The 56,316-nt window shown below is 69.3% G+C and carries 52 protein-coding genes and 8 pseudogenes (1 of these 60 only partly in view); 36 read left to right on the plus strand and 24 right to left on the minus strand.

What is annotated here, in order from left to right; genetic code table 11:
• Positions 1-1,103: 1,103 nt before the first annotated feature.
• From G3I60_RS20360 to G3I60_RS20370, 3 genes and pseudogenes are all read left to right on the plus strand, one after another.
• Positions 1,104-1,958: a hypothetical protein gene (locus tag G3I60_RS20360; RefSeq protein WP_164297718.1), complete on the plus strand. Its 855-nt coding sequence runs from the start codon at positions 1,104-1,106 to the stop codon at positions 1,956-1,958.
• A gap of 759 nt (positions 1,959-2,717) precedes the next feature.
• Positions 2,718-3,027, plus strand: a pseudogene (locus G3I60_RS20365) (3-phenylpropionate dioxygenase); the annotation flags it as partial.
• A gap of 190 nt (positions 3,028-3,217) precedes the next feature.
• A complete protein-coding gene (locus G3I60_RS20370; protein ID WP_164297720.1) occupies positions 3,218-3,367 on the plus strand; it encodes a hypothetical protein in 150 nt (49 codons plus the stop codon).
• A 2,154-nt stretch (positions 3,368-5,521) separates the two neighbouring features.
• Here G3I60_RS20370 and G3I60_RS20375 read toward each other — a convergent pair.
• A complete protein-coding gene (locus tag G3I60_RS20375) occupies positions 5,522-7,297 on the minus strand; it encodes a HAMP domain-containing sensor histidine kinase (RefSeq protein ID WP_164297722.1) in 1,776 nt (591 codons plus the stop codon).
• A gap of 1 nt (position 7,298) precedes the next feature.
• Positions 7,299-8,006: a response regulator transcription factor gene (locus G3I60_RS20380; protein WP_164297724.1), complete on the minus strand. Its 708-nt coding sequence runs from the start codon at positions 8,004-8,006 to the stop codon at positions 7,299-7,301.
• A 344-nt stretch (positions 8,007-8,350) separates the two neighbouring features.
• On the opposite strand from G3I60_RS20380, the gene G3I60_RS20385 reads away from it, so the two are divergent.
• From G3I60_RS20385 to G3I60_RS20400, 4 genes are all read left to right on the plus strand, one after another.
• Positions 8,351-9,718, plus strand: coding sequence for an HlyD family secretion protein (locus G3I60_RS20385; RefSeq protein WP_239070035.1), 1,368 nt, complete (start codon positions 8,351-8,353; stop codon positions 9,716-9,718).
• Positions 9,719-9,723: 5 nt separating this feature from the next.
• A complete protein-coding gene (locus tag G3I60_RS20390; protein WP_138352069.1) occupies positions 9,724-10,443 on the plus strand; it encodes an ABC transporter ATP-binding protein in 720 nt (239 codons plus the stop codon).
• Positions 10,440-11,717 (plus strand): ABC transporter permease, encoded by a 1,278-nt coding sequence (locus tag G3I60_RS20395; protein ID WP_343241809.1) that lies wholly within the window; start codon positions 10,440-10,442, stop codon positions 11,715-11,717. Before G3I60_RS20390 ends, G3I60_RS20395 begins: the two co-directional genes overlap by 4 nt.
• A 101-nt stretch (positions 11,718-11,818) precedes the next feature.
• Positions 11,819-12,403 (plus strand): hypothetical protein, encoded by a 585-nt coding sequence (locus G3I60_RS20400; protein ID WP_164297726.1) that lies wholly within the window; start codon positions 11,819-11,821, stop codon positions 12,401-12,403.
• A gap of 345 nt (positions 12,404-12,748) precedes the next feature.
• On the opposite strand, the gene G3I60_RS20405 is transcribed toward G3I60_RS20400, so the two are convergent.
• On the minus strand, positions 12,749-14,581 hold the full coding sequence (locus tag G3I60_RS20405; protein ID WP_343241810.1) for an adenylyl cyclase: 1,833 nt from the start codon (positions 14,579-14,581) through the stop codon (positions 12,749-12,751).
• Positions 14,582-15,790: 1,209 nt separating this feature from the next.
• Between G3I60_RS20405 and G3I60_RS20410 the strand changes: the two genes are divergently transcribed.
• Positions 15,791-16,273 carry an RICIN domain-containing protein gene (locus tag G3I60_RS20410; RefSeq protein WP_164297728.1) on the plus strand — a complete coding sequence of 161 codons (483 nt, stop codon included), beginning with the start codon at positions 15,791-15,793 and terminating at the stop codon, positions 16,271-16,273.
• A 66-nt stretch (positions 16,274-16,339) separates the two neighbouring features.
• On the opposite strand, the pseudogene G3I60_RS47075 reads toward G3I60_RS20410, so the two are convergent.
• Together G3I60_RS47075 and G3I60_RS20420 are read right to left on the minus strand one after the other, a co-directional pair.
• Positions 16,340-16,456: pseudogene (locus G3I60_RS47075) on the minus strand (transposase); the annotation flags it as partial.
• A gap of 381 nt (positions 16,457-16,837) precedes the next feature.
• The gene (locus tag G3I60_RS20420; protein ID WP_164297731.1) at positions 16,838-17,830 is read right to left on the minus strand and encodes a Ku protein; all 993 of its coding nucleotides are present in this window, start codon (positions 17,828-17,830) and stop codon (positions 16,838-16,840) included.
• A 207-nt stretch (positions 17,831-18,037) separates the two neighbouring features.
• Here G3I60_RS20420 and G3I60_RS20425 point away from each other — a divergent pair, with 207 nt between their 5' ends.
• Together G3I60_RS20425 and G3I60_RS20430 are read left to right on the plus strand one after the other, a co-directional pair.
• Positions 18,038-21,490, plus strand: a complete 3,453-nt coding sequence (locus tag G3I60_RS20425) for a DNA polymerase III subunit alpha (RefSeq protein WP_164297734.1) — start codon at positions 18,038-18,040, stop codon at positions 21,488-21,490.
• 5 nt (positions 21,491-21,495) lie between these two features.
• The gene (locus G3I60_RS20430) at positions 21,496-22,509 is read left to right on the plus strand and encodes a hypothetical protein (RefSeq protein WP_164297777.1); all 1,014 of its coding nucleotides are present in this window, start codon (positions 21,496-21,498) and stop codon (positions 22,507-22,509) included.
• Between the two features lie 162 nt (positions 22,510-22,671).
• Here G3I60_RS20430 and G3I60_RS20435 read toward each other — a convergent pair whose 3' ends face one another.
• The gene (locus tag G3I60_RS20435; RefSeq protein ID WP_187145197.1) at positions 22,672-22,887 is read right to left on the minus strand and encodes a DUF6243 family protein; all 216 of its coding nucleotides are present in this window, start codon (positions 22,885-22,887) and stop codon (positions 22,672-22,674) included.
• 467 nt (positions 22,888-23,354) lie between these two features.
• Here G3I60_RS20435 and G3I60_RS20440 point away from each other — a divergent pair.
• A pseudogene (locus G3I60_RS20440) lies at positions 23,355-23,563 on the plus strand (transposase); the annotation flags it as partial.
• Here the strand turns inward: G3I60_RS20440 and G3I60_RS20445 are convergent.
• Positions 23,557-23,760: pseudogene (locus tag G3I60_RS20445) on the minus strand (transposase); the annotation flags it as partial. The pseudogenes G3I60_RS20440 and G3I60_RS20445 overlap by 7 nt on opposite strands.
• Before the next feature lie 166 nt (positions 23,761-23,926).
• Here G3I60_RS20445 and G3I60_RS20450 point away from each other — a divergent pair.
• Together G3I60_RS20450 and G3I60_RS20455 are read left to right on the plus strand one after the other, a co-directional pair.
• Positions 23,927-24,331, plus strand: coding sequence for a type II toxin-antitoxin system PemK/MazF family toxin (locus G3I60_RS20450; protein ID WP_164297736.1), 405 nt, complete (start codon positions 23,927-23,929; stop codon positions 24,329-24,331).
• 216 nt (positions 24,332-24,547) lie between these two features.
• Positions 24,548-25,009 (plus strand): DUF4279 domain-containing protein, encoded by a 462-nt coding sequence (locus G3I60_RS20455; protein ID WP_138351879.1) that lies wholly within the window; start codon positions 24,548-24,550, stop codon positions 25,007-25,009.
• 39 nt (positions 25,010-25,048) lie between these two features.
• Here the strand turns inward: G3I60_RS20455 and G3I60_RS20460 are convergent, their stop codons facing one another.
• Positions 25,049-25,573, minus strand: a complete 525-nt coding sequence (locus tag G3I60_RS20460) for a transposase (RefSeq protein WP_239070046.1) — start codon at positions 25,571-25,573, stop codon at positions 25,049-25,051.
• A gap of 589 nt (positions 25,574-26,162) precedes the next feature.
• Here G3I60_RS20460 and G3I60_RS20465 point away from each other — a divergent pair.
• The 5 genes from G3I60_RS20465 to G3I60_RS20485 all read left to right on the plus strand — a co-directional run bounded on the left by G3I60_RS20465 (position 26,163) and on the right by G3I60_RS20485 (position 29,717).
• Positions 26,163-26,531: a hypothetical protein gene (locus G3I60_RS20465; protein WP_164297738.1), complete on the plus strand. Its 369-nt coding sequence runs from the start codon at positions 26,163-26,165 to the stop codon at positions 26,529-26,531.
• Between the two features lie 284 nt (positions 26,532-26,815).
• Positions 26,816-27,370: a type 1 glutamine amidotransferase domain-containing protein gene (locus G3I60_RS20470; RefSeq protein ID WP_164297740.1), complete on the plus strand. Its 555-nt coding sequence runs from the start codon at positions 26,816-26,818 to the stop codon at positions 27,368-27,370.
• 586 nt (positions 27,371-27,956) lie between these two features.
• Positions 27,957-28,769, plus strand: coding sequence for a VOC family protein (locus G3I60_RS20475; RefSeq protein ID WP_138355288.1), 813 nt, complete (start codon positions 27,957-27,959; stop codon positions 28,767-28,769).
• Positions 28,770-29,177: 408 nt separating this feature from the next.
• The gene (locus G3I60_RS20480) at positions 29,178-29,453 is read left to right on the plus strand and encodes an isoamylase early set domain-containing protein (RefSeq protein ID WP_138355289.1); all 276 of its coding nucleotides are present in this window, start codon (positions 29,178-29,180) and stop codon (positions 29,451-29,453) included.
• A gap of 57 nt (positions 29,454-29,510) precedes the next feature.
• On the plus strand, positions 29,511-29,717 hold the full coding sequence (locus G3I60_RS20485; RefSeq protein WP_187145198.1) for a hypothetical protein: 207 nt from the start codon (positions 29,511-29,513) through the stop codon (positions 29,715-29,717).
• Positions 29,718-30,012: 295 nt separating this feature from the next.
• Here the strand turns inward: G3I60_RS20485 and G3I60_RS20490 are convergent, their stop codons facing one another.
• The gene (locus tag G3I60_RS20490) at positions 30,013-30,183 is read right to left on the minus strand and encodes a hydrophobic protein (protein WP_138355290.1); all 171 of its coding nucleotides are present in this window, start codon (positions 30,181-30,183) and stop codon (positions 30,013-30,015) included.
• A gap of 196 nt (positions 30,184-30,379) precedes the next feature.
• Between G3I60_RS20490 and G3I60_RS20495 the strand changes: the two genes are divergently transcribed.
• Entirely contained in the window at positions 30,380-30,553 is a 174-nt protein-coding gene (locus G3I60_RS20495; protein ID WP_138355291.1) for a CsbD family protein, read from the plus strand.
• 250 nt (positions 30,554-30,803) lie between these two features.
• Positions 30,804-31,154: a PRC-barrel domain-containing protein gene (locus G3I60_RS20500; RefSeq protein ID WP_138355292.1), complete on the plus strand. Its 351-nt coding sequence runs from the start codon at positions 30,804-30,806 to the stop codon at positions 31,152-31,154.
• Between the two features lie 175 nt (positions 31,155-31,329).
• Here the strand turns inward: G3I60_RS20500 and G3I60_RS20505 are convergent, their stop codons facing one another.
• Complete coding sequence (locus G3I60_RS20505; RefSeq protein WP_164297742.1) at positions 31,330-32,187, minus strand: RNA polymerase sigma factor SigF; 858 nt, start codon at positions 32,185-32,187, stop codon at positions 31,330-31,332.
• A 378-nt stretch (positions 32,188-32,565) separates the two neighbouring features.
• Here G3I60_RS20505 and G3I60_RS20510 point away from each other — a divergent pair, with 378 nt between their 5' ends.
• Positions 32,566-32,790 (plus strand): DUF5133 domain-containing protein, encoded by a 225-nt coding sequence (locus tag G3I60_RS20510; protein ID WP_138355294.1) that lies wholly within the window; start codon positions 32,566-32,568, stop codon positions 32,788-32,790.
• A gap of 169 nt (positions 32,791-32,959) precedes the next feature.
• Here G3I60_RS20510 and G3I60_RS20515 read toward each other — a convergent pair whose 3' ends face one another.
• The 7 genes and pseudogenes from G3I60_RS20515 to G3I60_RS20540 all read right to left on the minus strand — a co-directional run bounded on the left by G3I60_RS20515 (position 32,960) and on the right by G3I60_RS20540 (position 37,991).
• Positions 32,960-34,045, minus strand: coding sequence for a glutamate--cysteine ligase (locus tag G3I60_RS20515; protein WP_164297744.1), 1,086 nt, complete (start codon positions 34,043-34,045; stop codon positions 32,960-32,962).
• A pseudogene (locus G3I60_RS47080) lies at positions 34,038-34,205 on the minus strand (ATP-dependent DNA ligase); the annotation flags it as partial. The pseudogene G3I60_RS47080 and the gene G3I60_RS20515, both read right to left, overlap by 8 nt.
• Positions 34,206-34,439: 234 nt before the next feature.
• Positions 34,440-35,165: a glycosyltransferase gene (locus G3I60_RS20520; RefSeq protein WP_343241811.1), complete on the minus strand. Its 726-nt coding sequence runs from the start codon at positions 35,163-35,165 to the stop codon at positions 34,440-34,442.
• On the minus strand, positions 35,162-35,779 hold the full coding sequence (locus G3I60_RS20525; protein ID WP_138355296.1) for an SAM-dependent methyltransferase: 618 nt from the start codon (positions 35,777-35,779) through the stop codon (positions 35,162-35,164). Before G3I60_RS20525 ends, G3I60_RS20520 begins: the two co-directional genes overlap by 4 nt.
• Positions 35,776-36,564, minus strand: a complete 789-nt coding sequence (locus G3I60_RS20530; RefSeq protein ID WP_164297746.1) for a PIG-L deacetylase family protein — start codon at positions 36,562-36,564, stop codon at positions 35,776-35,778. The genes G3I60_RS20525 and G3I60_RS20530 overlap by 4 nt, the downstream gene beginning before the upstream one ends.
• Complete coding sequence (locus tag G3I60_RS20535) at positions 36,561-37,610, minus strand: acyl-CoA dehydrogenase (RefSeq protein ID WP_164297748.1); 1,050 nt, start codon at positions 37,608-37,610, stop codon at positions 36,561-36,563. The genes G3I60_RS20530 and G3I60_RS20535 overlap by 4 nt, the downstream gene beginning before the upstream one ends.
• A gap of 99 nt (positions 37,611-37,709) precedes the next feature.
• The gene (locus G3I60_RS20540; RefSeq protein ID WP_164297750.1) at positions 37,710-37,991 is read right to left on the minus strand and encodes a DUF5133 domain-containing protein; all 282 of its coding nucleotides are present in this window, start codon (positions 37,989-37,991) and stop codon (positions 37,710-37,712) included.
• Between the two features lie 234 nt (positions 37,992-38,225).
• Here G3I60_RS20540 and G3I60_RS20545 point away from each other — a divergent pair, with 234 nt between their 5' ends.
• The 5 genes and pseudogenes from G3I60_RS20545 to G3I60_RS20565 all read left to right on the plus strand — a co-directional run bounded on the left by G3I60_RS20545 (position 38,226) and on the right by G3I60_RS20565 (position 40,302).
• Positions 38,226-38,648: a phage holin family protein gene (locus G3I60_RS20545; RefSeq protein ID WP_164297752.1), complete on the plus strand. Its 423-nt coding sequence runs from the start codon at positions 38,226-38,228 to the stop codon at positions 38,646-38,648.
• On the plus strand, positions 38,645-39,154 hold the full coding sequence (locus G3I60_RS20550) for a DUF3618 domain-containing protein (RefSeq protein ID WP_164297754.1): 510 nt from the start codon (positions 38,645-38,647) through the stop codon (positions 39,152-39,154). The genes G3I60_RS20545 and G3I60_RS20550 overlap by 4 nt, the downstream gene beginning before the upstream one ends.
• Before the next feature lie 91 nt (positions 39,155-39,245).
• On the plus strand, positions 39,246-39,770 hold the full coding sequence (locus G3I60_RS20555) for an ATP-binding protein (RefSeq protein ID WP_239070037.1): 525 nt from the start codon (positions 39,246-39,248) through the stop codon (positions 39,768-39,770).
• Positions 39,680-39,889, plus strand: a pseudogene (locus G3I60_RS45550) (polysulfide reductase); the annotation flags it as partial. The gene G3I60_RS20555 and the pseudogene G3I60_RS45550, both read left to right, overlap by 91 nt.
• Positions 39,890-40,029: 140 nt before the next feature.
• Complete coding sequence (locus G3I60_RS20565; RefSeq protein WP_274599418.1) at positions 40,030-40,302, plus strand: DUF4235 domain-containing protein; 273 nt, start codon at positions 40,030-40,032, stop codon at positions 40,300-40,302.
• A 172-nt stretch (positions 40,303-40,474) separates the two neighbouring features.
• Here the strand turns inward: G3I60_RS20565 and G3I60_RS20570 are convergent, their stop codons facing one another.
• The gene (locus tag G3I60_RS20570; protein WP_164297758.1) at positions 40,475-43,738 is read right to left on the minus strand and encodes a hypothetical protein; all 3,264 of its coding nucleotides are present in this window, start codon (positions 43,736-43,738) and stop codon (positions 40,475-40,477) included.
• 148 nt (positions 43,739-43,886) lie between these two features.
• Positions 43,887-44,213 carry a ferredoxin gene (gene fdxA / locus G3I60_RS20575; RefSeq protein WP_164297760.1) on the minus strand — a complete coding sequence of 109 codons (327 nt, stop codon included), beginning with the start codon at positions 44,211-44,213 and terminating at the stop codon, positions 43,887-43,889.
• Positions 44,214-44,305: 92 nt separating this feature from the next.
• Between fdxA and soxR the strand changes: the two genes are divergently transcribed.
• The gene (soxR, locus tag G3I60_RS20580; protein WP_164297762.1) at positions 44,306-44,770 is read left to right on the plus strand and encodes a redox-sensitive transcriptional activator SoxR; all 465 of its coding nucleotides are present in this window, start codon (positions 44,306-44,308) and stop codon (positions 44,768-44,770) included.
• A 159-nt stretch (positions 44,771-44,929) separates the two neighbouring features.
• On the opposite strand, the gene G3I60_RS20585 is transcribed toward soxR, so the two are convergent.
• The 3 genes from G3I60_RS20585 to G3I60_RS20595 all read right to left on the minus strand — a co-directional run bounded on the left by G3I60_RS20585 (position 44,930) and on the right by G3I60_RS20595 (position 47,892).
• Positions 44,930-45,343 (minus strand): VOC family protein, encoded by a 414-nt coding sequence (locus tag G3I60_RS20585; RefSeq protein ID WP_164297764.1) that lies wholly within the window; start codon positions 45,341-45,343, stop codon positions 44,930-44,932.
• Positions 45,340-45,924 carry a dihydrofolate reductase family protein gene (locus G3I60_RS20590; RefSeq protein ID WP_164297767.1) on the minus strand — a complete coding sequence of 195 codons (585 nt, stop codon included), beginning with the start codon at positions 45,922-45,924 and terminating at the stop codon, positions 45,340-45,342. Before G3I60_RS20590 ends, G3I60_RS20585 begins: the two co-directional genes overlap by 4 nt.
• Positions 45,925-46,824: 900 nt before the next feature.
• Positions 46,825-47,892 (minus strand): DUF6585 family protein, encoded by a 1,068-nt coding sequence (locus tag G3I60_RS20595; RefSeq protein WP_164607604.1) that lies wholly within the window; start codon positions 47,890-47,892, stop codon positions 46,825-46,827.
• Positions 47,893-48,037: 145 nt separating this feature from the next.
• Between G3I60_RS20595 and G3I60_RS20600 the strand changes: the two genes are divergently transcribed.
• The 6 genes and pseudogenes from G3I60_RS20600 to G3I60_RS20625 all read left to right on the plus strand — a co-directional run.
• Positions 48,038-49,357, plus strand: a complete 1,320-nt coding sequence (locus G3I60_RS20600) for an ISL3 family transposase (protein WP_164607606.1) — start codon at positions 48,038-48,040, stop codon at positions 49,355-49,357.
• A gap of 165 nt (positions 49,358-49,522) precedes the next feature.
• Entirely contained in the window at positions 49,523-49,882 is a 360-nt protein-coding gene (locus tag G3I60_RS20605; protein WP_138355309.1) for an SH3 domain-containing protein, read from the plus strand.
• A 115-nt stretch (positions 49,883-49,997) separates the two neighbouring features.
• Positions 49,998-50,327 (plus strand): SH3 domain-containing protein, encoded by a 330-nt coding sequence (locus tag G3I60_RS20610; protein WP_164294454.1) that lies wholly within the window; start codon positions 49,998-50,000, stop codon positions 50,325-50,327.
• Positions 50,328-50,438: 111 nt separating this feature from the next.
• The gene (locus G3I60_RS20615) at positions 50,439-50,675 is read left to right on the plus strand and encodes a YbjQ family protein (protein ID WP_138355311.1); all 237 of its coding nucleotides are present in this window, start codon (positions 50,439-50,441) and stop codon (positions 50,673-50,675) included.
• A 61-nt stretch (positions 50,676-50,736) separates the two neighbouring features.
• Positions 50,737-51,024, plus strand: a pseudogene (locus tag G3I60_RS46825) (hypothetical protein); the annotation flags it as partial.
• A gap of 650 nt (positions 51,025-51,674) precedes the next feature.
• Positions 51,675-51,926 (plus strand): annotated as a pseudogene (locus tag G3I60_RS20625) (membrane dipeptidase); the annotation flags it as partial.
• A 610-nt stretch (positions 51,927-52,536) separates the two neighbouring features.
• Here the strand turns inward: G3I60_RS20625 and G3I60_RS20630 are convergent.
• Together G3I60_RS20630 and G3I60_RS20635 are read right to left on the minus strand one after the other, a co-directional pair.
• Positions 52,537-53,823, minus strand: a complete 1,287-nt coding sequence (locus G3I60_RS20630; protein WP_164607608.1) for an MFS transporter — start codon at positions 53,821-53,823, stop codon at positions 52,537-52,539.
• The gene (locus tag G3I60_RS20635) at positions 53,820-54,359 is read right to left on the minus strand and encodes a transcriptional regulator (protein WP_164294457.1); all 540 of its coding nucleotides are present in this window, start codon (positions 54,357-54,359) and stop codon (positions 53,820-53,822) included. Before G3I60_RS20635 ends, G3I60_RS20630 begins: the two co-directional genes overlap by 4 nt.
• A 487-nt stretch (positions 54,360-54,846) precedes the next feature.
• Between G3I60_RS20635 and G3I60_RS44625 the strand changes: the two genes are divergently transcribed.
• From G3I60_RS44625 to G3I60_RS20650, 3 genes are all read left to right on the plus strand, one after another.
• Entirely contained in the window at positions 54,847-55,203 is a 357-nt protein-coding gene (locus G3I60_RS44625) for a hypothetical protein (RefSeq protein ID WP_203673404.1), read from the plus strand.
• 118 nt (positions 55,204-55,321) lie between these two features.
• On the plus strand, positions 55,322-55,636 hold the full coding sequence (locus G3I60_RS47085) for a VOC family protein (protein ID WP_369334867.1): 315 nt from the start codon (positions 55,322-55,324) through the stop codon (positions 55,634-55,636).
• 185 nt (positions 55,637-55,821) lie between these two features.
• Positions 55,822-56,316: the 5' portion of a GNAT family N-acetyltransferase gene (locus G3I60_RS20650; RefSeq protein ID WP_164294458.1), read on the plus strand. Its footprint extends 3 nt past the window's final position; only the first 495 of its 498 coding nucleotides appear in the window; it begins with the start codon at positions 55,822-55,824; its stop codon lies off the right edge, out of view.

Genomic DNA, 56,316 nt, shown 5'->3' on the forward strand with positions numbered 1-56,316 from the left:
GCGCCAAGCTGAAACGACTGGTCAAACTCGACGTCCTCACCGAGGTCGACACCGGCATCTTCATCCGCAAGCAATAGCCCTATCCCGTCTCACCCAGAACCGGACATCAACTCACGAACCGCCCTCTGACAAGGCGCTCCGCACCGGCGGACCAGTGACTGGGCCAGCGAAGGTGCCGCCCGTTGAACCACTGCTCGTGCCGTGATCCCCGGCAACCGGAAGGACGGTGACACCCTCAGCGGTGTGCTGTTGCGCCTCAGGCACGCTCTCTCGACAACCCGTAGGTGCCGCTCCAGCGGGCGTCGGACGGCCATCTGGCTCGCCCCTGACAGTAAGGGGGGATTCACCCGGAAGGTACGGAGCTACGGGAGGCTGCAGACGCCGGCCGACAGCCGCCCCGTGGGGCGGCCGGGCGTTGCGTGTACGTGAAGGGAGGGGCTGTCGGAGGCCACCGCCGGACATGCGGCGGGATTCGGCGGCATCTCGAAGGCCGGCGTCTCCATCGCGCGCAGGCTGCTCCACCCCGAACGGACGACCGGACCGCAAGGTATGAAGCGCATGAGAATTCCCGGCCGAGTCTTAGCCGATGGCACGCACCGATCGGAAGCGGCCCACTGAGCGCTGAAGCGGAGCGCTCTCGTGACAGGTGCTGACCCGCTCGTGTGCGAGCCGCTCCGGGTGCGGCCGCGTCGCTCTTCGGCGGCACTTGTGTGATGGCGCTGCCGGGCACCACGGCGAACCGATATCGCTCGACTGCCGGTGATCCACACCCGCGTCGCCCACGGTGACTTCAGCCCGCCCCCATGTGGCTCCCGCCCCTGCCGGCGCGTCATGTCGCGCCGGGGCACCCACCGCACGGACTGGACCCTCCTTGTCGCTCCAGCACCCGCCGTTCCCCGGAAGAGGAGAGACACGCCCGTCATGCCCGCACAGCATCATCCCTGGCTGCGCGGCAGCACCGGCAAGCGCAACGGGCGGGATGCCTGGGTGCCTCGATCGACCCCAGCGGACCGATTCCGCACGTGCCGGGCCACGGCAACCCCTGGCTCGACACGTGGTTCTGCACCAACCCCATCTCTACTGAGACGAAGGTCTGAAAAGCCATGAAGAAGTTCCTCGTACTCCTCGGGGCACTCGCCCTGGCCACCGCCAGTGGAACGGCGACCGCTGTCGCCTCCTGCTCCCCTTCCTCCGACAGATGGACCGAGACCGGCGTCTCGTACGTCAACTCGCAGGACGGTGGGCAGGGCCTGGCGTCCTGGAGCAACCACAGCCTGCTGTTCCGGGGCGGCGGCTCCATCCCCCAGGACCTCAGAGACCAGGGCTGGACCCACATCGGCGACCCGGAGATCGCCCGCCAGCACATCTTCGACGCCTACCAGGGCAATGGCGGTGCGACAGCCAAGATGTTCGCCGTCACCACCCCGGGCGGGAAGCGCCTCGTCTACACGCATCAGCTCCAAGGCGACGAGCGGATGAACAACTCCTTCGCCGCCGTTTCCCCCGACGCGCAGTGGCTGGTCTCGGGCGAGTGGGACCAGCAGGACCGACTCCTGGTCTTTCCCGCACCGGTCTTCAACACCCGGGCCCCCGCGGGTGGCGGCGAGCTTCCCGAGGCAGGCCGGATCTCCCTGGACCACCCCGTACGGGACATCCAGGGCTGCGACTTCGTCTCGGCGAGGCGCCTGGTGTGCGCCTCCGACGACAGCACCCTGTCGCTGTGGCCGGTGGAGCGCCCGCTGTTCCAGGTGGACCTCGGCCGTGCGCTCGACGGCAAGCCCGTCACTGGCCACGTCTCCGTCATCCTCCCGCTCCCGCAGCGCTCCGCCTGCGCGGGAACCGGGTTCGAGACCGAAGGAGTGGACTACGACGCCCGCACTCGCACCCTGCGGGTCGAGATGATCCCGCCCGGCGAGTGCGCCGCCTCCACCGCCGTCTACACATATCGCGCCCGCTGACGCTGTTCTCGGGCCCGGTTTTCGGACCCGGGCCGGGTCGGGCAGCGGACTGCCCGGCCCGGCCCCGCCCACGAAGGCAGGTCCCCAACTCACAGGTCGATTCTCTGCGGGCACCTGGGGACCGGCCCTACCCAAGGCGCAATTTGCCGAGCCGGGACGCCCTGTCCGCGGAATCCGTGCCCACCCCGAAAGCCCACCTGCGTAGGAGGAGATCTGTGTTCGAGCCGGCGGCTGACGAAGCCGAATCGCCCATGATGCAGGCCTTCCATAACCTGCCCGAACTATCGCAGAGAATCCTGTTGCACACCCTCGGGAGACGAGCCGGACTCACGACACCCCTACCGGAACTGAGCCCCGACACAGCGGACCCCCGTCCGCTCGAGCCCTCGGTGGCCTCTACGAGGCGTACCTCCGTACCTATGCCGCGCAGGCCCCCAGCCGGGACTGCCGTCACCTGGTCGCCGTGCTGAACGACAACGTCAAATACGGAGTCTTCCCTCGATCCCAGGACTTCGACCAGCATGCGGCTGCATGCGAAAGCTGCTTCCTGGTCCGGACCGAGATCATTGCGATCTACGCAGCGTGCCACACCCTCCTGTCCAATGCGTTGTTGGTGCGAACGAGCAACGAGCACTCTCTCCCGCCCGGCCCGCATGGACCGCGCCCCGCTCCACCGACCTCGCCGTGCGCAAAGCCAGGACCGCGGTTCTTTCCGGACGTCCCACCGGCGATGGGACCAGTGCACCCAGGCAGGCGGCCCCGTCGGCCGGCGCCGGCGGACCGTTCGGGATCGTGGGCATGATCTGCCGGTGTACGAGCAGCGCACCAGGGTCTTCTTCTGGCGCTATCGCCGGGTCGAGGACTGGCAGCGGGCGCCCTGGCGCTTCCTGTACAAGACGCTGATCGAGAAGCGCCATTGGGAGGTCCTGGAGCAGGACCGGGTGATGCTGGAGGCCGTGCCGGCCGACGCCGACCAGAGGGAGAATCTGTACCAGCCGACCTGGGAGTGGTGCGGCTGCGCCGGCTGTACTGTGCGGCGGCCGAGGCCCAGTCGTCGGTGAGCGCCTGAGAGCAGTCCACGACGGACCGGCGCGGCGGATCCGGCCGCAGGCCGGGCCCGCCGACCCTCATAGGCGTCGGCCTGCGCCCGACTGGGCAGACCTCTCACCGCATCCGTTGACCTGGGGCGTTGGCCAACGCCGTCTCCGCCGAGCTGGAAGAGAGCTTGCAGGTCGCCGGACCACGAGGCGGTGCCGGACATGACCTCGACCGGTCCGGTTGCGGTCCGCATCCGGGTCAGCAACCACGCCGGCGCGACGGTCCAGGTCCGGCTGCCGTGTGACAACGTCCTGCGGTCGAACGAGATCGACCGGCTCCTGGGCTTCTCCGCGGACTGCAGCGACAGATGAGAAAAGTTCCGACGGGATGCGTATGGCTGGGCAACTGAACGATTTTGTGCGGACGTTGTCCGCCGGAGTATCGAGGAAGGGGCATGTTCGATCGTTCAGATGCCTATCTGATCGCCAGAGACGCGTCGGTTGCCCGTACCCGGTCACTGCGGACGTGTCGGCTGAGGAGGACTGTGATGCGAACCGACCCCATCGAACCGCGGGAAGAATACCTTTCGGAGCCCGACCGGGGCCGTTCGATCACGGAGGCTTTCCATGACGTTCTGGACGCCCTGGGCGCCGCACGCGCCGAGCTGCGCACATCCGATATCTTTCTGCAACACAGCCTGAGTGGGCCCGCGTTGGGGACGAGTCCGCAGTCCACGCCCCTGCCCCACACCGTGTGGCGGGACGACCACGGCCGCAGTCGCCCGCCGTCTCTGACCGATGGCGCGGCCGCCGAGTCGTCGCGCGAATCTGCTTCCGGCGTCGAGAACTGGGATGCGTTCCGGCCGCGGAAGCAGACGAGCCCAGCGTCCGGGGAGCGCACCACTGTTTCGGAAGCACACGCCGTACGACCACTGTGGGCTCGTGGGACACAACTTCAGGACACCATCTCTGCGGGTGCCGTAGGAGCATCCGAGCGCGCGGACCGGGCGAGCGGGTCAAATCGGGGCAGTTGGCCCTCGCGTCGCGCTTCCGTCCCTCTCCGGTCGGCCTGGGACATGCCTCCCACAGACGAGGCAGTCCAGTGGGACCGAAGGGGGGACGCGCCTCGATCGAGCATCAACACCCCGCACCAGAATCTCACTGCTCCCGGCAGGGGGGCCGAAGACCACGCACTGCAGGAGGCCGGCATTCCGTTGGCACGGCCGAGTCGGCGCCGGACCTCAGGTCCGTTCAGCAGGCCAACACGATCCGTGGGCAGGACCGGCAAGCTTACGGGAGCCTGCGGGATCGGTGTGATAGGAAGTCTCGTTGTCGTCGGTTGGATGCTGAGCAGTGGCGGCACGTCATCATCACCATCCTCGCTGCCCTCGGATGACCCGAGCCCACAGCTTCCCGGCACTGGCGGACACGCTGGGACGCCGAACCCGGGCGATACCGCGGCGCCGTTCCCCCGCACACCCACTCCGGGGGAACAGCAAAGGCACTCGTTCTCACAAACCCAGCACAATGGCTACCAGCCTGCCGGCCGCTACGGCATCACGATCCAGTCGGCTTCGGCCAGATTCCAGGATCCGATGGACTCCGGTCGGCTTGGCCAGGTCTGCCGGCCTGACTCTCAGAGCGATTCGCAGCCCGCAGGTCTCCCTTCGCCTCCATCGGCTGCCAACACCGCGCCGACATCCGCGCCGACATCCGCGCCGACATCCGCTCCCTCCGCTCCCGCGACTCCATCGCCGCGCCACCAAACAGGCGAAGTCGGGACTCCGAGCCAAGCCGCCACACCTGCCTACCACAAGCCATCGGAGCCGAAGGCGGAGACGACGCAGGCGAACACCGCTCCCGGGCAAGGGCCGGGGACACCGGTCAGTCATGAGAGCAGGAGCAGTGACGAACACGTCGGTGCGGGTCGGCAGGACCCAACTCCGCAGACGGGCACGGCACAGCAGAGCGAGGGCGTCGAGCCCGTCGAATCACACCGACAGGGCTGGTCCGCGCGTCCGGCACCCTCACCGGAGCCTTCCGGCGGGACGGGGGCGTGGGCAACGAACGGAGCCGTTCCGGGCTGAGTCGGGCCTGCTGGACGAGGGCCGCGGGATGTGCGCCCCGCCTGGCTCCACGAGCCCGACCGCCCGTACGCGCCGCCACTCGCTGATGGCCGCGACGAGGACGGTCGCCTCGTCGCGGCCGCGATTTCGTCGCACCTTGTGCCACGGGCGGGTGCTTCCTGAGGCGGTTGATGCCGCACTCGATCGCGTGCCGAGCCTTGTCATTCTGCGGGTCGAACTTCGGCGGCCGGCCGCCGCTGCCGTAGTGGCCGCGATCACCCCATCCGGACGGGCGGATTGAGGTGCGCCGCATATTGAGCCTGCGGCATCCCACGTCTGCTCTCACGCCACGGCCAGGTCCAGGACCGTGATGCCGGCAGCGCGGTAACGCGCTCAGCCGATCGGATCCGTTCGAAGGACCCCCACCGAACCTCCTGAGGGCTGTCCCACAACCCCGCTTCTACCGTGGCACCCGGACCGTGAAGACGGAGCCGAGGCCGGGAGCGCTCGTCACCGACACTGTTCCGTCGTGCGCCTCGGTCAGCTTGCGGGTGATGGCCAGGCCCAGGCCGCTGCCGCCGGTCTGCCGGGTGCGGGACTTGTCCGCACGCCAGAACCGGTCGAAGACATGCGGCAGATCTGCCGGGTCGATGCCACTCCCGGAGTCGGCGATTTCCATGAGCAGTTCGTCGCCCTCCACACGGGATCGCAGCACGACGCGGCCCCCCTTCGGTGTGTGCCTGATCGCGTTGGAGACGAGGTTGCTGATCACTTGACGCAGTCGCACCGGGTCGGCGTACACCTCCAACTGCTCTGCGGCGTCGATGAACAGCGCGACGCCTGCCGGGCCGGCGGCCCCGTGATGGGCCGCTGCCACCTGCTCCAGTACCTGACGGACCTGGAGCCCTTCACGGTGCAGTACGAGGCTTCCGGCTTCGGCCGCGGCGAGGTCGCGCAGGTCGTCGATGATGTGGTGGAGCAGCATCGCCTCGTCCAGCAGAAGGGCGAGCAGATGGTGGTCGGCCGGTGTGAGACCGTCCTGGGCCGCCTCCAGCCAGCTGCGGATGTTGGTCAGCGGGGTGCGCAGCTCGTGCGCCACGTCGCTGACCATGGCTCTGCGTTGCCGTTCCAGGGTCTCCCTGCGATCGGCGAGGTCGTTGAAGGCCACGGCGACACGTCCGATCTCGTCCTGGGTCAGCACCGGGACCCGCACCGCCTCGTCGGCCGGGCGCTGGGCCGCCGCGATCAAGGCGCGCAGCGGGCGGACCAGCCGGAGGCCCAGCAGGACGGTCACGGCGCAGGCGACGGTGAGGACGATGCCCGCGGCGCCCGAGATCCGAAGGGTGTTCGCCGCCGACAGTTCGATGGAGGTTCCGCCCGGATTTCCGCGATCGGAGACGAACAGCAGAACGGGGGGCGAGACGTAGGGGCGGAGTTGCTGTCGGCGACCGTCGTTCACGCACTCCTGTGCGGCGCGGTCCGAGTTCTCCTTGTCGCTGTTCCCGCGGAAGCGCCAGGAGAAGTCAGGGAACACCTCGACAGGTGGTCTGGCCTGCTGTCGCAGACACTCCGAGGCCAGTTCGCCGACCTGGGTGAGCGGCAGTTCCTCCGATCCGAACGGCAGCTTGAGCAGGTCGATACCGCAGTCCTTCGCCAGCTTCGCCCGGCTGTCGGCTTCGGGCCCGGTGAGCTGGATCGTGAAACGTCTGCTGGGCAGGAGGACGGCCTTGGCGGCGATCTGCCTGGAGGTCAGGCAGTCGGTGATCTTGCGCACTCTCAACCGTTCCTGGTCCTGCTCCTTTTGTTCCAGGAGAAAGGGGCCGACCGCGCGCGGGTCGATGGGGCCGTCGCTCTCCTGGGACAGGACCGGGTCGAGTCGCAGCGGGTCGATGGAGGCGGATGGCTTGTCCGGAAGGCGGACAGTCGATTCCGAGCTCGCGATGCGGGTACGGGCGGAGGTCGTGAGGGTGATCGCCCTGCCGGTTCCCGCTGCCAGCTCGCGGACCAGTCCCTGAACCCCGCCCCAGTCGGTGTGGGTGGCCGAGTAGCCGATCAGGGCGTCGTAGATGCGGGCGTCGGCCTTCGACGACCGGCCCTGCTCCGTGTTGATCGCTCGTGTGGTGGTGGTGACGGCGAGCCAGGTGGTCGCGGCCACCGAGCAGATCGCGACCAGCAGGGATGCGAAGAGCAGCCGGGCGAAGAGGCTGGTGTGCAGCGGTACCCCGAAGCGGCCCACGTCATCGCCTGCTGGGGTCGGGTCCTGCGGTCAGCTTGTAGCCGACGCCGTAGACGGTCACCAGGTGAACGGGGCGGCGCGGGTCGGGCTCCAGCTTCTTGCGCAGGTTCATTATGTACATGTCGACGGTGCGATCGGTCGAGGAGACGTCCCAGCCCCGGGTGCGCTCCAGGAGTTGCTTGCGGGTGAACACCCGGCCGGGCTCGGCTGCCATGGCCGACAGGATCGTGAACTCGCCACGGGTGCAGGTGACGAGTTCTCCGGATGGCGCCCGCACTTCGTGGCGGAGCGGGTTCACCGTGATCGCGCCCACTTTCAGGACTCCGTCGTCCGGGGGCGCGGCGCGTTCGACCCGTCGCAGCAGGGTCCGGATCCTGGCCATCAACTCGCGTGGGCTGTAGGGCTTGGTCATGTAGTCGTCGGCACCGAGGTCGAGACCGATCAGCAGGTCCTCCTCGGTGGAGCTGGCGGTCAGTATCAGTACCGGCATGGCGGACTCCTGGCGCAGGATCCGGCACACGTCGAGGCCGTCGACCTTCGGCATCATCACGTCCAGCAGGAGCAGGTCCGGCCGGAGCCGCCGGGCGGCGTCGATCGCCGAGCGCCCGTCGTGCACGACCACCGCGCTGTGGCCTTCCGACTCCAGGTACATCCGCAGTACCTGTGCCTGCCTGACGTCGTCTTCCGCGACCAGGATCTGTGCGCTCATGGCGGCGACTATATGCAGGTGCTCCGGGCGGACGAACGATTCTGACAATCTGAATACATTGTGCTGAAGGCGCCCTGAATCCGGTCCGGCATCGTCGAGCCCATACCCGGAGCCGGGCCCCGGCCCGACTCCGACCACCTGGGACCGCGTGATGCGTCCGTGCACCCGGTGGCAGTGTCCGCGTCACTCTGGGAGTCGTCTTCAATGATCCACGACATCGTTCAAGCCGCCGCGCCGCCCGTGTGGCGTCCCGTCCGGGGCCGCACCCGCGCGACGGACGAGGGCCGGCGTTCCGGCGGCGCGGCAGGAGTGCCTCTTGGCCCCATCGCCGCGGGGTTCTCGCGGTGACCCGCCCGGAGGTGGAACCCGCCACCGGAACGGAGGAGGACCCCACCACCATCGGCGCCAGTGCGCCAGGGAGCCGGCGCCGCCGTGTCCGGATCGTCGCCGCCGTGCTGATGACGGGGCTGGCGGGGGCCGGAATCGCGGTGGGTGTGCCGTGGGGGGAAGGCGGCAATTCCACACCGTCCAAGGCGGATCCGTCGGCGGGTACGGTCAAGGTCGTCCGGATGGATCTCTCCGACAGCCGGTCCCTCGACGGAACGCTCGGCTACGGCAAACCGCAGACCGTCAAGGGGGCGGGGGGCGGCATCGTGACATGGCTGGCCCCCGGTGGGAGCACAGTGGCCCAGGGCCAGGTGCTCTATCGGGTCGACGACCGCGCGGTGCCGGTCTTCTACGGCGCCGTGCCGCTCTACCGGCGCCTCGCGGGCCAGAACACGGTCGGGCGGGATGTGAAAGTGATCGCCGAGAACCTGCGGGCCCTGCGGTACGACATCGGGGTCCAGCCCTCGCCAGGACAGGTCGTCACCGTGACCGCTCCGGCGGACGGTACGGCATCGGCGGGCGGCGGGCCGGACGCGGCGCCGGACGGGACCGCCTCGGCCAAGCCCTCACCCGCCCCCGGCAAGGGGACACCCAGTGGCGGAAGCCCGGCCCCCCGGCCGTCCGCGACCGGCCGCGGCGGGGCCACGACCGGGACGGGGCCGACCGGAAGCCCCGGTACGGTCACGCAGGTGCGCGTCAAGTCCGGGGACGGCGTACTCACCCGGGCTCTGGTGGCCGCGATCAAGCGCTGGCAGACCGCCCAAGGAGTGCCGTCCACCGGTGTGATCGAGCCCGGTGACGTAGCGGTGCTCAGCGGTGCGGTCCGTGTGGAGAGTGCCGCTGCCCAGGTGGGCGACCCGGTCGCCGCACCGCTGTTGAAGGTGACCTCGACAGCCAAGGCCGTGACCGTGCCGGTGGACGCCTCCCAGGCGGGCTCCATCAAACGCGCCGACCCGGTGACCGTGAAACTCCCCGACGGCACCTCGACCGCCGGCAAGGTGACCGACATCGGCACCGATGCCGAGCAGTCGGCGAACGGGAACGGCGGACCGGCGAAGGTCACGGTCACGGTCTCGTTCACCGACCCAGGCAAGGTGAAGAAGCTCGACTCGGGGCCGGTCCAGGTGGAGTTCGTCTCCGAGATGCGGCCCGGAGTGCTCGCCGTTCCGGTCGCCGCGTTGCTCGCGCTCCGCGAAGGCGGCTACGGGCTGCGCACCGCCGACGGACGGACGGTCGCGGTGAAGACCGGCCTGATCGCCAAGGGGATGGCCGAGATCAGCGGGGACGGGATCGCCGGGGGCACCCAGGTGGTGACGTCGTCGTGACGGCCCTGGGCACATCGGTACTGTCGGTCCGCGACGCCGCGGTCGAGTACCCCGGCGGGGTCAGCGCGCTGGCCGGGGTCTCCCTGGAGATACAGGACGGCGAACTGCTCGCCATCGTCGGCCCGTCCGGCTCCGGCAAGTCCACGCTGCTGAACATCATGGGCACCCTCGACCGGCCGACCCGCGGCAGTGTCGTTATCGCCGGCCAGGACGTCACCACGCTGCCGGACCGGCAGCTGTCCGCGCTGCGGGGACGCTGGCTCGGCTTCGTCTTCCAGCAGTTCCACCTGTCCGAGGGGCTGACCGCCACCGAGAACGTGGCCACCGGCCTGCTCTACGCCGGGGTGCCGAGGAAGCGGCGCCGCCCGCTCGCGCTCGCCGCGCTGGAGCGGGTCGGACTGGCCCACCGGGCCGGTCACCGGCCGCATCAGCTCTCCGGCGGCGAACGGCAGCGGGTGGCCATCGCGCGGGCTCTCGTCCACGAGCCCACGCTCGTTCTCGCGGACGAGCCGACCGGCGCGCTGGACACCGTTAACGGGCGCGCCGTGCTGGAACTGCTCACCCAGCTCAATGAGGAGGGGACCACGATCGCGCTCATCACCCACGACCGGGACATCGCCGCGCGACTGCCGCGGCGGGTGGAGATCCAGGACGGCCGCATCGTCACCGACACCGCCGACGGCCCCTGCACCGCTGACCCGGACACCATCGGGGTCGCGCCGTGAAGCCGACCCCACGGCGCGGCTCGATGCGCGACCTGCCGACGAGCCCGCGCAAGCGCTCCGCGACCACCCCGCTGCACCGGCCCGTCCGGCTCTCGCCCGCCGATCTGCTGCGGCTCGGGCTGATCGGCATCCACACCCGGCGGATGCGGGCGGCGCTGTCCGCCCTCGGCATCTCCATCGGCATCGCCACCATGATCGTGGTCACCGGCATCCCGGCCTCCAGCCAGAAGGCCCTGGACGCGGAGCTGACCGCGCTGGGCACCGACAGGTTGCAGGCGGTCGCTGACAGCCAAGCCTCGAACGGCCGGCCGGTCGCGTTCCCCGCCGAGTCGGTCGCGATGGTCAGACGCATCGGTCCCGTGAAGGCCGTGACCGCCGTGGCCAACACCCATGCCGTGGTGCGCCGCACCGACCGGCAGGGCCCGCTGGACGCCTCAGGACTGACCGTGCTCGCAGCCCAGTCCAACCTCCTGGACCTGGTCAACGCGCAGGTCCGCTCCGGCCGCTACCTCTCCGAGGCCACCGGGACGATTCCCACCGCCGTGCTCGGCACGGTCGCGGCGGCCCGGCTGGGCTTCCCCGATCCGCGCCCCGGTGAGAGCCCGCCGCTCGTACTGATCAACGACCGGTGGTTCAGCGTGATCGGGATCCTGCGGACCGTCCCGCTGGCCCCGGAGATCGACCGCGCCGTCATGATCGGCTGGGAGTCCGCCCACACCGCGCTCGGCTTCGACCGCCGCCCGACGCAGCTGTTCATCCAGGCGCAGGAGGCGGCGATCGAAGACGTGCACGCGGTACTCCCCGCCACGATCGACCCGCTCTCCCCGAGCCAGGTACTGGTCAGCAGACCGTCGGACGCCCTGGCCGCGAAGCGCTCCACCGAGGCCACCTTCTCCGGGCTGTTCATCGGCCTGGCCGGTGTCGCGCTGCTGGTCGGCGGTATCGGTGTCGCCAACACCATGGTGATCTCCGTCCTGGAACGCCGCCGCGAGATCGGACTACGCCGCGCGCTGGGCGCCAACCGGGGTCAGATCCGCAGTCAGTTCCTCACCGAGTCCATCGTGCTGTCCGGTCTCGGCGGCCTTGCCGGGATCATTTTCGGAGTGCTCGGCACCATCGGCTACGCGGCATACGAGGACTGGCCGCCGGTCGTCCCGCTCCCCGCGGTGAGCGCCGGGCTCTGCGGCGCGGTACTCGTCGGAATCGTCGCCGGCGTCTATCCGGCCGTCCGCGCCTCCCGGCTGTCCCCGACCGCGGCTCTGGCCTCGGCATGACACCGCGCCCCCGCGGCCTGCCCGCGCGGCAGCCGCCCGGGCACCACATATCCCCACCGCACCCCTATGGATTCATCGAACACACCGGAGAGGATCACACCATGCACACTGCCGATGCGCCCCCTTCACCAGGCGCCGCGCGCTTGCTCGCAACCGTCGCCGCGCTCACCTCGATAGGCCTGCTCGGGGCATGCGGTGGCGGGGCGGAATCGACCGAGGAGGCGCGCGACACGGCCGTCGCCAGCGTAGCCGTCCCCAACAAGGCGCCGTCGGCGTCGTCATCGCCATCGGCGCAGACCGAGCGGCCCCTCATCAGGCCCGACACATCCGAGGAGGAGTCGGACCGGGTGAACCAGGTATGGATGGACTGCCTGGCCAGGAAAGGGCTCACGATGTTGAAGAATTCGGACGGCACCTGGAAAGGGCCGTTGCGCCAGGACGCGGCGTACGCGGAAGCCCAGAAGACCTGCGGCAGCAAGGAGCCTGAACTCCTGGAAATGCGGGCCGCCAGAGAGGATCCGGAATTCCGGGAGAAAGCGGACCGCTGGGTGAGTTGCCTGCGCTCCCACAACGTCAAAGCCACCGTCCAGGACGACGGATTGCTCGCGTTCGACGACTCAAGCGTGAACGACAACGCGTTCACATGGGCCAAGAAGTGCGAGGCCGAAGCGTTCCTCGCGAAGTAGCCGCCGGGCCGCTCCGCGGCACGGGCGGCCTCTGCCGGTAGGGCGGTGGCCGCCATTCGGCACGATGCGGTGGCAGGGCCCTCAGGCGCTGCCGCGCTGCCCATCCGTCGCCGCTCCCGGCACGTCCAGCTCGATATCGTCGTGGCCATTGAGGCCGGAAGACGGAGTGGCTGTGGCTGACGGCGCGATCGTGGTCCCCTGTGGCGATCGGCCGGACCAGAGCCCTGCGACGCGATCCATGGGGAGCGATTGACCTACGTCAGCCCCGAACCGCCCCCCGCCGCCAGCGCGGGAGGGCCCCTTCGAGGAGCCCGCCCGCGGCGTTCGTTGGCGCGATGAAGGGCGTCAGACGACGCTCTCGCCGTTGCTGTACGCCTTCATGTTGTATGTCCCGAAGCCGTTCTGGACGGGGTCGCCGGCGTTGTTGATGCAGTGCACGATGCCGCCACCGCCCGCGCCGTTGAGGCAGACGGTCATCAGGTCGGTGAAGACGACGCCGGGCGAATCGGGGACCTCATAGGCGCGGTCGGTGTAGATGTCCGCGTTGAGGTTGAAGAAGCAGTAGCTGCCCAGACCCCAGGCGTGGTGCTCCCTGACCCGGTCGGCGACCTTGTAGGCGGCGTAGCCCTTGGTGGAGCCGTGCACCCAGGCGCTCTGGGTGGGCACGTCGTACGGGTGCTCGTTCTGGAAGAAGTACGTGCGGCCGTGGTCGCCGTTCCACAGCACTTCGTACTTCTGGTAATGCTCCACGAACAGCCCGTACGTGGTGACGTGGTCGCCGTTGACCAGGAAGCCGGTGTCGGCGGGGTTGACCGCCCAGCCGACCGTGTCGTCCAGGCCGTGGTCGGCGCGCCACAGCCACAGGTGGTCGCAGAAGACGTCGTTGCTGTCGATCTGCACGCTGACGCCGGCGCCGCCGGCGATGGCGCCGCCGATCCGGGCGAAGACGTCGAAGAGCGCGGTGGGGTCGGAGTCGTGGCGGCGCCGGCTGCGCTCCTTGCCGACCCGCAGCAGCACCGGGGTGTGCGCCGAGGCCGCCTCGACGAGCACACCGGCGACGGTGACGCCGCTCACGTCGGCGACCTCGATGAGCGTATTGCCGTGTGTCGAGCGCAGCGTGGTGTAGCCCAGGCCCAGCACGACCGTGCCGGGGCGGGTGACGCGGATCGTCGAGGACAGGTTGTAGATGCCGGGGGTGAACAGCAGGTGCTGCCCGTGTTCCAGCGCGCGGTTGATCTCGGCGGCGGAGTCGCCGGGCCTGGCCACGAAGAAGCGGGACAGTGCGATGGTGCGGCCCGCGGCCGGTCCGCTCGCCCAGGTGGTGCCGGTGGAGTTACGTCGCAGCGCGGGCACGAAGACCTGGTAGGAGCCGTGCCGGTCCACGGTCAGGAACGGCTTCTCGCGGACGACCGGGGTGCGGTCGATGGTGGTGTGGGGCGGCGTCGGGAAGGACTGGGCGGGTGCGCCCTGGACGCCGACGAAGACCATGTTCCAGTTGGCGCCGGTCCAGCTGCCGATGGTGTCGTTGCGGGACAGCCACTGCTGCTGCGAGCCGGACTCGACATAGCCGTCCACCACGCTGTCGGCCAGGTAGCCGCCGCTGGACCACCGGTTGCCGGGCGGGCTCGGCCACAGGGTGGCGTTGCCCTTGATGTGGACCCGGCGCAGCGGGCACGCCTGGGCGACGGCCCAGCGGTTGAGGCCGTCCGGCGGCACGATGGTCAGGTTCTCCGCGGCGCGCCAGAAGTTCTGCGTGCCGTTGCCCTCGAACCACTGGGCGTCGACCGTGACATGACCGTTGATCACCACGTCGCCGGGGGCGGCGCCGAGGCCGAGGACGTGGGTGTAGAAGCCGACGTTGATGTCGACGTTGTAAGTGCCAGGCCGGAAGGCCAAGGCGAAGCGCTCGCTGCCGAACTGGTTGGACTCCTGGAGGGCGAACACGGCGTCGACCTTGGCCTGGATCGCGGCGTCGCCCATGGACGGGTCGAAGACCAGGACGTTCGGGCCGAGTGCGGCGGCGCCGTGACCGTAAACGTTTCCGGGCTCGTGCGACGACGAGGCGGACGCGGACGACGACGCGAATGCCGATCCGGCGGAGATGCCGCCGGCCAGCGGTATCGCAGCGGCGACGGCAGCGCCGCGCAGCACGGTACGGCGAGTGGGAATGACAGACACAGCTCTCCCTGGACGTGGTGGATGGGGCGGCCGCGGCTGGTCCCTCAGCCGCGGGAGAGCGCTCTCAGGCTGGAAGTGAATCACCGTGGGTATGCAGCGTCAATAGGCGGGCAGCCGCCTGAGTTCCGGGAGTTGGCGGTCGGCCAGCGACAACTATTCGGCGCCCAGGACCGACCGGGCGGGCTGCAGCAGTGGGTGAACTTCGGGCTCTCTCGGCCTCCGCCCAAGTCTACGTGGCAATCGGGGACTTCGCCGGGCGTCCTGCCGTGGGAGGGCGAATTCGTCTCCCCCCAGGGCATGCGGTTCCATCCGGACCCAGGCGACGGTGAGACCCCAGGCTCGAGGCGGCAGCGATCACCAGGACAGACGACACCGCCAGGACGGGCCCGCCGGTCATGACCGCGCGAGGTCCGTCGTGGTCCACGATTCTGCCGATCGGGATGCCGGCCGGCTGCGGCGAGACGAGGTGGGCGGCCGGGAACGCGGCGGCGGTCGCGGACGCGAACCACAGGCGACTGCCGCGACTGTCCACATCAGGCTGCGGCACGATCGCCTTCACCACCTGTTCGGCGTGGGTGACCCGCTCACGACGTCGCCGACCGCCAGCCACGGCTCGCGGGCCATGGCCACCGGGCGGGCAGGCGCGGCGGCACGGGCTGCGTCCGAGTTGTGCGGGGGCCAGGGGCATGGTCGATCCACGATGCCACCGGCAACAGCGGACAGACGAACTCCCACTCGGTATCGGACAGTTCATGTCGACGTATCACCCGACCATGATCCACTACTCAAGATTGTTTGAAGACACCGCCTAGGACGAATCAAGGACGAATCCAGGACGGCCGACGGACACGTGTCCATAGCGTCTCCGTAGCGGTGCTCACCGAAGACCAATAGGCGGGCCATGCGTGCGGAGCGTGCCTTCGGATTCCGCGCTTGAGGCGACCAGGGGAGGTGGCCGGATTGATCAATGCCAGGCGCGACTCGTATTTCGCACTCTTCGGCTGGGCAACGGGGGTGCGTTTCCTTTCGGGGGACGCGACCTCTGACCAGCGGCGACACGCCATTACTTGCGGTCGCTCCAGGTGCTCCTTGGGTTCGCTCCGCTGGCCGAGGCCCAACCGAGTTGCCTGCCACGCCTGCCCGGTGCGACCGGAAGCATCTACAGAGACCCATCAGCGCACGATTCGTCAGATTGAGGAGACCAGCACCATGCTCAAGCTCCGAACTACCCGACGCGTCCTTGCCACGGCCGCCGCCACGCTCGCACTTGCCGGCGGCGTCACCGCCGCTACGGCGGGCAGTGCCAGCGCCGCCTGGCGGAACGGCGAGATGTACAACCTCGCGAAGAGTGAGTGTCTTGACGGGGGCGGCGGCTGGGTCAGCACCTGGGGCTGCAACGGCTCCCCGGTGCAGATCTGGCGGGACATTGCCCCGACTACTGACAGCACCTACCAACTGAGCGACAACGCGGGCCAGTGCCTCGACGGTGGACAGAGCTCGGGCCTGTTCTCGTGCAACGGCGGCGACTGGCAGAGGTGGACCGTCGAGAAGGCGGGCACCGTCGACGGACGTACCTACTACCGCTTCCGCTGGGCACACGACGCGTCCAAGTGCCTGGATGGCGGGCAGAGCAGGCAGGCGATGTGGTTCCCCTGCAACGGCGGGGCATGGCAGATGTGGTCCTGGAACTGACCCAGGTCTGCCGGTGCGGCTCGCCGGTTTTCCGGCGGGCTGCGCCGGGACGCCGTAGCTGGGCGATTATCGCGCGGTCGTCCACGCTGTTCCGGTGCGGAACTTCCACACGATGCCGTTGAGCACCGTACGGTCGTCCATCCGCTTCCTGCCCTGCAGCGACACCGGCAGCAGCGGCTGGACGAACTCCCACTCGCATCAGACAGGTCATGTCGACGTATCACCCGACCATGATCCATCACTCAAGATCGTTTGAAGACACCGCCTGGGGGGCTTGGGTGAGCGCGTCGCGGCCGAACAGGAGGGCGTATCCGGTGGGGAGTTGGGTGAGGATCCGGTCGAGGAGTTGGGGGCCGGCGAGGTGGGCGACAGTGGGACTTCGCCGATGCGCCCGGAACTGCACCAGCACTGATCCTGCCTGAGGAGGGGCAGGCCGTCAGGAGGTGGGGAACCTTGGGGCAGCCAACTGTGGGTGCGGAAGGCATGGTCCGCTGCCTTCACGCGGCGACCTGCCCCGGAACCTTGCTGGGCTCGTCGACCCTCGCGGGGTACTGACCGTAGGCATCAGGCACTGCGTTTGCGCGCAACAGCCTTCTTCGCCGGGGCCCTCTTGGCTGCCTTCTTCGCGGTCGACTTCTTTCCCTCGCCGCCGGCCTTGGGTGTGCTGCGCGTGCGGCTGTGGGTGTCGGACGTGGAGGCGTGGCTGGCGGCGGTCTTCTTCGCCGGCGCCTTCTTTGCGGTCTTCTTCGCGGGGGCGATGTCGTGGACCGTGGCGTCTTCGCCGCGGTTCTCCTTGGCCTGGGCGAGGCTGGCTTCCAGTGCCTGCATCAGGTCCACGACCTTCCCGGCCGCGGGCGCGGGGGTGCCGGCAGGGGTGATTTCGGCGCCGTCGACCTTGGCCCGCACCAGGTCCGCCACCGCAGTGGTGTACCGGTCCTCGTAGGCGTCCAGGTCGGCTTCGCCCAAGGCGTCGATCAGGGCGATGGCGGCTTTGATCTCGTTGTCGGCGAGTTCCACCTTTCCGGTGGGTGCTGCCTCGGCCGGTGACTTCATCTCGTCGGGCCAGTGCAGGGTGTGCGCGATCAGGACGTCCTCGTAGGCGTAGATCAGCACGAGGTGTTCCTTGTTGTGCAGTGCCACCTTCCCCACGGCGGCCTTCCCGGACCGGGCCAGGGCCTGGCGCATCAGGACGTACGGTTTGTCCCCGCCGGGGCCGGGCTGCAGGACGTACGGGCTGTTGTACTGGGCGATGGGGACGTCGGCCATGTCGAGGAAGCCGCTGATCTCGATGGTCTTCGCGGTGGGCAGCGGCATGGCGGCGAGCTCGTCGTCCGTGATCTCCACCAGCGTGCCGTCGGCGGTCTCGTAGGCGCGGCCGATCTCGTCCGGGTTCAGGACCGTGTCGTCCAGTTCGCACTTCTTGCGGTACCGCACCGGACCGTGGTCCGCCTTGTGCATCTGCCGGAACGGGATCTTGTGGCTGCTGACCGTCGACCCGAGGCGCACCGGGATGGACACCAGGCCGAAGCTGACCGTCCCGGACCACAGCGGCTTCATCGCACCGTTCCCTCAGCTGAGCGGCTCATGTGTCGACGCTACGACCGCCGCAGTCGCCCCGCGACCGCACTGCAGTCCCATGGCCAAGCTGATGCGAGTGGTGACAGAGAGTCCCAATCGAACGAATGTACGGATGGGGGGTTATGGTGGAGATGCGACGGAGTGCTTCCGGTGGGGAGGGCGTGTGGGTGAGGACTGGAGGTGCGGATGTCGTCGTTTACGCACCTCCACGCCACGTCGGGCTATTCGGCTCGCTACGGTGCCGCGCACGTCGATCACCTCGTGCGCCGGGCGGCGGAGCGCGGCATGGGTGCGCTGGCGCTCACGGACCGTGACAATGTCACCGGCGCCGTTCGGTTCGCCAAGGCCTGCGACGCCCGCGGCGTCCGCCCGATCTTCGGCGTCGACATCGCCGTCGCACCTCACTGCGAGGCGCCCCTCGGGGCCCAGCTTCGTCGTCGGACCCCCGTGCGCGGCGGTGCCCATGTGGTGGAGGCGCCCCTGCGAGTGACGCTGCTGGCGCAGAACGCCGACGGGTGGGCGCGCCTGTGCCGCCTGATCTCCGCCGCGTACGCGGATACGGTCGCGGGCCTGCCGGTGGTGTCCTGGTCGGCCCTGGGGCGGCACGCGGGGGAGGGGCTGACGGTTCTGCTCGGCCCGGTCTCCGAACCCGTCCGCGCCCTGACCGCCGGCCGTGAGGACCTGGCCGAGCAGCTCATCGCCCCGTGGCGGGACCTGGCCGGCGACAACCTGCGGATGGAGGTGGTGTGGTTCGGGCTGCAGGGCACCGGACCCGGTTCGCTGCGGCTGGCCGGCCGCACCCTGACTCTGGCCGACCGGCTCACCATCCCGGCTGTGCTCACCAATGCGGTCCGCTACGCCGACCGCGACCAGCACCGCCTCGCGGACGTCCTGGACGCCGCCCGGCTGCTGCGCCCCATCGACCGTCGGCGCCTCGACACGGGGGAGCGGTGGCTGAAGGACGCGGCATCAATGACCGCGGCCGCCGACCGCATCGCCGAAGCCGCCGGTGCCGGGCCGGAGCGTGCACAGCAGCTGATGGCGGAGACCGCAGGCACGGCGGTGCGGTGCCGGGTCGATCCGGTGGCCGATCTGGGGCTGGGCACCCCGCACTTTCCCGAGCCGGGCGTGGTCGGCGCGGGTACCGGTCCTGCTGAGGCGGCGGCGTTGCTGCGGGAGCGGTGTGAGGCGGGCATGGTCCGACGCGGCCTGGACCGCGACCCGGCCGCGGTGCAGAGGCTTCAGGAGGAGCTGGCGGTCATCGCGGGCCTGCAGTACGACACGTACTTCCTCACCGTCGCGGCCGTGGTCGCCGATGTGCGGGAGATGGGCATTCGGGTGGCTGCCCGTGGTTCGGGGGCCGGGTCGATGGTCAATCACGCTCTGTACATCGCCACCGCCAACCCGCTGGAACACCACCTGCTCTTCGAACGGTTCCTCAACCCGCGACGTACCTCGCTGCCGGACATCGACATCGATGTGGAGTCCGCCCGCCGCCTGGACGTCTATGACCGCATCATCGAACGCTTCGGCACGGACCGCGTCGCGGTCACCGGCATGCCCGAGACCTACCGCGCCCGCCACGCGCTCCGCGACACCGGGATGGCCCTGGGCATCGCCCCGCACACGGTGGACCGCATCGCGAAATCCTTTCCGCACATCCGGGCCTGCGACATCACCTCAGCGATGGCCGAGCTGCCGGAACTGCGCGAACTAGCTGCGGTGGCCGGTCAGTTCGGGCCGCTGTGGGAGCTCGCTGAGGGACTGGACGCGCTGCCGCGAGGGATGGCGATGCACCCGTGCGGCGTCATCGTCAGCAACGCCACCCTCCTGAACCGGCTCCCGGTGCAACCCACACCCGGCGGATATCCGATGGTGCAGGCCGACAAGGAGGACGTCGAAGACCTCGGGCTGATCAAACTGGATGTGCTGGGGGTGCGGATGCAGTCCGCCATGGCGCACGCCGTCACCGAGATCCAGCGCACCACCGGCCAGCACATTGATCTCGACGACAGCCATCAGGTGCCGCTCGATGACTTCTTCGCCTTCAAGCTGATCCAGGCATCCGACACCATCGGCCTGTTCCAGCTGGAGAGCCCCGGCCAACAAGACCTTCTGGCCCGGCTGCAGCCGCGTGACCCGCAGGACGTCATCGCCGACATCAGCCTCTTCCGCCCCGGCCCGGTCGCCGGCGGGATGCCCGCGCAATACATCGCCGCCCGCCATGGCGCCGCCCCGGCCTATCCGCACCCCGATCTTGAACCGGTGCTGGCCGACACCTATGGGGTGACGATCTGGCACGAGCAGATCATCGACATGCTCGCGACCCTCACGGGCTGTGACCGCTCCCTGGCCGAGATCGCCCGCCGCGCCCTGGGCGACAAGAACCGGCTGCCGAAACTGCGCGACTGGTTCCTACGCGAGGCCGGAGCCCGGGGCTACACCCCGGCGGTGCTGGACGAGGTGTGGGAGATCATCGAATCGTTCGGCGCCTACGGCTTCTGCCGCGCACACGCCGTCGCCTTCGCGGTGCCGGCGCTGCAGTCCGCCTGGCTCAAGGCCCACCATCCCGCTGCCCTGTACGCAGGGCTGCTGGAGCACGACCCAGGGATGTGGCCGAAGCGGGTGATCGTCGCGGACGCCCGCCGCCACAACGTGCCCATCCTCAGCGTCGACGTCAACCACTCCCAGGCCACCCACACCGTGGAGCCGATGCCCGACGGAACCTGGGGTGTGCGGTTGGCGCTGTCCGCGGTCAAAGGCATCAGCGACGACCAGGTCGCCCGGCTGGTGGCCGCCCAGCCCTACGCCTCGCTGCAGGACGTGTGGCAGCGCGCCCGCCCGGCACGGCCGACCGTGGAACGCCTCGCGGAAGTCGGCGCCTTGGACGCCCTACGTGGCTCGTTGACCCGCCGGGATCTGCTCCTGCAGATCGCCGAACTACACCGCCACGCCCGAGGCCACCAGGGTGACGGGCAGCTACCGCTGCAGGACATCAGCACCAGCTCCGCCCCCAGCGGGCTGCCCGAGATGACCGGCCGCGAAGCGCTGGGTGCCGAGCTCGAGACCCTGAGCATTGATGTCAGCCAGCACCTCATGGAGCACCACCACCGACTGCTGCGCGAGGTCGGCGCCACCGACGCCGCCCACCTGGGCGCCCTCGAATCCGGCCAGACCGTCCTGGTGGCGGGGGTGCGCGCCTCGACGCAGACCCCGCCCATCGCGTCCGGCAAGCGCATCATCTTCGTCACCCTGGAGGACGGCTCCGGTCTTGTCGACCTGGCCTTCTTCGAGGACTCCCACGCTGCCTGCGCTCACACCATCTTCCACAGCGGACTTCTCCTGGTCCGCGGCACCGTCCAACGCCGCGGACCGCGCCGCACCGTCGTGGGCACCCTCGTCTGGGACCTCGAAGCCCTCGCCGCCGCCCGCCGCGACGACGGACCCGAAGCCGTCCTGCGCCTCCTCGGCGACACCACCCGTCCCGAAAGCACCCCCGCCCAGCCCCCGCAGCGCACCCTCGCCAACGGAACCAGCGGCGCCACCTTGCACCCATGGGCCGACCTGCAGCCCGCCGGCACCCGTTCCGCGAACCTGACCAGACTCGGCCACACCAGCCCAGGAAGCGCGGGCGGGTGACCCTCATGCAGCCGGTACAGCGCGACATCCTGCACGCGCACTTCCACGGGAACACGCGCGACGACCCCGAGCTGTACCAGCACCTCTTGGAGCTCTTGGAGAACATCAGCCCCCGCGTCCAGGCGCTGGAACCCGACGGTGCGCAGATGGACCTCACCGGTGCGCTGCGCTATTTCGACCGCAGCCCCCGGGATATCGCTGAGCTGATCCGCCTACGGGTGGTGGCTCTTCACGGCGTCCAGGTGACGCTGGCCATCGCGGGCAATCGGCTGCTGGCCGGCATGGCCGCCGCCGTGACGCCGCCCGGCGACATCACCGTCATCGGACCCGACCCGCACGACATCGCCATGTTCCTGCGCCCTCAACCCGTCAGCGCACTGCCCGGCGTCGGGCCGGCCACCGTGAAGACGTTGACCCGGCACGGTCTGCACCGTGTCGGAGACCTCGCCGACGCGCCGCTGCTCACGACCCAGCGTCTGCTGGGGGCGACCACGGGCCGGGCCCTGTACGACCTCGCCCACGGCCGCGACCCGCGCCCCGTCACCCCGCAACCCGTCGCCCGCTCCATCACCTCCGAGCACCTCTTCGACCGCGACGAACTCGACCCCGACCAGCACCGACGCGTACTCCTCGGCCTCAGCGACCAGCTCGCCTCCCGGCTACGGTCACAGGCGCAGATCGCCGGCGCCCTGTTCCTCACGGCCCGCTACGCCGACCGCTCGGCCAGCACCCGAACCCGATCCCTGCCCGAAGCCTCAGCACACGGGGATGACATCCGTGCCGCCGCCTACGAGCTCTACGCGGCACTCGGCCTGCAGCGCGCCCGCGTCCGATCCCTCACCCTGCGCGCCGAGCAACTCCGCCCCGCCCACACCGCCGCACACCAGATGAGCCTGGACCAAGTCCGGGAGAACCGCCTCGCCATCGAACCGGCCATCGACAAGGCCAACGCCCGCTTCGGCCCCGGCGCCGTACGCCCGGCCAGCCTGGCGGCGAGCCCTCAAGATCGGGATGTCTGATCCGCTTCGGTAAGCCAGCTCACTATGTCTGCTCGGCTGAGAGCGGAGCGGGACCGGCCGCGCCCGGTGCGGCAGCAGAGCCCCGATACGGCCGCAGGGCCCGGACCGCGCGTCGCGGTCCGGGCCCTGCTCCGTGCGATGCCGCTCCGCGGCGGCGGTGCGTCAGCTCTGTGCGGTGTCGTCGCCTGCCTGCCCGGTGCCCTCAGCTGCGCCTGCCTTCTCGCGCATCTTGCGCAGCAGCTCCGCCTTCTGGTCGGCTGCACCCTGGCGGTCGAGGTTGCGGTGCGGACCGTTGTTCTGCCGCTCGGCGCGGGACAGCCTCTTGCGCTGGCCGCCGCCCATGCCCACGGGATTGTTGATGTTCTTGCTCACGGTCACGGGTTCTCCCGGTAATGATGTGAAGTGATCTACGGATTCATCGGTGGGGGACGGGCGGCGACGTCGAGGGACGTCAGCAGAGGCCCATCACGCTCTCACTCGTACATCGGCGTCTGGAAGAACATGACAACGTTACCCGGTTCCGTCGGCCCCGCACACCAACCTCCTCGCCGCCCCGGCGTCGGCCGGGTCTTCGCCGGGCGCCCGGGGTCAGCCGTTTCCTTCCAGGAATCGCAGCACCGCCAGCACCCGTCAGTGGGCGCCGCCCGCCCCGAGCAGGTCCAGATGGGCGTTACCGGGCCGCTGTGGACGGTGTCAGTGGTCGCGACCACACCGACGGTATGAGAGATCATCTCCGTTGCCCCGCCGTTACGGGACGCCCGTCAGCAGCGAGCCGGTACGTCAGTCCAGCCATCCGATGCGAGACGTGGCCCGGCACCCCTGCCCCGTCCTGCCGTTGGTCTGTGGGCCAAGTCGAGGCGATCGGCGCCGCGCTGCCCGGGACCGCCTGGAGCGCTGCCGCACCCACTACGCGCGCAACTTGCTGAGCAAGGTTCCGAAGTCCGCTCAGCCGTGGGTGGCCACCTTGTTGCGGACGGTCTTCGAACAGCCCGACGCCGACGCCGTCCGCCACCAGATGGAGTCTGTGATCACCACCCTCGACGACAAGTCACCCACCTCGTCGTGGACTTGGTCGGCATCCCACTTCGCCCTCCCGAGCAGGTGCTGCATGCCGTCCGGGGTCCTGTCCCCGGCCCACTCGGCGATGGTCCAGCAGTTCTTGCGCGGCAGGTCCGCCAACTGGCCGAGTACCAACTTCCTGGCCCGGCGTCGGGATTCGACCCGTGTGAAGCGTCCCGCTATCCGGCTCATCAGGCCCTCGAACGCCTCCTGCCAGCAGGCAGGGTCTACGCTGTGACCTGCGGCCACCGCATGATCGTTTGTCTTCACACACCGATGATCAACGGTGGCCGCACCCGTTTCCACACCGCGTCAGGTCGCGCAGCGTCTGCCTGCCGTCCTGTGTATCGGAGGGCTTGTGCAACGTGGCGAAGTCTGGTGGGTCCAGTTCGACGAGCGGAGGTTGGTCGTACTGCTGTCAGGAGACGACGCGTCCGGGTTCCAGGTGATGCAGGTCGTCGCTCCGGCGGGCCTCGACATCAGCGGTCTGGGCATCGAAGTGACGGTCGGCGCCGGTGAAGGGCTGCCGCTCGAAGGCGTGCTGCGGCTCGCGTTCCCGCGTCCGGGCTTCACCCCGTGCACGTGGCTGACCACCGTGTCCCGGGACGACCTGATAGAGCGGGCGGCCGTCCTGTCCTCCAGGAAGCTCAGCGAGATCGACGATGCCCTCCGACTCGCTGAACAAGCGCAGGAGCGGACCCCGGCAACGACCGCGAAGCTCAGCGAGATAAGGGACTCCCTCCGTCGCGGTGAACTCGGGTAGACGGAGAAGGAGCCGACGCCCGCGACGGCATGGGCGATCTCGGGCGAGATGATCCACGCTGGACACCTGCCGCCTCGACGCCCCTCACCCTCGAGATCACGATCTACGGCTGGAGTACTACTGAACTTGATTGGGTGATGTCGGGTGGGCGGGCTGTGCGTGCGTCCTGACGGGAATGCGGTGGCCGAACGCTGATCGGCCTGCGATTGTGTGGGCGTGCCAGAAGACCTGACGATGCGATCGCTGTTGCCGGACACGATGTGGGCGGCCGGGTCGATTCGGATCATGAGTCGGACCGTTCGCGCCGACGAGATCTCGGCCCGTCTGGGGATTGTTCCGGACGAGCTGTTCGAACAGGGGAGCTTGATGAGTCCCCGGAACCCGAGGAGTGCCCGGAGGGAGTCCAGTGTCTGGATCCGCCGGAGCGGTCTCGGAAGCGACAGCGAGCTTGAGGAGCACGTCGCGGCGCTGGTCCGAGTGGTCAGCGGCAGTCGTGAGGAGCTGATGCGTCTGTCCGCCGAGTGCGATCTGGATCTGTTTCTCGGGTTCGGCAGTGAGAGCGGTCAGGGAGCGTGCGTCCTGCCGGCCCGCCTGCTCGCCGAGGTCGGCGGGCTGGGTCTCACTGTCGTCCTCGACCTGTACCCGCCCACGTCAGAGGTGGGTGTCATGGGGGGATGATTGCCGCCCCACCCAAGCTGGGTCGAGGGACTCGACTGGTCAGTCGAAGGTGAGTCCGGTGCCGGTGAGGCAGCTGTCGACCAGGTCCGGGCGATACTGGATCTTCTTGAGCCGGCGCCTGACGACTCGGGTGATCTGCCCGAGATCGGCGGCGGCGAGGTTGCCGATGTCGCGCTTGACCAGGAACCAAATGCCCTCCTGCGGGTTGAGATCGGGCGCGTAGGCGGGCAGCTGGAACACAGTGAGCCACTCCGCGTTCGCGTCGATGAACTCCCGTATTCCGGCGGTCGGGTGGAGGCGGAGGTTGTCCCAGACCAGCACGATCGGGCCGCCGAGCTGGGTGTGAGCGCGGACAATCAAGTCGCGGAAATCCCGCCAACCAAAGCCCTTCGGTTCGTCCTTGCGCCCCCTGTACTCGCGGACCGCGTAGATGAGTCGGGACCGCTCGCCCGGCCTGTAGCAGGTCATGCCCGCCATCGACACCCGTCCGGAGCCGCGTCCGCGCACGCGGACGACGGGTGTCTGGCCGATCGGGCCCCAGGTCCTGGCCCGCGGCGGAGTCATCGACTGCCCGGCGTCGTCCTCGAAGACCACCCAGGCGCCGCGCTCCGCCGCGACGCTCCTACCCACGGCCAGGTCTCCTTCCTCCGTACTGCGACCGCCTCGTCGTCGCGCTCGATGACACCTCACGGCTACCGGAACGGGCCAGCGACTGTCAGGCAAACGACCCCGACATCACCCAATCAAGTTCAGTAGCCTGAAAACGAATCACCGATTGGCCGTCGATACACCACGCCAACGGACGTGACCTTCCCCCGTCACGCAGATTGTTAGCCACAGATGTCGTCGAGCAGAGGCAAATAGGGGCCAGGCTGTGCCATGGCCCTGGGGGCGGGGCGGGGCGGTGCGGGGCGGTGCAAGGCCCTTGCGCTTGAACGCGGCGGTTTGTTCTACGGGCACTGGTGGCACCGGCTTAGGACACGAGGAATCATGGTCGTCAGTGGTTCGACTCGACCAGGCTCCGGCAAGTGCGTCACCGTAGATTTCTCGCGCCCTCAGTTCAGGATTCACAAGCAGCGTGCTGCGGCACTCGGCGGCCCAGGATCGCGCGGATCCCCATTCCACGGGACAATCGAGAAAGGAAGGGATTGCCGTGAAGAGCACACAGCCCACGACGCCAGTGGTGGTGACGCTCACCAGCTGCTCGCAGGAAGATGCCAATGCCGTCTTCGAGGCACTGCGCCGATCTTTCGACTGCGACCGCACAGACGACGAGGCGCCGAACGCCGCATCGCACCCGCACACCGTGTGGGCCTCCACCTTCGAGGTGACCCCCGAGCATGCGCCCCTCGCGCCGGCGCGGCTGTCAGCCGCCGTCGAGGCCGGCCTCCAGGGCGGCTACTGGGCGGTTGACGAGATGTTGGAGGCACTATCCGCCGCCTTCAACGTTCAGGAACGCAGCACCGCCGCCGGGGACCAGGAGAAGGACGTGCAATTGCGGCTGGTGAGCTCAGTTCGATAGCTGACCGGGCCGAAACGCGGAGCTGGGCGGGCGGTATGCACCACGCTGTCGCAGACGGCGGTGCTTCCAGCTGTGCGGGTTCACAACACTGCCCTTGCAACGACCAGCGGGCCGCTCACGTCGCTGCTGCGTTGGCACGCCGCGGTGGGCGGCGTCCGGATTCGTGGAGCGCGGGGGCGTTGAGAGTGTGAAAGCCTTGATGCTGTTGGGGACTGTGCGGCCGGGGAGGCGTTCCGCTGATTCCAAGGCGCTTTCCGATTCCGCGTACGAAGAGAGGTCGCCTCATGGTCACCTTGCAGGGAAAGACCATTGCGTTCCTGGTTGCAGCCGAGGGCGTCGAGCAGGTGGAACTGACCCAGCCCTGGCAGGCCGTTCTCGAGGCGGGAGGCATGCCGCGCTTGGTGTCCACCCAGAGCGGTTGGGTCCAGGCATTCAACCATCTGGACCACGGTGACACCTTCGAAGTCGACGATGTGGTCGACGGTGTCTCGGCCGACGAATACGACGCTCTGGTACTGCCAGGCGGCGTGGCCAATCCCGACGCGCTACGGATGCATTCCGCTGCGGTGGATTTCGTCAGGGCCTTCTTCGGCGCCGGGAAGCCTGTAGCTGCGATCTGCCACGCCCCTTGGATCTTGATCGAGGCCGATGCGGTCGGCGGGCGGAGCCTGACCTCATGGCCGAGCCTTCGCACCGACCTGGTCAACGCCGGCGCGCAGTGGGTCGACCGACAGGTCCAGATCTGCACTGCCGGACCCAATGTGCTGGTGACCAGCCGTAAACCCGATGACCTGCCCGCCTTCGGCGAAGCACTGGTCTCCGTGTTCGCCGCGGCGTAGCGGGTAGGGGTTTGCCATGGCTGACCACCTGCAGATCGAACCCCAGGGCGACCACGCGCTTACGCGATCCCACGATCGTGGAGTGGCGTGGCAACGGCCCTGACGTATGGGAGAGCCGCTGCCCCGAGGAAGGCGCCGAGCCCACGGGGTGGCCGACGGAGTTTCAGGGCAGTGGTTGCCATGGCGGCTGGGCCTGTTCCTGGGGTGGTGCCGAGGCGGGTCTGGGGCGCGATGCCGGCGTCGCCTACCAGTTACGTCATCGCGAGTTGCGGGACTTCCTCGCTCACCACTGATGACACCCGACGCCCGTGGATTGCCGGACAGCACGATTCCCGGCGTTGAGCGGGCACGGGACAGTGGTGTGAAACACGCGAGCTCGCGAGTGCCGGCGGTGGACCTGCTCCTGAGCAGGTGCGTGGAAAGCCCGGCACCGGCGGTCGTACGGCCGCCCGCATCCGATCGGCGGCCTGCGCGTTGAAGCGGCAAGAGGACAATGGGAGCAGCGCGCATGTGCTGAGGCGGAGCGTTCCCGGCGCCCTCACGTTCACGATGCGGCCGGAAACCCGGGACGGACGAGATGTCAGCGATGGAGAACAAAGAAGCTGCGGGGCCCACCGCAGGAACCACCGGCAGCGACGTCTTCGGCGCACCGTGCTGGATCAGTCTGATGGCCCGCGATCTGGAGAGCGCGCAGCGGTTCTACGGAGCGGTGCTGGGCTGGGAGTTTCGGCCCGGCGGACTGGGTGACGCGTTCAGTGTGGCGCTCGTGAACGGGTCGCCCGTTGCGGGCATCGGTGCTCTGGCGCCTGCGTTGCAGGTGGCCGTGGCATGGACCCCCTACTTCGCGGTAGCGGACGCGGACGTGACCGCGGCGCGGATCCGGGAGCGCAGCGGTACGGTCGCGGTTGGGCCGCTGAGCCTCGGGGACGGCCGCGGGGCACTGGCCGCGGACCGGGACGGCGCCGTCTTCGGCATCTGGGAAGGGCAGTTGTTGTCCCAGTGGGATGCATGGCGGCGACAAGCACCGGCGTGGTTGCGACTGTGGACCCGCAATGCATTCGACGCAGCCATCTTCTACGGCGAGGTCCTGGACTGGGCGTGCGAACGCCCCGGGTGCTGCGAGGTCGCCTACGAGGACCAGGAAGTGGTGCTGCGCAGCGCGGGGCATGTGATGGCCCGGTTGAATTCCGGCGCTGTCGAGGTGGCGCCGGACCCTGCGAGGCGCCCCCGATGGCAGGTGCACTTCCCCGTGGCTGATGTGAAAGCGTGCGTGCGGGCAGCCCTCGAACTCGGCGGAACCGCCGTTCCGCACTCTCCCACGCCCGGTCAGGGACAGGCAACGTTGCGTGACCCCGACGGGGGGCTGTTCACCGTCGTTCCGCACACTTCCGGCAGGTGAGTGCGCTCCCACTCATGCGGCGAGGTGAGGGATTCCACCGGCTGGTCCATTCGATCCACCGGAATGGCGCAACAGTGCTGGTGGGAGACGCCTCGGCGACGTGTTGGCAACCGGTGAGCGGAGCGGCCGTCGGTGCCAACTCGGCTGCTCCGCAAGCCCCGTTCGATGGCATCCGGCAGCGCCTGCCCGGCCCCGCAGAGCATCGGCTCCCCTCTGGCTCGCCGCGCCGCGGGGCCTCTGGGCTGGTCCTGCTCCCATGGCGATGTCCCCCGACGCTTGTGGGGATGGTCGGTGGCTGTGCGCCGAGGGGGTGGGTTTGGGGCGCCGCAGGCCGTGCTCGGCCGGTAGCTGGGCTGTTCGGCGATGAGGATGTCTGTGGATGTTCCCCCCCTGAGAAGGAGCCATGCCGTGTTGGAGCGCACCCAGCGTAAGAACGCTCTTGAAGTCACGTTCGTGCTGCCTGCTGAGGAGCCGAGAGGTGCGGTGAGCGTGGTGGGTGATTTCAATGGCTGGCAGCCGGGCGTCCATCCGCTGGAGGAGCGTCTCGACGGCACGCGGGCGGTCACGGTGAAGATGCCCACCGCGAGGCGAGTGCGTTTCCGGTATCTCGCGGAAGGCGACCACTGGTTCAACGATGAAGCTGCCGACGGGTACGACGGAGACAACAGCCTCCTCCACACCTGAGCGCCGATCCCGTACGCACCGCCTTCCTCCGGAGATCTCCCCCGGAGGAAGCGCGTCATGTCAGAGATCTGGGAGTACTCCGCCGATGCGCGCTATGAGGCCGGTACCGACCTGATCGGCTACCAGGTCGAAGCGACCGATGGTCACATCGGGAAGATTGACAGTGCCTCTCACGAGGTCGGTGGCGCGTATCCAGTGGTGAACACCAAGCCCTGGCTGATCGGCAAGTACGTCGTGCTACCCGCGGCACCGCACGGCGGGTAGACCACGATGACGAGATGATCTACATCGGCCTGACCAAGGGCAGATCAAGAACGCGCCGGAGTACGACGCGGACGTCCCGGGCGGTGGCCGGAGTGGACCGGCTGCCCGCGAGAATCGACGCCCCGCCCGCCCCCGCTAGCTCACGTCTACCCGGAAGCTCACGTCTACCCGAAGCCGGACCGCCGGATTCGTGTCCGGTCGGGCAGCGTGCCGCTGATTCGCGTGCTCCCGCGGTGTTGATATGCGTCAGGCCCCGGCGGGGCCGGGGCCTGACGATGACGTGCGATGCGGCCGCCTACCAGCGGTACCAGCGACCGCGGCTGCCGGAGGCACCCGTGCCGCGCATGACGAAGCCCAGCAGCCAGACCACCAGTACGACGACGGCGACCCACCACAGGATCTTCAGCGCGAACCCGGCGCCGAACAGGATCAGGGCGAGCAGTAGAACCAGAAGCAGTGGACCCATGGTTATCAACCTCCTGACCAGCGGATACCCCGGGATGGATTCCGCAGTCACACAATTTTCCGCCAATCGGAGGGCACCCTTCGTCGCCGGGGCGGAGCGCCGGGTGATTCCTCATGTGTCCGAAATTGCCGGGTATTGACGTGGCCGACCTGGGTAGGCGGCCAGGTGCATCATCCGCACAGATCTTGGAGGAACCATGGGTGCCGAAGACAAGGCCGAGAACACCGCGGACAAGGCAAAAGGCAAGGTCAAGGAAGCCGCCGGTAAGACTGTGGGCAACGAACGCCTCGAAGCCGAAGGCAAGGCCGACCAGGCCAAGGGCGATGTGAAGCAGGCCGGCGAGCACATCAAGGACGCCTTCAAGCACTGACTTGATGCGACGTGATCCCCTGCAGCCATCCACGACTGCGGCCTTCGCGCGGCCGGAAGGGCTTCAACGTCTTCCTCCCGCCGTATCTTCGCGGACCGCCGTCTGATGCACGCGATCCACGCCATATTGTCCGGCGGTGGAGGAAACGCGTGTTGGTCGGAGGTTGCAGGGAAGGCGACTTTTGAGGGTTTCCCACCGAATAGCCGGAAGGGATCTCTCGCACCACTGCACGACGACGGAAGGGTTTCTTGTGACTGACAACATGTGGGGATACCCGGCAGCTTCGGGTTACCAGGCCGGTACGGATCTGACCGGGTTCAAGGTCGAGGCGACCAACGGCAGCATCGGCAAGGTCGACAAGCACTCCGATGAAGTCGGCTCCGCGTACATCGTTGTCGACACCGGAGTGTGGATCTTCGGCAAGCACGTCCTGCTCCCGGCGGGGACGATCCAGTCCATCGACATCGCCGAGCGGAAGATCTATGTCGCCCGCGACAAGGACGAGATCAAGAACTCTCCGGAGTTCGACAAGGACAAGCACGCCGGCGACCTGGGCTATCACCAGCAGGTTGAGGGCTACTACGGTACCCACCGGGCCTGAGAGCCGGTCGCATCGCCCCAAGACGCCCTGTCTCCCCAGACCCAGGTCTGGGGAGACAGGGCGGGCGTCTTGGGGCCAAGCGTCAGCGGGCTGATCACGCCGTCTGTGCCAACACCTCCGACGCCGGGGTGAGGCGTACCCGCTCAGCCACGGCTGGCTGCTCAGGCAGAGGCGGTCAGGCGGCCAGGTGGTTGCGCAGGTGGGTGAGGGTGCGGTTCAGCAGGCGGGAGACGTGCATCTGACTCACGCCGAGTTCGGCGCCGATCTGGGCTTGGGTCATTTCCTGGCCGAAGCGCATGTTCAGGATCGCGCGGTCGCGTTCGGGCAGAGCGGCGATCAGCGGCTTGAGGGCGAGGAGGTTCTCCACCCCCTCCAGAGCCGGGTCGACGTCACCGAACCGGTCGGCCAGGATGCTGGTGTTGTCGCTGCTGTCATCGCCGCCGACGGGCAGGTCGAGGGTCCCGGCGGTGTAGCCGTTCGACGCGACCAGGCCCTCGGTGGCCTCCTCCGGCGTGATCTCCAGGAATGCCGCGAGTTCCGGGACGGTCGGGTCCCGCTCCAGCCGGTCGGACAGGGTCTCGGCGGCCTTCGCGAGCTCGAGCCGAAGTTCCTGGAGACGGCGCGGGACGTGGACGGCCCAGCTGGTGTCGCGGAAGAACCGCTTGATCTCGCCGGAGATGTAGGGGATGGCGAAGGTCGTGAACTCGACCTCGCGGCTCAGCTCGAACCGGTCGATGGCCTTGATCAGGCCGATCGTGCCGACCTGGATGATGTCCTCACGCGGTTCCGGGCGGTTGCGGAAGCGCCGTGCGACGAACGTGACCACGGCCGTGTTCAGCTCGATGAGGGTGTTACGGGCGTACTGGTACTCCCGCATGCCTTCCTCGAGTGTCCGCAGGCGGTCGAAGAACAGCTTCGACAGCTCCCGCGCGTCGGCCGGGGCGACCTCGCCCGCGTTCTCGATCCACGGCAGCGACACAGGGGGCGGGGCCGGAGCGGTGATGGTGGTCTGTGCTGCCGCGGTGATCGTCATGACTGCTCCTCACCCTGTCGGTCGGCTCGGCACCGAGCCCCACGTACCTCCCGCCCGGCAGGGCGAGAGAACTGCAGCCCACCGGTGTCACTCGCGTCCTGCCGGGACACTGTTCCAGCGACGGACAAAAAACTGTTGTGACCACAATAGACAATCTCGAATCTCGCCGCTACCGTTCTGTGTCAGGGACCCCCGCCCAGGGCTGTGGGGCGCCCCGAGGGCTGGGTAGAAGCGATGGGGAACATGCGTGATCACCGAAACCGCCGCCTGGCGGCTTTCACGCGGCGACAGGGCCATGCCGCTCTGGATCTTCCCCCGCCCACGCCCGAGCCGGGGCACCTGACGAGCGAAGAACTCGGCGCCGAAGGAGACACCGTCATGCTGATGCCTCGCCCCGCCACGCTTCAGTTGCTGATCGACCGCTACGACCAACTGCGGGCGCTCGAAAGCGCGGGGGCCATGACGTCCGAAGAACGCCGCCAGCTGGAAGACAGCGCCTACACGCTGTGCGTCTCCACCGGCACCCGGAACATCGCCGACGCGCTGCGCGTCGCGAGCTGCCACTGCGGTACGTCCACGCGACAGATGACCACCGCGGCCTGACGACGCGGGGCCGCCGATACGGCCGAGCCGTCGGCGAGCTGACGCGCCGGCGCAATGGGGGACTTGGCAGCTGGGACCGTCACTGCTGGCACGAGGTCACATCAACAGCTGTCTCAAGGAGGTAGGCACCGATCCTGCATCTGGATCCGCTTACGGCGAGGGGTCGCAGTCAGCGTTTGGTGCGGGCAATGGCGTCGGTGACGACGGACCGTAGATCGCCGGTGCGGGCGTATGTGTCGCGCTGGAGCCCGGCCCCGCCGCCGCGTCCCATCAGCTGACTCAGCGACTCCTTGACCAGGGACAGATCGTCGGCGTCCAGCAGCGCTTCGGTGGTGTGCTCCACCAGTGTGTTGATCACCGTCTCGGCAGGGGCCGGAGTCCAGATGAAGGGATGGACGAGTTGGTCGGAGACCCCCGATCTGGCGGCCCGCCACGACGCGAGTCGCAGCAGACCCACCGGCGCCGCTCGCGTCGGTTCGCCTGCGCGCCAGGCGCGCGCGGCTGTCTCCACCAGAGCTCGTACGAGCGCTGCCAGCAAGACCGCGTCGTCCGCGTCCATGCACACGTCGGCGACCCTGATCTCGATGGTCGGATAGGTGCGTGAGAGCCGAGCATCGAAGTAGATCATCCCTTCGTCGAGGAGCGTCCGCGTCCCCAGCAGAGACCGCACCTGAGAGTGGTATCGCTCCGGCGATCCGAACTCCTCCGTAGGACCCGCCGAGGGCCAGCGCCCCCACACCTGATTCCGGAAGCTGCTGTACTCGCTGTCATTGCCCTGCCAGAACGGCGAATTCGCACTCAGCGCCAGCAGGACGGAAAGCCAGGGCCGGATCCGGTCGAGGACGGCCACACCCTCCTCGTCCGACTGCACGCCCACATGCACATGGCAGGCACAGGTGAGCTGTTCCTGCGCGGTAAGACCGAACTCCTCGATCAACCGATGGTAGCGGCGCCCCGAACTCACCGAGGGATCCGCAGGCAGGACAGATGTGGCAAGGGCCGCCACTTCCGTCCCCGTCTCGCGCGCCCTCTCCGAGGCCGCTGCTCGCCAGCGCCGCAGTTCCCTGGCCAGATCACTCATCGATGTCTGCGGCCGCGTGGTGGTCTCCACCTGTTCCCGTTGCAGCTCTGATTCCAGCCTGGCCTCGTCGTCGGCCTCAACCTCTGCGGCCAGTACCGCCTCCGCGACGGCCCGTGGCTCCCCAGTGCCCGGGTCCACCAGCAGCAGTTCTTCCTCGACGCCCACACTACGCACGGCAGCTGCCCCTTCTTCGCGCCGGTAGATCTCGTATGCAGGGGTCGCTGTCGAGCCGGTCGCCCAGGTCGGTACTCGTCCAGCGGCGGGCCGTCAACTCCAGCTCGTCCACCTCGTCCCAGCCGAGCGGCGTGGCGACGACCGCGCCCGGCAGGGGCCGGACGGCGAAGGGGGGCGACGACGGTCTGGCTGTTTATTGCGGGCGATGTCCAGGAACAGTCGCCGGTCCGCGAAGGTCCGGCCGTACTGACCGAGCAGGCGGCGGATCAGTTCGTCATCACTCATGATCGCTCATCCTTCGTAGCGGTGCCAGCAACGTCTACCCGTATCCGGGCGAGCTACCCCGACGGCTCGGGCAGAGCAGGGCTCCTCGGCTGCGGTGCCGAGGGCGTCGTCAGCCGGTGGCGCCGGCATCCTGCGACAGGCCGAGCAGGTAATCCCCGAATCCACCTCGGGCACGGGCGCGCAGCCGCGCGGAGGTCACGACGGAGAGGTTCGCGGTGCGCAGCACCCGGTGCCCGCCGCATTCGAGCGCGGCGACGAGACTCCGGTCCTCGCCCACGGCGAGCGGCGAGAACCCCCCGACGCGGAGATAGCTGTGGGCGACGACGCCCAGATTGGCTCCGTGGACATGCGGATGATCCCAGGGCAGGCCGTGCGGGGGGCGGGAGACCTCGTACAGCTCCTCGAACCGGGCGGCCAGCGCGTCCGCGTCGGGGGGCCAGTGCTCCACGCGCACGGTGCCGACCACCGCCTCCCACCCCTGGGCCGCGTATTCGGCCTGGCGGGCGAGCCAGTCCGGCGGCACCGCGCTGTCGGCGTCGGTCGACGCGATCCACGTTCCCGCGGCCGGTGTGCCGAGAGCTTCCAGGGCGTGCGACGCGCCCGCCGCCCGGGCCGCTCCGGGGTTGCGGCCCGTGGTGGCCACGACCTCCGCCCCGGCCTGCCGGGCAAGGGCCGCGGTGGCGTCACGGCATGAGTCGGCCACCACCACGGTCACCACTCGTACTCCGGCGAGTGCCGGGTGACGGCGGGCCACTTCCAGCGCGTTGAGGGCGCGAGGCAGCAGCAGCTGTTCGTTGTGGGCCGGGACGACGACGGCCATCGCCTCAACGTTCACACCAGACCTTCCCGCGTGGCGGGCGACGGCGGACGGGCCCCATCGCTCTGCAGGCGGCCGAAGACCTGGAGGACGAAATCGTCTTCGCGGTGGTCGGCCATGAGGGCCAATTCCGGGACACGGGCCAGGACGTCTGCCAGTTCCACCCCGGTCCACAGGTGTTCCCTCACCGGGTGGTTCCAGTGCACGGTCACCAGCGTGCCCGCCGGCTCCAAAGCCCCGACCGTCCGGTCCAGCAGCTGACTCAGGTCGGACGGGTCGAAGTAGTAGAGCAGCTCCGACAGCACGACGAGGTCGAAGGTGCCGGCCGGCCACTGCCGGGGGAGGACCAGTTGCCGGACCGTCACCTGAGGGAGATGGGCGGTACGTCGCTGCGCCGTTCCGACCGCAGAGGCGACCCGGTCACAGGCGAGCAGCGCATCGCACCGATCGGCCAACAGGGTGGTCAACTCGCCGACCGAGCAGGCGGGTTCGAAGCCCGACCGGTACCGGGCCCGGGGGAGCGCCGCCAGCGTGAGGTCATACTTACGCTGCTCGTACCAGCGGCTCGCCAGCTTCCACGGGTCGTCCGATCCCCGGTACATGTCATCGAAATAGGACGCCGCGGTACTCAACGGAACACCACCTCCATGTCCCGCAGATGGTGGGCCAGCTCTTCAGGCGGCAGGATCGGCGCCTCGTCAGGGCCCGGGCCCAGCGGACGGATCTGACTGACGAACCGCCCCACAGCGGCTGTCTTGCGGGCTGCTGCTTCCGGTGGGAGGACGATGCGGGCCGCGCGCTCCCAGGGCACGCGGACGTCGTCGGGGCGGGCCCAGTGCCACATCCACACTGGATACAGCAGGCACGGCACCTCTGCCGTGAGCGCCGCGCGCACCGCGGCGCGACCGGTCGCCTCATGGTCGGCGTGCACGTCTCCGGTCCACGGAGCCACGCACAGCGCGGCCCCGCGAAGGACGTCACCGAGATCCGAGGTCACCCGGTCCTCATGGTCGGGCACTTCGGTGTCGGGGATGCCCAGCCGCCTCACCTGTGCGGCGCCTGCCCCCAGTTCACGCAGCGCAGCCAGCGTCTCGGCGGCCCGGATCCCGGCCAGTTCCGTCGGTGTGCGGACCCGGCTGGACGGGTGCGACCGCTCTCCGTCGGTGACGGACACGACGACGATCTCGACTCCGGCCGCTGCCAACAGACACAGGGTGCCACCGAATCCCAGCACCTCGTCGTCAGGATGGGCCGCCACGACCACGACCCGGCCCTGTCGCGGAAGGGTGAGCTGCGGCAGGGAGCGCAGACGGGGCCAGGATCTCCACACCGACTCGTCGGTTCCCGGGGCGTCGATCACGTTCAGGACCTTCGGGCCTCCGGACGATGTCCGTGAGTGCCCCACGGATGCCGTCATCGTGCCTCGTTCGGACGTGCGACCAGAGCTCCGAGTTCGGCCAGATTGCGCTCGGCGTGGTGCTGGCGGATGTACACGGTGAGGTCGGCGACATTGCGGGCATGGCGTACGTCATGGCAGAGCGGCCCGGCGCCGATGGCCCGCCCGACCCGGGTCAGCACCTCGGTGCAGGCGTCCTCGACCAGCGCCCGCACGCGCAGGCTGCGCAGCCTGGCGCCCCCTCCCAGGTCGATCGGGTCCTGGTCGATCTCGGCCGCCGCCTGCGCCAGCACCGCTTCGACGGCGTGCAGGCGCATGTCGATGTGGCCCAGATGGGCGTCGGTGTGCGGGTCCGGGCGCCCTGCTGCGGCCTCCCGCAGGGTTCGCACGACGGCGCGGGCGCCGCCGTACCAGCAGGCGGCCACCCCGATCCCGCCGTGCTGGAATCCGGGCCGGGTGAGGTATGCCTCGACGTCCCCGACCGCTGTGGCGGGGACGGCTGTGAACCGGACATCGGGAGTGTCACTGCCCGCCATACCGATGGCCTGCCAGCTGCCGTCGACGGGCTCGCAGGCCGGCGGGCCGATCCGCACGGCGAAGAGGCGACGGCCGTCCTCGGCCGTCGCCGTCACCAACGCATGCGTGCAACTGTGCGCCCCTGAGCTGTACTGCTTGAGTCCGTTGAGCTCCCAGCCCTCCCCGACGCGGGTCGCGGTCAGGCCCTCGCCGGGTGGTTCGGCAGCCCAGACACCCCACCGGTCGGCGGGCCCCGGGGCGGGCCCCGCGAGTTCGGCGAGCACGGCCAGTGCGTCGGCGTGTCCCTCGGCGAGGCGCGCCAGTGACAGGTCCTGCTCGGCGACGGCGCACAGCGCGGCGAAACGCTCGGCGGTACGTCCCGTGCCGGGCAGCGGAACCTCCAGTTCGCCCGTGGCGAGCGACCCGACCAGCCGGGAGAACCGCTGAGCCGTCTCCCGCCGTGCGGCGCGAGGTGTGAACTCTTCGGCCGCCGCCTCGTGCTTCGGTCGCCCCCTCGGCGGCGCCGCTGTGGGATACGTGGTTTCCGGCATCATCGAACTCCCTCGACGTCGGCGGACTGTTCCACTCTCACCCGGTCGCCGGGTGACTGCATCTCGGACGGTTTGCCCGTGCTGCTCACACGGTCGCGGTCATGGTCGCTGTCCCGCGGCGGCGGCGGCGGAGCGAGCCGAGGCCGAGGCCGCGGCGGGAGCCGAAGCCGCCGCGGGTGCCGCTGAACGGGAGAGCTGCTGCCGGGCGACCTGGAGCGCCGCGTCGATGTCGCGGGTGCCGGTGGACACGCACAGCGTGTATGCGGCGTCCTCGAGGCGGCGGCGGATCTGCGGCCCCACCACATCGGCATGGGCCAGTGCGTCTAGGGATTCGTAGTGCTCCAGAAGATTACGCAGGACGACGGGGTGCGCCATGAGCATGGAACTTCTCCTCGTTCCAGAGAGTGGACATTCGCCGACTACCCGCGCGAGCGGGCGCTAAGCCGGGCACGTGAGGCTGCGCCGCACGGATGGGGACACGGAGACGTCGGAAGACGGCAACAGAACCGAATGGGGCAGTTCCTGTCGACATCACGGGGGTAGGCGCGCCTGGAAGGGTTCCCATGACACGGGATGGGGTCCACTGACCAGACAACGGAAGGCGAGTGAAGACCGATGACGGGACCGGACGTCCGGCCACCCGCTGAAAGTGCGTCCGAAGCACCGGTGGGGGAGCTGATTTCCCGGGCTTCGGAGCAGATCTCTCAGCTGGTGCGGGAGGAAATCCAGTTGGCCACGGCGGAGATGACCCGAAAAGGCAAGCGCTTCGGGATCGGTGGCGGCTTGTTCAGCGGAGCGGCCCTGATGGCGTTCATCGCGCTGCAGGCCGCAGCGGCCACCGCCATCGCGGCCCTGTCACTGGTCGTGCCGGTCTGGGCCGCGGCCCTGATCGTGACCGGCGTCCTGCTCGCGGTGGCGGGCGTGGCAGCGGTGGCAGGTAAGAAGCAGGTGAGCAAGGCGATCCCGCCGACACCACAGGAGACGATCGACAGTGTGAAGGCCGATATGGCCGAGATCAAGGAGAGGGCGCACCGATGACGGACAAGAAGGCCGGCGAATCGACTCCCACCCCCGAGGAGCTGCGCGAGCGCGTGGAGGACACCCGCGAGCAGCTCGGTCAGACGGTCGAGGCTCTGGCCGCCAAGGCGAATGTGAAGGCACGCGCCCAAGGCAAGGCAGCCGAGGTCCAGGCGGAGGTACGGGAAAGGGCAGCCGACGCGAAGGACGGCATGCGGGAGAAGGTGACCCATACCGTGGGCCGGGTCCAGGACGCGACTTCGCGCGCTGTGCACGCCGCCCAGGACCGGACACCTGAACCCGCGCGGGAGAAGGCCTGGCAGGCCGGTGAGCAGCTGATCGCGGTCGCGAGCACGGCGGCGGGCAGCGTATCGGAGCACACACCCGCGTGGGTGCGCGATACCGCGGGAAAGGCAGCACAGGCCGCCCGCCGCAATCCCACCGCGACGGTCGTCGCGGCCGCCGGTGCGGCCGTGGCCGTGTGGGCGGTGCGACGCGGTATGAGGCAGTCGAATCACGCACGGTGAGCCCCGTGTGAGCGGGTTTCGGGGCGGTCCCACGTGCCGATCGGCCGGAGTGCGGCCGGGCACGGTGAGCCGACGACGTATGGAGTTACGAATGGGAGAGACATCGCTCAAGGCCACCGGCTGGGCCCGGTCGTTTCCCGTGACAGCGGGTGTGCGGGCCAGCCGGAGGTGGACCCGGGAGCACCTCGATTCCCTGGAGTGGACCAGCGAGGTGCCCGAGACGGTGGACGCGATTCTGCTGACAGTCTCGGAACTGGTCACCAACGCCCACATCCATGCTCATAGCAGCGCCCGGCTCGTCCTGACCTGGGACAGCCGCTGCCTGCACGTCAGCGTCAGCGACTCCTCCGACCATCTGCCGGCCCCGCGCGCCGCTGATGAGGAGAGGCCCTCGGGCCGCGGGCTGGCGATCGTCGAGGCGCTCGCGGACGAATGGGAGACCCACGCTCGGGCGCATGGCAAAACGGTCTCCGCGTGCTTCCATCCGCCGGGCCGTCCCGACCCGCGTACCGTGGAAGCCCACCCGCGGGCTCCTTCTTCCGCAGGGGGTCGGCGGGTGCCGGATCGGTCCTCGCTGCCGGAGCACACCAGATCGGTCGCCGGGCCACGGCGATGAAGCTCTGGTCCCTGGCCATGGTGACGTTGTCGGCCGCTGCCTTCGTGCACGACCTCGGCCGCCCCGATCGGTTCGGCAACATGCTCCGGGTCTTCAACCCCACCTCGCCGATGAGCATGGCCGGGCGCCTCCCGCGCGGCGCCGAACTGATCCCGGGGACGCCGTCGTGCCACAGAACGAGCGGTTGGCCCGCGATCAGTAGAACGAGATGCGGGACGGGGAAGGACCCCATGACGTGAGAGAGCTGAAGGAGGACCTCTTGCCCAAGACAGCGAAAGTCGTGTACAAACCGGTCGGTCTCGTCGTCGGAATGGCGGGCGGCGCACTGGCCGGCCTGCTCTTCCGGAAGGTATGGGACCGGATCGGCCCTGGCGAGGATGCCCCGCAGCCGCTGGAGCAGGACCACAGCTGGAAAGAAGTGCTCGCCGCCGCAGCCATCGAGGGTGTCATCCTCTCGGTCGTGCGGGCGGCCATCCAGCGAGGCGGCGCCACCGGGTGGCGCCGCGTCACCGGAACCTGGCCGGGCGACTGAGCGCAGCGGCCCTACGGGGAACTGGCCGATTCTGCCGTGCACCGGCCCGACGCGGGTCGGAGGAGCCGCGCGGTTGACGGTTTCCGGCAGCCCCGGCTCCCACGGACCGGGGCGCGCCGGCAGTCCAGGTGCCGTCAATCGCGGGACAACGCGTCCACCCCATGAGGTCCGGTCACGCTGGATCGGTGAATACCGCCAGTGCGGCCTCACGGACGTCCGGCCGCGGATGACGGCGCAGCGTGTGCAGCACCTCCCGCCAGGCGGTGGGCCAGCCGAGCTGCGCCCCGGCCGTCGTCAGTGCGACGGCGAAAAGGCCGGGAGCGAGTCCGTCACCGGCGGCCAGTCGGCGGGCGGCTGCCAGGACATGTTCGGGAGCCTCCCGTCGTCCGTTGCCGTACCGGCGCAGCGACTCGGCCGTGGTCACGGTCAGCGCCGGGCGATCGGCGACCAGGACGGCCAGCTCGGCGAGGCGCTCGCCCAGGTCGGGTGTGTCCGGGTCGAGCGCCGTGACCAGTCGACGGGTGGCGTCGGGCAGCAGCACGGGTTCGGTCAGCAGGAGTGAGGCAACCGCGCGCTGGGTGGCCTGGAAGGATTCTGCGGGGGCGTCCGGGCTCCACATCGAGCCGGTGAGCGCGGCGATCCGCCGCCGGGCCGGCTGGTCGCGGCCAGGGAGATCCGGTTCCCCGGCGTGCACGGTCTCGATCAGCGTGGTCAGGGCGTCCGCCAGGACGCTGCCGGGCGCGCAGCCGCCGAGTGGATGAGCGGCGTCCGACAGCGCCACCCCGGTCAGAACCCGGGCTGCTCCCTCCCAGCGGTCCCGCTCGGTGAGGTCGGTTACCAGAGGGACGATTGCCCGCACCTCCTCCGGCGCATACCGACCCCAGGAGACGAGTTGCCCTCGCGCAGATGCGCCGATGAAGAGGTCGTCGTCGATCGCCAGTCGGGCCATCAGGCCGGCGAACGCGGGGCGGTGCTCCATGGGTACCTCGTGCGCGCGGAGGTGCTGGACGAGCATCGTCCGCAGCCCCGGCGGTCCATCAGCCGCGTCGGTGAGCACGTCCCACAGCGGCAGGTCGGCGATCCGTTCGCTGATCGTCGCCACCACGGCGGCGCGGACGTCATGGTGCTGCTCGGGCGCGGTGTACGCCTCACGCAGCAGGACGGCCGCGTCGGCGAGGACCAGGTGTTCGGCGGCGAGCCGGATGGCCTGCTTGCGGCTGGTCACCCTCGCCCCCGGATCGAGCGCGATCCGGCGCAGCCCCGGGCCGAGTTCGGCGCTCGGCGTGAACCGGGCGGCGCGGCCCGCCGCGTACAGGGTGACCCGGGCTCGGTCGTCGGCGGCGTGGGAGAGCAAGTCGGGCAGCGCCCCGGCGGGGCGCTCGGTCCAGGGCAGCGCGGCGAGCGCGGCCTCGGCGAGGACGATCTCGGCGGAGTCCACGTACCGGCGCAGCAGAGCCTCGCCGTGGACAGGGATCCGGGCGGCGGCCCGCAAGGCGGCGGCGCGCTCGTCCAGGGCCCGTCCGGGGTCGTCGACCGTACGGGCGAGCTGTTCGACGGCCAGGTGCTGTTGTGCGGGGAGCCAGCGGTCGGCGTTGGCGAGGTCGGCCGCGGTCAAGGGAGTGGTAAGCAGGGGGCCGAGCAGATCGGTGCGGACCCGGGTCACTACGGCCCGCACCGGGGCCAGCGTGATGGCCGACGGCCTCAGCGCGAGCAGCCGGGCCACGCGTTCGGGGCTGGTGTCGGAATCGCGCAGCAGCAGTGCAACGGCCCGTTCGACGGCACTGTCGCCGCCCGAGTGCAGGACGCGCTCCAGAAGCTCGGCGAGGTCGGGGGCTCGTCGTGCCCGGGCGCCGAGCGTCTCGGCCAGCGCGAGCAGCAGTGCGGCGTCCCGGGACCGTGCCGAGCGTTCCAGGGCGGCCCGCAGCTCATAGACCGCCGCCCTTTCGCGCCGTGGAGGGAGGGTGAGGCCGGCGCCGTCGGTCCGTTCAACGGTGCGAACGGCCCAGGCGAGCAGTTCGCGGGCCGGCCCCCCTGCATGCTCGCCGAGGACGGCCCCGGCGAGGCGGACGAGCGCGGCGCGAGTGCCCGTCGAACAGTCCCGGGCCGCCAGGGCGTCGTCGGTGAGCCGTTCCAGCAGCACGGCGGTGGCGTCGTCGAAAAGCCTCGACGGCACCGCCGCGACGGCGTTCAGCGCCTCATGGCGGACCGGGTCCTGCTCGTTGCGCAGTCGCGTGAGCAGTTCGAGCGCCTCGGGGAGGGCGCCGGGCTCCCCGGAGAGCTCGGCCTGGTGGACCAGCTGTGCCCAGGCCCAACCGCGGTCCCAGGCATCGGCCGCGCGGGTTTCGGCCAGCAGCCTCGGCCGTGCCTCGGCGACCGGCAGCAGGGCGAGTGGGATGAGGTTCTGGCTGTCCGCTGCCAGCTGGGCCCGCGCCCGCGCGTGCCGCTCTTTCGCCGGCAGCACGGTGAGGACGTCGACGGAGCACCAGTAGCGGTACGGGCCGGGCGGCGCTCCTTCGTCGTAGAAGGCGGCCCGCCGGGCCGGGGGTACCTGCCGCAACAGCGCCAGGAGGTCCTTGTGGTGGCGGTGCGCGAGCACGGCGAGGCCGTCCGGCCGGGCCGCGACCAGTCGGCGGGCCACGTTGGTCCGCAGCGGCGGGTCGTAGCGGTGCCGGTCTGTCGTGAGCAGCAGACGGACGGTCCGTTCGGCGGAGACGGCGGCGAGTTCGGCGAGCCGGTCGCGCAGCGGACCGGGGAGGGTGCGCACGGGGTGGCGTTCCAGCAGCTCCAGCACCCGGGCCGGTGTGCGGGTGGCGGCAGCTGCCAGGCCGCGGGCGTGCCGGTCCCAGAAGGCCTGCCGCAACCCGTACGGCAGGTCGGCGAGTTGGCGCTCGGCCTCGTCCAGCACGGCGCCCGGGTGGCGGCCACCGAGCGAGGTGGAGAAGGTGATCACGTGCGCCAGCATCGGCAGTTCGGCGCTGACGACCTCGGCCGAGCAGACCGGCAGCAGCCGGGCCGCCTCGGCGGCGCCCCAGCGCCTGCGGATGACGGGCACCAACCGCTCGGCCACATCAGTGCGACCGGCCCGCAGAATGGCGCGGGCCAACTCGTCGCGGACCGCTTTCGGGGCGGTGAGCATCGTGAACTCGATGTCGTCGGCCGGGAAGGGCAGCTCCCCGATCGCTCGGTGCGCGTAGCGACGCACCACCGGGTCGGGGTCGTTGATCCGGTCGATCAGATGGCGCGCCTGCCGTCCGGCGAGGGCGGCCAGCGCGGCGAGCCGACGTTCATACAGGCCACGGCCGTCCAGCTCGGCGAGCAGGGCCAGCAGGTCGGAGGAGGCGAGGGCGGCGCAGGTGCGGGCCACCTGGCGCAACCGGAGCGAGTGGGGCAGTGGTTCGACGGCGGCGAGCAACCGGTCGGCTATCAGCTGAGGCATCGGCGATCATTGTGCCCGTTGGACGCGGCAGGGGCACCCGGTTTTTCGCGGTGGTGCGCTTGCCGACGGCAGCGCGTGGGGAGAGGTTGCCGGCACGTGAGACACCTCACGGTATGCGGCCGTCACGTCCGGGGCGGTTCGCAAGGGGTCAGGCGACGGCATCCTGAGACGGCAGCGCCGCCACGATCGGATGGTCCCGTCCGATCGGACCGAGCTTCGCGCTGCTGCCGGGGGCGCCGAGGTCGGAGAAGAACTCGGCGTTCACGGTGGTGAAGTGCTGCCATTCCTGCGGGATGTCGTCCTCGCAGAAGATCGCCTCGACGGGGCACACCGGCTCGCAGGCCCCGCAGTCGATGCACTCGTCCGGCTGGATGTAGAGCATGCGCTCTCCCTCGTAGATGCAGTCGAGAGGGCACTCATCAATGCATGCTCTGTCCTTGACATCCACACAGGGCAAAGCGATCACAAACGTCATTGAACTGCCATCCTCTGGTCGTTCTTGCTTTCCGCTCTGACGCAGCAGACCGTATGACCTCAAGTAATCTTGAGGTCAAGAGGAGGCTGTGCATGGAGAATCACCGTTCCAGCGAAGCCCGGGCCACCCCGGACGACTGGCTGAGCATCGGCGAAGTGAGCGCCCGGACCGGGGCGGCCGTCTCCGCCCTGCGGTTCTACGAAGAACTCGGCCTGATCGCGTCCGAACGCGACGGTCGCAACCAGCGCCACTACGCACGCCACATGCTCCGCCGCGTCGCCTTGATCTCAGTCGCCAAAAGGATCGGCATCCCGTTGCAGGACCTCCTGGAGGCGTTCGCCGACGTGCCGCTCGACCGTCCGCCCAGTCACCAGGAGTGGCAGCGCGCCTCGCGTGGCTGGAAGCGTCGACTGGAGGAGCGCCGGCAGACCATCGAGCGGCTCGAGGCCGAGCTCACCGGGTGTATCGGCTGCGGATGTCTCTCGATGAAGGCATGCGCCCTGCTGAACCCCGGCGACACGCTCGCCGGCGATGGTGTCGGGCCCCGGCGGCTGTGAGAGGTGCTATCGGGCCAGAGAGTTCAGCGCGGTCGCCGCACCGGGGCGGCCGGCACCCTCACCCGCGGGTCCCGCCCGCCCCCTGGTGCTCGCCCTCGACGGCATTGCGCCGCAGTCGCGTCGAGGGGAGGCTTCGTCACTCCACAGACCGTGACCGGCTCAGGCGAAGTCTGCTGCGGTCATGCCGTCGGGATGTCCGGACGGCCACTCCACCAACTCGATCCGGTAACCGTCCGGGTCCGTGAGCCACGACGTCTTCGGGCCGTGAGGGCCGCCCGGGTACTGGAGGGGTTCGGGCCCCAGGCCGGCTTCGGTCAGCGTCTCCAGGGTGGTGGCGAGCGTCTCCACCTGGATCGCCAGGTGGTCGAAACCGCTGCCCACGTCGACCGGTCCGTCGCCGGGGCGGTGGACCAGTTCGAGCGAGGCCGCCGGTTCCTCGGGGAACTTGAGGATCACGAGGCGAGCCCCGTCGCCGACATCGACCCTGCCCAGTTCGACGTAGCCCAAGGCCGTGTAGAAACCGAGCGAGCGGTCCAGGTCGGTGACGCGGTAGGAGACGAAGAGCGTCCTCACGCGGTCTCCTCGGGCCGACGCACCGTGTAGCGGAGGTGCGTGACGTCTCGATCCTCGAGCCGTCGGACGAGGTCGAGTTCGATGTGATCACTACCCAGATGATCGAAGAGCCGTCGGCCGTCCCCGAGGAGGACCGGAATCAGGTGGATCTCCATCTCGTCGATCTGACCGGCCCGCAGGAGCGCTTGCGCCGCCCCCGCCCCATGGACCAGGACCGGCCGGTCCCCGGCGGCTGCGCGAGCCTGGCGGGCGCAGTCCTCGACATCGGTGACGAAACGCGCGTGGCCGGGTGGGACGTCCCCGTCATCCACCTGGTGGGTGAGGACGAAGATCGGCACACCGTTGTGGTGGTCGCCCTGCCAACGCCCGGCGAGTTCGAAAGTCCTACGGCCGGAGATTACCGCGCCGGTCGCCAGCGCCTCGCGATAGACCTGTCCGCTGGGACCGTCGGACTCCCGGTCGTCGAGCCAGTTGAAGAGCCGTCCACCGTCGCGGCCGAGCTCCTGCCCCGGCCGATCGTCCGGGCCAGCGATGTAGCCGTCGAGCGACATCGACATGTACAGCCGAATGGGGTGGTTCATCCGGGCCTCCCTCTCTCCTCCATGACACCGGGATCCGGCATCTCCTGATCCGCCGACGGGGCGGGAATGTCACCAGGAAGACTTCAGGCAACCGGGAAACTCATCGGCCCGGCACGCCGGCCCTGCTGCGCGGCCTCCACAGGAGGTAGCAGGCATGACCAGCGCGCTGCCGGCCGAATATCAGCGGCGACCTCAATCAGAAGGACCTGACGACGCGTCGGGCAGAGGATGAACCCTCGTGGAACTGCACCCGTCAGTCGGCGGGCTCACCCCCGATCCCGGGCGCTATGCAGTTTGTCAAACGGGGTCTTCGAACTTGAGCGGTGCGCGCCTACGTGTGCCGACCGGCAGTCACTGTCCGTGATGGCCGGGTTGCCGACGGATCCTCCGCGTGCTCAGTCTTAACCTGCTGAAACCCGCTGGGCGGCAGCCCGATGAGCCGCGGAGCGAGCCGTTCTGGCACAACCTCGCGGCCAAACAGCTCTCCGCCCACAGCACCTCCCGCGCCAGGGGTAGGCAGCTGTCGCTGCGTCAACATTCGTTAATGCGAGAGGGGTTGCGATCAGTACACGTTCTCGGATCTCATTCGGGTATCGGGTATCGGAGGTCCGGGTGGCGAGCTGGGCGACGTACAAGTGCGGGTGCGGCCACCCGCGTTACCGTCATGGGGGACGCCGGTTCACAGCCGCCTGCGCGGACGGCTGTCTGTGCGCCGCATTCAAGGCTCCGCCGTTGGAACGAGGCGGGAGCGGTCCCGATCCGTCATGGCTCGGGCCGTCATTGCCCGAGCCGGACCGCAGACCGCATCCGTCCTGTCCAATCCAGGACCCGGACTGCAATGGCATGCATCCAGATGTGATCTGATCCTGCGCTGTGCGTTCTGCGACGCCTCTGTGGGTGTCACGGGCCGGCTTCGGTGTTCCGGCGGCACATGTCGGCCAGTGTCATGAGCAGCGGCACGTTCGGGACCTCGCTCACTGGCTTGCTGAACAGCGACCAGAACGTGCCTGCCCCGTTGATGGTCACATAGCCGTTGTCAGCGGACACGCTGCTGATGTCGGCCCACGGCACCAGGCCCGTCTTGCTCTGGATGCCGTCCGCGCTGATGGCGATCTTCCCAAAGGCGAGGGAATCACCACGCCGCAGCGCCTCTACCGCGCTGGGCAGCAGGAGTTGCGAAACCCTCTGGTTGGCCCGTTGGCCGAGCTGGTTATACCGCCTCGCCCAATGGTTCGGGTCGGCACGTCGGGCGTACGCCGAGTCCTTGTAGCTGCCCAGGAAGTGGATCTGGGCACCGTCGGTGCGGGTCAGTGCGTAGCGGAAGCCGGTCCCTTTGTAGCGGCCGTTGGTAAAGCGGTTGACGACGCTCTGGCTTACCGTCGCGATCTGGTCCCACCGGAACACCTGGGGCTCCGTGTCGGCCTTGTGGCGGACGACACCGCTCTCGAATGCGTAGATCCGGACCTTCGGGCGCGTCGGCCTAAGCGAGATGAACCATTCTACCGTGAACGCATCGTCAAAACGGCCGAGTTGGTGCTGTTCCGCAATCTTCACCACTTCGGAGGGCGCCCCTGCTTCCTCCGGTATGCGGTGACCGTTTGTGCTGCCGGGCGCGGCCGAGGGCGAAGAGGGGGGTCGTGTGGTGACCCAACTGACCACACCTTGGCGGTCAACGGAGAAGATCTTCAGATCGTAGCCGGTGTACGTGATGCGCCAGCTCATCCCCGGGATACCCACGACAATCCCGGCGTAGGGCGGAAGGCTCCGCAGGCGTTCGGCTGCGAGAGCATGGTCGTCATCCCCGCCCGCGCGCGAGTCCAGGTGATCCTGGAGGTGGGCGCGGGCTTCGTCCTTGGTGTCGAAAGTCCGGGCAGAGTACGAAACGGCGATGCCGTTCGATGCGCGTGCGTCGGCGGCGGCTCGAATCCAGCGATAGGCCCCCGCGGGACCAGCGTAGCGGGTCTTCACAGCTGAGTGGTGTGCCCTCCGTGTGCGCTCTGACCAATAGTCACTGCGTTTGGTGGATAGGGTTGTTGGTGGCCTTGGCAGCAGGGCGCCCGTGGCCCTGGGCGATCTGTTCTTGAGGCAAAAGGATCACTGGGGAGCCACGGGCTTGGTCAACGATACGACGTTGCTGCTGGACCTCGACGGCGTGTCCGTCATGCGGGTCGAACGGCTTCAGTGCGGTGGGCGCCGGGTCCACCTGGCCACGGCGGAGGAGGCGGCGCGGGCCTGTCCGGCCTGCGGGGTCTTCGCCTCCCGGGTGAAGGGTTCAGCGACCACCCGGCCGCGTGATTTTCCCTACGGCGAGAGCAGGTTGGAGCTCGTCTGGCACAAGCGCCGCTGGTGGTGCCGTGAGACGGCCTGTCCACGGAGGTCGTTCACCGAGCAGATCGAGCAGATACCGGCCGGGGTCCGGATCACCCGACGGCTGCGGGCTGCGTCCGGGCGGCGCGTGCGCGATTCCGGATCCACGGTTATCCAGGCTGCCCGCGATCTGCGCCTGTCCTGGCCGACCGTGATGAACGCCTTCCGCACCTGTGTCCGCGAAGTCGTCGAAGCTGAGCTCCCCGACGTCGAGGTGCTGGGGATCGATGAGACCAGGCGCGGGCGGACCGGCTGGGAGCAAGAGCCGGACACCGGGAAGTGGAAGATGACCAGGGATCGCTGGCACACCGGGTTCGTCGATGCGCTCGGGACCGGCGGCCTGCTCGGCCAGGTCGAAGGCCGCACCGTCGCCGACGTCCTGGCCTGGCTCTCGACCACGCCATTGACCTGGAGGAAGAACATCCGTCACGTCGCCATCGACATGTCGGCCACCTACCGCGCCGCGATCCGCACCGGCCTGCCCGACGTGATCGTGGTGGTCGACCACTTCCACGTGGTGCAGCTCGCGAACAAGATGCTCTCCCTGGTGCGCAGGCGCACCACCGCCGAGACCCGTGGCCGGCGCGGACGCGCCACCGACCCGGAGTGGAAGGCCCGTCGCCGCCTGTTACGCAACCGCGAAGACCTCACCGACGACCAGTTCGCCACCATGTGGAACCCGCTGCTGGGCGACGGGAAGATCGGACAGACACTGCTGACGGCGTGGATCGCCAAGGAGAGCCTGCGCAACCTCCTGGCCCTGGCCCGCACCGGCGCGAGCCGGGAGCAAGTGGGCCACGCCCGCTGGAAGTTCCTCACCTGGTGCGCGGACGCGAACATCCCCGAGGTCCGCACCCTCGCCACCACCATCGACCGTTGGTGGACCGAGATCGCCGCATTCATCACCACCGGCCACAGCAACGCCAAGAGCGAAGGCATCAACCGCGTGATCAAGCTCGTCGCCCGCAACGCGTTCGGCTTCCGCAACGCCGAAAACCAACGCCTACGCACACGCTGCGTCACCACCCGCCAAGCCCGCGGGCACCTCCGCACCGTTCAACTTTGAGGACCCGTCAAACGCTTAAAGCGCATTCGAAACCATGGACGGAGCGGTTCTTCACGGTGATGTTGGAAGGCCAGCGGCGTGCGGTCCGGAGCTGTTGGCCATCGGCCGCGCCGGCGACAGCAGTTGCTGCACAGCCTCCGAGAACCGGAAGGAAGTACACCACCGATGCGCAAAGTGAAGAACCTCGTGCTGGGCACTGCCCTGGCGGCTTCGGCACTCCTGGGCGGAGTGGTCGCCGTGGCTCCCGCGGCGGCCGCGGCCCCCGCGGCGTGTCCTGAGTCGCCGTCGACCAACTACAACTCTCCCGGTGGGTTCACCGGGAACGGAGTGAATATCCGCACCGGGCCGGGGACCGGCTGCACCGCCAAGGGCTACGGATACACGAACCACTCGGTGACCGTCCGGTGCCTGGCTTACGGCTGGGTCTACCTCACGGACAACACCACCGGGGTGACCGGCTGGGCGCTCGACGACTTCGTCACCTGGCACACCGTGCCGGTCGGCCGCTGCTACCCCCCGGCCTGAGCATCCTCCGCACCTCATGAGGGAGGCACCCGGCCCCCAGCAGAAGCACGTGCGGCCCCTGCTGGGGCCGCATTCCGATCGCACCAATTCTTCGACACAACGGGAGTGTTCAGCCATGCAGCCTCATCACCTCGTCCGTGGTCTCGCCGCAGCCGGCGCGACAGCGGCTCTGCTCACGGGACTCGCCGCGGGACCCGCGCTCGCCGAGGGCCCGGCTCAGCCGGCGCGACCGCAGAACGTGTGCTTCGAACGCGAGACGTGCTGGGTCACGGAGAACAACGTCAGCTATCGCGCCTCTCCCGGCGGTACACCGCTGGGACAGGTCCACCGGGGCCAGGGTTTCGACACCGTCGAGTACCGCAACGGATGGTTCCGGGGCAACCTGTGGGGCGGACGGACCAACGTCTGGATCTACGCGGCCTACCTCGACTCGACCCGCCCCTGACCCTCTCGGCGCCCCGGCGCACGAGCCGAGCGGGGGTGCGGACACCGCGCGTTCGCACCCCCGCGGGAGCCGGTTGCGCACAGCTCGCGAGGCTGAGAGCATCACCTGTCCATGGCTATAGATCTTCCTTATCCGGTCAATGTCGTCACCGTCGACATCCCCCGACGAGAAGACCCCGTTGCGCACAGCTGGACTGTATGGGGCGACCCCGTGAGGGGCGCCGACGCGGCTCTCTCCTCGCTGAGCGTCAGGGCTGCGGGACTCGGCGCTCAGGAGGTCATCGGGGTCAGACTCCTTGTCCTCCCGATGGCTCTGATGGCCTACGGAACAGCGATCAGGTACGCCTGAGAGGCCTCGCACCGGCTCCGGCCTGCCCATACAGCCCATGAGGAAACGTGTCGCGGACGGTCCGGTCGTCGATGTGTGGGCGACCCGGCAGGTGCCCGAGGTCCGCACGGTCGCGGAGAAGCGGCTGCACGCCACCGTGGCCAGGGCGGCTCACCGCGCGGACCCGGCGCTGCCTGCGGATCCGGTGGCCACGCTGGTGACGCCGGCGGGCGGCCGGTACTCAGAGCTGGAGCGGCTGCGCCGGCCGCCGACGCGGACGACGGGCACCGTGTTCGCGCGGTCGTTGGAGCGGGTCGATGAGATCGGCGCGTTCCAGCTGGGCCGGTTGAAGCTGTCGCAGATCCCGCCGATTCCCGGCAGAGTCGATCGCGTGACCCAGGGGCCCACGCGCCGCATGGCAGCGCAGCCGGCCCGGTCCGCGACCAAAGGTGGTGCTCTGCGAGCGTCCACGTCCTGCTTGGGCCCCCACCGGCAGTGCCCGCCCCCGAATCGGGGCAGGCCGCACTGCGAGACCCGCACATCCATGAGCCCGTTGCCGAGACGGGACAGGAGCACTCTGGTTCCGTGGTGGTGGCGTACTCCTCGAACTTCAGTGATCCATCGGGGCCGTACCGGACTCTCCGCCGCAGGCGCTCGTATCGGTGCCCCATAGGAGGTCCCGGTCGCTGACCGCCTTCACTGTGGCGAATCCTCGGCACCGCGGCTGAACAAGGCGTTCGCCGGCACAACGCATGCCTGCGGCCGCCCACCGCCGGCCAGGGGGCCCGGCGCACCTTCCTTTCTCCGAACCGCTGCTGGTGAAGGAGATGCCCGTTGCAGGCGCGGCACCTCCACTGCCGGACGGGAGCGCTGTGGCCCTCGCCCGGGTCGGTGGGGAATTCCGCCTGGCTCGATTGGCGCGGACGACGAAGGCAGCCGTGGTTCTTCGTCGTCGAGGATGAGAGGTGAGCCCATCGGCCGCCATAACGTCAGGGACAACTCCCACTGGAAGGCTCCGACGTGACCGCTGATTTGCACCACCGCGCCATCGTCGCCGATACCCACAACGATCTGCTGATGGCAGTGTCGGCGCGGCCCCCGTTCCGCTGGGCTGACTTCTTCCGTGAACGCTGGCTGCCGCAGCTCCAGGCCGGAGGCGTGGACATCCAAGTGCTGCCCGTCTTCATCGACGACGCCTACCGACCGGAGGGCGCGCTGCGCCGCACCCTGCGGATGATCGAGACCGCGCATGTGCTGGCCGAGGGGAACCCTGCCGACTGCGTATCAGCGGGACCATCGAGGAGCCGCTGGGCCGGAACAGCACGGTGACCCCGCCGGCAACCCTGCCGGCCACTGCGTCCAATGCACCCATCTGATGATGGTGGCAGATTCCCCTGCGTCCACTCACCGAATTCGGCGCGAGCCGGCGCGCCTGACCACCGGCCGCGGCTGCGGGCACGCGGCGCGGGTCAGTGGCGGCGGCTTCGGTTCGTGGTGTGGTCGTCCGGCTGGGCGGACCACTGGAGGAGGAAGCGCAGGGATTCCTGGGAGGGGGAGTCCGGTGGGGCCGTGTAGGCGACAAGTTGCTGGTCGGGCTGTGTGTCGACCTTCGGGACCAGCCTGGCCAGGGCCGACTGAACAGGCCGTCCTGAGTACCGCAGCGCACGCGCCGGCGCGATCTGCCACGGCGGCCGGCGAAAGATCCACCAGGCGCACCGGGAGGACCAGCTCGCCGCCCTCGGTCTGGTCCTCAACACCGGCGTCCTGCACTCGCCCGCTGGGCCACTCGTTGCATCCGGTAGAGGCCAGGCACCCGACGCTCCGGGCCGAGGCGAGGAACGCCGAGCTGGGCTGAGCGCTGGCGCAACGACCTCGCGGAGCCCTAAAGGGCACCCTCCTGAACGGGATCCCGGGTTTCCGGGTGAGCTGGATCGTCGGCCGCGGCGGCGGCCAGCGCCGCCGCCTCGACGTGGCGGTTGCTGGTCATGGTCGACGTGACGGCGGTCATGGTGAGGAGGAGGCCGGCGGCGGTGTAGAGCGGGGTGCGTATGTCGTAGGTGCTGGCCAGCCAGCCGCCGAGGAAGGCCCCGATGGGGGCGGCGCACATGGCGAGCATGCGGGATGTGGAGGCGACCCGGCCCATCAGGTGGGCGGGGACGATCGCCTGTCGGAGGGAGGGGGCGAGGACCATCGTGGCGCCCATGCCGGCCCCGCAGACGGCGAGTGCCAACCCGGCCACGTACGGGTTCGGAGCGGCGGCCAGGCTCAGGATGGCAAGTCCCTCGACGGCGGCCGTGCAGGTCAGCGCGGTGCCGGTACCGAGTCGTCGGCCGAGGAAGGAGGCGATGCCCGCGCCGAGCAGGCCGCCGGTTGCCTCCGCGGTGAGGAGCAGGCCGAAGCCGTAGGTGTCGATGCCGAGGCGGTCGTGGGCGAACAGGGCGAGTACGGTCTCCACGGCGAGGAAGGCGATGTTCCCGACCGCCGGACGCAGGGCGAGTCCGAGCAGCAACTGATCCCGGAAGACGTACGAGGCGCCGGCCCGCGCCTGCCGCAGCAGTGACTCGCGGGCCTGCGGTACGGGCCGGGGTGCGGCAGGCAGCGACCGTACGAGCAGTGCGGACAGCGCGAACGACACCGCGTCGGCGAGCAGCGGAACCGCTCGCCCGAGCGCGAGCAGCGCACTGCCCGCAGGCGGTCCCGCGAAGCCGGACGCGGCGGTCTGGGCGCCGCGCAGGCGGGAGTTGGCGCGCTCCAGGAGCGCGGGGTCACGGCCGAGCAGATCCGGCAGATAGGCCGTGGCGGCCGTGTCGAAGAAGAGCCCACCGAGGCCGAGCAGGAAGGCGACGGCTGCGAGCAGTGGAATGCTCAGCGCGTCGAGCGCGGCCGCTGCCGCCGGTATCGCGAGCAGCACCGCACGCGCCGCGTCCATGACCCACATCGTGCGCCGACGGTCCCAGCGGTCCACCAGGGCGCCGCCGAGCACCCCGAAGAGCAGCCACGGCAGCGTTCCGGCGGCCGTGACGACGGCGAGCGCCATCGGATCCCGCGTCAACGTCAACGCGAGCAGCGGCAGCGCGGCGTGCGACACCCCGTCACCGAGCGAGGAGACCGTCTGTGCAGTCCACAGCCGTCCGAACCCAGTCGGCAACTTGCGGATATCTGAGGTCACTTGGCGTCCCCTTCGGCCTGCTCACGCGTTGTCGGGTGGAACAGCGCGAAGACGAGTGACGCGTCCGGCAGCGACGGATCGGACAGCTCCCGGTACTCGTCCGCCAGTGCCTGCAGCCGCGCCCCCAACTGCGCGAACTGCTCGTCGGTGAGCCGCAGATGCGCCATCCGTACGTGCCGCTCGCCATCCGCCGGCGCTGCCTCCAGGTCCGCCACCGCATGCCGCATCAGCACATCCGGCCCTCCTTCGCCCGGGTCCGGCAGCACGATCGACCGCGCGGCCGTGGCGTAGTACCGCTCGGTGACCCCCCGGACCTTCCGCGTTCGTACCACCGTCACCAGGCCGGCCCGCTCCAGCAGCCGTACGTGGTAGCTGGAACTCCCCTTCGCAATGCCCACTCGCTCGGCGATCTGCGTAATCGTCGCGGGCTCGAAGCGGAGCACGGCCATGATCCGGTGACGCGTGAGATTGGAAACGGCGCGTAGCTGCTCGTCGGTGGTGACGTGGAACGTCTCGGGGAGATCGTCTGTAGGCATGCCCCCAATGGTCAACACTTCTTGACCATTGGTCAAAGGGTATTGTTCGGGCTTCCGGAATCGGCTCTCCAGCCCGTGAGGCCTTCGTAGCCGCCACCAGCGATGCTCGTTCGTTCTGTGGTACCTGGGGCGCCCCAAGCGCGGATATGAGGACCACCCCTGGCGGGCGGCTTCGATCGAAGAGACCTCAGGCGGCCGTCACTGTTGGGGGCCTGCCATGCGGCAAGGGCATCAGGGGGAACGTCCCGTCATACTCGGCTGAACGTGACGCTCCGGTCGGTGGCATCCGGTGCGACGAAGGCGAGAAGTGACTCGGTCCCGCCCAACACGGCCGCGGTGTCTGCCGCGACAGCGGCCGGAACGATCGTTGCAGCGCGCCACGTTGCTGTGCTCTGACGCCGGGTCAACCCGAGTTGGGGAGGGCGGAGAGCAGGGCCGCGGCGGCTCTGTCGAAAGGGGTGGTGCTGCCCGCTGCGCGACACAGGATGTGGGCGCCTTCGAGAGTGACGATCAGGAGGGTGGCCAGATCGGCGGCCGGGGATGGGCTCATTCCGGCGTGAGTGAGTTTTTCGGCGAGCTCGCCGGTCCAGCCGGTGAACCCTTCGGCCGCGACGGTGCGCAGGCTGCTTCGGTCGGCGATGGCCGCACCGCCGTCGATGGTGACCGCCGCGACTGCGCAGCCGGTTTCTACGAGTTCGACAGCGCAGAGAACGCCCTGACCTTCGCTCAGGGCCCCTTCGCCGAAGAGGCCCGCCGGGCCGGAGCCCCGGCAACGACGCGACTGTTCGACGGTGACATCGTCAAGGACGCCAGCATCGACCTGAACTCGCCCTACTACGACTGACACCGCAGGTCGCCACCGCTTCGGCGCTGGACGCCGGCTCGCCCCACTGCGGGGCGAGGCGGCCTCAACGGAAAGTCATCTCGATGAACGTCACGCGGCACCCCGAGAACAGCGTGAGCTGGATCGACCTCGGCACCCCGACACGGAGACGACGACGGCGTTCTACACCGCGCTGTTCGGTTGGACCGTCGCCCCACCGGACTCCAACGGCTACAGGCTCTGCACGCTGCGCGGACATCTCGTCGCCGCCCTGGGGCCGGCCGAGGACGCCGGCGCACCCTACTGGACGATCAACGTCACCGTGTCGGACATCCAGGCCACCGCCACTCGCTTCACGAACCTGGGCGCCCAGATCATCGTGGCACCCACCGAAGGGGTGGGCCGGGCTGCCGCAGACCGCGGGCCGCGGGGCCGGGCACGCCATCGCGGGTGATCTCAGTGATGCCGGGAAGCGAGCACCTGGTGCCGTGACCGGACAGGTTCACCGAGGCCTCGTGTTCTGCGAGTTCGTGAGCCACCGCTGCTCCCCGGTTTCGGCTGGTCACCGGGTGGACGACCTCGTTTGGATGGTTGTAATCGACTTGCCGCCCATCCCGGCCTGCAGGCAGGGTGTGGATCATGCTTGAACTACGTAGTCTGACATCAGACGATTGGCCCCTTTGGCGGGACTTGCGACTGGCCGCGCTTGCTGAGGCGCCCTACGCGTTCGGATCGACGCTGGCTCAGTGGCAGGGCTCCGGCGACCGAGAGGAACGCTGGCGTGCCCGTCTGTCGATTCCTGGAGCGCACGATCTCGTCGCGCTCCTCGACGGCCTTCCGGTGGGCATCGCCAGCGGAGTACCGGGCGAGGGAACAGATGATGTGGAGTTGATCTCGATGTGGGTCGCCCCCATGGCTCGGGGCAAGGGCGTGGGTGACTACCTGATCCAGGCGGTCGAGCGGTGGGGAGCGGAGCGCGGCGTCACGACGTTGCGGTTGTCCGTCATGCCGGACAACCGCAAGGCGACCGCACTCTATGAGCGGCACGGTTTCACGGACACGGGTGAGCCCGGCGATCTTCTGCCCGATGGCGTTGGCAGGGAGCGGGTCATGGCGAAGAGCCTGGCCGCTGTC

It is taken from the genome of Streptomyces sp. SID13666, assembly GCF_010548325.1.
GTDB lineage: Bacteria > Actinomycetota > Actinomycetes > Streptomycetales > Streptomycetaceae > Actinacidiphila > Actinacidiphila fildesensis.

Bases quoted from the DNA above. Each gene is read 5' to 3' on its own strand.
- G3I60_RS20360 (WP_164297718.1), top strand. From the start codon at position 1,104: ATGAAGAAGTTCCTCGTACTCCTCGGGGCACTCGCCCTGGCCACCGCC.
- G3I60_RS20370 (WP_164297720.1), top strand. From the start codon at position 3,218: ATGACCTCGACCGGTCCGGTTGCGGTCCGCATCCGGGTCAGCAACCAC.
- G3I60_RS20380 (WP_164297724.1), bottom strand. From the start codon at position 8,006: ATGAGCGCACAGATCCTGGTCGCGGAAGACGACGTCAGGCAGGCACAG.
- G3I60_RS20400 (WP_164297726.1), top strand. From the start codon at position 11,819: ATGCACACTGCCGATGCGCCCCCTTCACCAGGCGCCGCGCGCTTGCTC.
- G3I60_RS20410 (WP_164297728.1), top strand. From the start codon at position 15,791: ATGCTCAAGCTCCGAACTACCCGACGCGTCCTTGCCACGGCCGCCGCC.
- G3I60_RS20420 (WP_164297731.1), bottom strand. From the start codon at position 17,830: ATGAAGCCGCTGTGGTCCGGGACGGTCAGCTTCGGCCTGGTGTCCATC.
- G3I60_RS20425 (WP_164297734.1), top strand. From the start codon at position 18,038: ATGTCGTCGTTTACGCACCTCCACGCCACGTCGGGCTATTCGGCTCGC.
- G3I60_RS20430 (WP_164297777.1), top strand. From the start codon at position 21,496: ATGCAGCCGGTACAGCGCGACATCCTGCACGCGCACTTCCACGGGAAC.
- G3I60_RS20460 (WP_239070046.1), bottom strand. From the start codon at position 25,573: ATGACTCCGCCGCGGGCCAGGACCTGGGGCCCGATCGGCCAGACACCC.
- G3I60_RS20470 (WP_164297740.1), top strand. From the start codon at position 26,816: ATGGTCACCTTGCAGGGAAAGACCATTGCGTTCCTGGTTGCAGCCGAG.
- G3I60_RS20475 (WP_138355288.1), top strand. From the start codon at position 27,957: ATGGAGAACAAAGAAGCTGCGGGGCCCACCGCAGGAACCACCGGCAGC.
- G3I60_RS20485 (WP_187145198.1), top strand. From the start codon at position 29,511: ATGTCAGAGATCTGGGAGTACTCCGCCGATGCGCGCTATGAGGCCGGT.
- G3I60_RS20490 (WP_138355290.1), bottom strand. From the start codon at position 30,183: ATGGGTCCACTGCTTCTGGTTCTACTGCTCGCCCTGATCCTGTTCGGC.
- G3I60_RS20495 (WP_138355291.1), top strand. From the start codon at position 30,380: ATGGGTGCCGAAGACAAGGCCGAGAACACCGCGGACAAGGCAAAAGGC.
- G3I60_RS20505 (WP_164297742.1), bottom strand. From the start codon at position 32,187: ATGACGATCACCGCGGCAGCACAGACCACCATCACCGCTCCGGCCCCG.
- G3I60_RS20510 (WP_138355294.1), top strand. From the start codon at position 32,566: ATGCTGATGCCTCGCCCCGCCACGCTTCAGTTGCTGATCGACCGCTAC.
- G3I60_RS20530 (WP_164297746.1), bottom strand. From the start codon at position 36,564: ATGACGGCATCCGTGGGGCACTCACGGACATCGTCCGGAGGCCCGAAG.
- G3I60_RS20535 (WP_164297748.1), bottom strand. From the start codon at position 37,610: ATGCCGGAAACCACGTATCCCACAGCGGCGCCGCCGAGGGGGCGACCG.
- G3I60_RS20540 (WP_164297750.1), bottom strand. From the start codon at position 37,991: ATGCTCATGGCGCACCCCGTCGTCCTGCGTAATCTTCTGGAGCACTAC.
- G3I60_RS20545 (WP_164297752.1), top strand. From the start codon at position 38,226: ATGACGGGACCGGACGTCCGGCCACCCGCTGAAAGTGCGTCCGAAGCA.
- G3I60_RS20550 (WP_164297754.1), top strand. From the start codon at position 38,645: ATGACGGACAAGAAGGCCGGCGAATCGACTCCCACCCCCGAGGAGCTG.
- G3I60_RS20555 (WP_239070037.1), top strand. From the start codon at position 39,246: ATGGGAGAGACATCGCTCAAGGCCACCGGCTGGGCCCGGTCGTTTCCC.
- G3I60_RS20570 (WP_164297758.1), bottom strand. From the start codon at position 43,738: ATGCCTCAGCTGATAGCCGACCGGTTGCTCGCCGCCGTCGAACCACTG.
- fdxA (WP_164297760.1), bottom strand. From the start codon at position 44,213: ATGACGTTTGTGATCGCTTTGCCCTGTGTGGATGTCAAGGACAGAGCA.
- soxR (WP_164297762.1), top strand. From the start codon at position 44,306: ATGGAGAATCACCGTTCCAGCGAAGCCCGGGCCACCCCGGACGACTGG.
- G3I60_RS20590 (WP_164297767.1), bottom strand. From the start codon at position 45,924: ATGAACCACCCCATTCGGCTGTACATGTCGATGTCGCTCGACGGCTAC.
- G3I60_RS20605 (WP_138355309.1), top strand. From the start codon at position 49,523: ATGCGCAAAGTGAAGAACCTCGTGCTGGGCACTGCCCTGGCGGCTTCG.
- G3I60_RS20610 (WP_164294454.1), top strand. From the start codon at position 49,998: ATGCAGCCTCATCACCTCGTCCGTGGTCTCGCCGCAGCCGGCGCGACA.
- G3I60_RS20615 (WP_138355311.1), top strand. From the start codon at position 50,439: ATGGCTATAGATCTTCCTTATCCGGTCAATGTCGTCACCGTCGACATC.
- G3I60_RS20635 (WP_164294457.1), bottom strand. From the start codon at position 54,359: ATGCCTACAGACGATCTCCCCGAGACGTTCCACGTCACCACCGACGAG.